Below are 57,671 nucleotides of genomic sequence, written 5' to 3'. Positions count from 1 at the left end.
TTCAACTCTGAAAAAGCACAATTTAATCCCTGCACAAACATTATAATAGTTTTTACCAATAATATCCACCTATGCCAAAATAGTTTTTTTAAGTTTTTAACCTTATTGCCACCACTAAGTAGTATAATAGTTTATGATATTTTCGTTCCAAAAGGGAGAGAGAACCTCTATGATGAACAACAAAGTTCTTACTATACTTTTAATTGGTAGCTTGCTGATGTTATTAGCTGCTTGTAGTCAAAATACAGACGTTAGTGTGGAAAAGGATCCAAAAGATACTATCATTGATAATGAACCAAATGAAGAGCAAAATAATCCAGACGCTGAAGAAGATCCTGTAGTGGAAGAAGAGGTAATAGTTCTTCCATCACAAGAGCTACAAAAAGGTGACCAGGGTGAAGAAATACTAGTATTACAAAAAGCATTAACAAAAATAGGTTACGAGATTAGCCCGTCTAAAGTGTATGATTTGGAAACTGTATGGGCCATCACTGATTTTCAGATTCAATCGGATGAGCTTTGGATTACAGGAATTTATGATGAACAAACAAAACTTGCATTAGAGGGGTTTCTGGATAAGGAATCAACTATTACTCCTGGTGAGGGATTGCCCCTACTAGAGGAGGAATACTTAGATGATGACACGGTTGTCATAGGAAATCCCTATGAAGTACTTTCTCTGGTTAATAAACAGCATGCTTTACCTGCAGAATATGTCCCAAGTGATTTAGTAATCCCGGAAGTTCGCTTCCCATTTGTGGAAGATGTCCCGAAAAAGCAAATGCGAAAAGTTGCAGCTGATGCGTTAGAAAAAATGTTTACTGATGCAGACAAAGAAAGCCTCGACTTATTTGCGCAATCTGGTTATCGTTCTTATGAAAGACAGGATGTTTTATTTGCCTCCTATGTAAGTAATCACGGTGAGGAACAAGCAAACAACTTCAGCGCTAGACCAGGTGAAAGTGAACACCAATCTGGATTAACAATGGATGTAACAAGTCCACATGTGAATTATGCATTAGTAGTAGAATTTGGTGAAACTGAAGAAGGTATCTGGATTGAGGAGCATGCTGCAGATTATGGCTTTATTATCCGTTATCCAAAAGGAAAAGAAGCTATTACCGGTTATCAATATGAACCATGGCATTTACGTTATGTCGGTGTTAAAGCAGCAACTGAAATCATGGAACGCAAAATAACGTTAGAAGAATATATAGAAGAAATACTAACAAACTAAACTATAGGATATCTCGTTAGGGCAATTCGCCATTCTGAGATATCCTTTTTTTAATTCCATAATCTTTTAATGGATGAAATGTCCGGTTCCAGAAGATAGATATCGGGGTTGCTTAACTTTTTCCATTCGTTAAAGCCAAAACTAGGGTCAACTGATTTTAATAATAATGCCATTAGATTTCCATGTGTTGTGATTAGGGTATTCTCCTGATCACTTTTTATGAGATCATCTATTACTTCCATCCCACGATTCATCGCTTCCCTACTCGATTCACCGCCATGATAACAGATATCCAAATCATCGAAACTATCCTTTAGCTTCTCCTGCCAATCTACAAGGTTCTCCGTGCTCAATATTCGTTCTGATAGACGTTTATCAATTTCTATCGGGATTCCTCTTTCTTTTGAAAGCGGCAAGATTGATTCTATAGCTCGGGTGAATGGACTAGTGATCATCCGGTCTATTTTTATTTCTGAAAAGAAATCTACTAATACCTTTGCTTGGTGAATACCTTCCTCTGTAAGCTTGGCTTCGACATTTTGCCCTTCCGCTTTACAATGTCTTACAAGGTATATCCTTTTTCCCATCTCAAGCCCTCCAAAGAATTACTCTGTAACAGCTACTTCCGCTTCAGCAACCTTTTTCACACGTTCCACAAATTGTACAACGACCTTATCACTATTCGCTAATTTTACTAGTATTTTCACGAACCACTTCAAAGGATTATTAGTTGTTGTATAACGGAAATGGGTTTTGTTGTCATCAATCTTTTTCAATTCATATGTAGCCGTAATTTCGAATACATTTGCCAAATTGAATCCAACTTTCACTCTCTTATAGTCTTCATCATTCTGATATTCTAATGTTTCTACATCATATTCTTGAACCCTTTTTCCCTCACGATATTTCTGACGGTAAACTGTTCCTACGAAATTCTCTGTCTCTTTTACAAGTGTATTCTCTACTACATTGGGCATGACTTTTCGCATGTCTTCTAGACTTCCATCAAATAGCTTCCACACTTGGTCAATTGGTGCATTAATTTCTATTTCCCTCGTCCACTCTTTCATTCTTTTTCCTCCTACACTTTGGTTATTTGTCCTATTTTACCATAGATTGTTAGGCGAGGTATTCGTTTGATATCGCCAAGTGGTGGTGGTATACATATTCTTCTGTAGGATTTGTGATTTGGATCATCCCGACTCATAAAAAGCGCCCCAACATTGGGACGCTTTTCTCAAAATGGTTTTAATATCATTAATGCAATAATAACTAAGAAAATAATATTTTCCATTCTTTCCACAAAAAATAACTTCTTGGCCAAAGCTCCATATCCTACTGGTATATCTTCTCCTCTTGCTTCCTTTAATAACTTTTTAATTGGCTTTGATCTCGGAGATAGCAATAACGGTCCAAATGCCAAAGCTACTAGGAACAATACTAAACTAGTTACATACCAACCTTGCTGAAATAGATTTGTATGAATAGCACCCATTAAAAGTCCTGAGATCAATAACAAGGTACCCCCAATCATCGTAAAAATATGAAGTCGATTTCGAATGGCGTATGAATGTCTTAGTTCTGTTAAATTGGATGACTTTGAGACAACAAGGATCATCATAAATCCTGGACCCATTCCTAAAATTGCTGAAAATATATGAATAAAGACTAGAACCTCATAAAATGACATAGTAGAACCTCCAATATCATTCATCTGACTCTATCATACACCTTTTTTAAGTAAACTGTACGTGATTTTTAGCACATGAGGAGCTTCCTTGCAATAATAAAAAATATTTTCCAAATGGATTTGCTTTTCAGTACTAAATCATATACTATGTTAATTGAAAATGATTATCAGTCGCAAAACTGGACAACATCACAATAGCACAAAGAGGTGTTAGACATGCAAGTACTAAAAAAACAGGCAGATTTAGCTGAAATTATTAGAGAGCGCCGATCTATTAAAAGAGGTTATAACGATAAAATAGTGGCAGAAGAAACCGTTACCGAACTATTAGAGGATGCCATTTGGGCTCCTACTCATGGAATGAGACAACCCTGGAGATTTATTTTTGTAGGAGAAAATCAAAAGGAAGGCTTTGCTAAAAAGATTGCAAGCACCTACCCTGAGGAAAGACAAGAAAATCGTGAAAACTATTTAAATGAACCCAGCGCTATTCTTGTTGTAATCATGGAAAAAGGTGACAGTCAGAAAAAACAGGATGAAAACTTTGGAGCAACTTCTTGTATGATTCAAAACTTCCAACTTCTAGCTTGGGAGCAAGAGCTTGGTGTTGTTTGGAAAACTAACCCACATATTTATGATCCAAAAGTGGAAGAAATTCTTCATGTAAAGGAAGACGAGAGAATTATCGGCTTCTTGCATATGGGATATTTTGATGAGCTACCGGAGAAGAAAGATCGAATTGCAGTGAGAGACAAATTTAGTACTTTCCAGGTTGGTTAAGATACAATTTAACCCCGTCCTGGTTAGAACGGGGTTATACTGATTGGAACTTTATTGTCATTTACATTTCAATTATGCTGTCAATTTCACCAGGGATAGTAAAAGTTAAGACTAGTTAGGTTGTGTCTTTCTCCACCCACAAAGCTGCCTTACGTCCTTGAATCATATAAATCATTTTTATTCCCACCTTTCCAATTTATTAAGAACATCAAATACTTATAGACCAGTAAAATAGGCAACTTTTCTTTTGTTCTCTTCATAAATTCTTTGAACATTCTCATTATGAAGTGCTTCCTCAATAGTAGTCTCCCGTTTTCTAATAGTTATCGTGAAAAATAATATGTTTAACGTCATTCCAAATCACCTCCTTATATACCACAAAACATGAAAAAACCGCAGAGAGACTCCCCCTGCGATAAAAAGGCACAAAAAATACCGCAGGGACACAATTCTCCCTACGGTATGGGTATGCTTAATTTATTAGAAAAACTGGTATTCACTCATCTTTTAGCGAATGTGTTAGTTTTTCTTAAACGTGCGGAAAGTGGTTTTACTTCCCTAACTGTGGTTAAAAAACCTTAAGCGATCCATATCGATATGGTCGAATGCGTAATTATTAATTTTTGAAGTTGTTGTTTGTAACATACAATTAACGATAAAGTTCATTTCATTCGACCTCCTTAAGAATTTTTTAACTAACATGGTAATTATATCCACTCTTGGATTGTTTGTAAACAACTTTTACGTAATTTTCTAAACTTTTTTTATCCATACAAAAACTAAACTTGTAATTCGTGATAAAAGTGTCTTATCCTGCGGGAAGTGTTATTCCCATACTGTACTTTTTAAATTTGCATCCTTTTGATGTCTTTCAATCGCCAAATCTATTAAACGGCTAATTAATTCTGAATAAGGGATACCACTTATTTCCCATAGTTTTGGATACATACTTATTTTTGTAAATCCTGGTAATGTATTGACTTCATTTACATATAACTCATTATTTTCCGTTAAGAAAAAGTCAACACGGGCTAGGCCTTCGCATTCCAATGTATTAAATGCTTCAATAGCAGCCTCTTGAACCCTCTTCACTTGTTCATCTGTAAGGTCTGCTGGAATAGCTAGATCTGCACCTTTTTCATCAATATATTTAGACTCATAAGAATAGAAATCAGTGTTTGGCAATATTTCACCTGGGATAGATGCCATGGGTTCATCATTACCTAGCACGGCACACTCTATTTCACGGCCAACAATGTTCTCTTCAATTACAACTTTATGATCATATTGAAACGCTGATTCGATTGCAGCCTTGAATTCTTCTTCGGTTTTAACCTTACTAACTCCTACGGAAGATCCTTGGTTTGCTGGCTTGATAAACATCGGTGTTCCAAGCAATCCACTTACTTCTTCAAAATTTAGCTGTTCTTTATTCGGTCGCTTAACCGTAATTCCTTTTGCAACATGTATACCAGCAGCATTCAATAATCTTTTCGCTATATCTTTATCCATGCATACGGAAGAACCTAAAACACTAGGTCCCACAAACGGTAAGTTTGCCATTCTTAACATTCCTTGTAAACTTCCGTCTTCACCAAGTGTTCCATGAACAATTGGAAATACCACATCAAGCTGTTCAAGGGTTAATGCATTATCAGCATGAATGAGTTGATTTGTGGAAGAACCGGGTACGATAGCCACATTGTCGTTTGATTTATTTAATGCAATCAATTTAGGATTCTCAGCATCTAATAAGTATGAGGATTGGTCATTTAAATGCCATTTTCCATCTTTATCAATACCAATTAAGACAACGTCATATTTTTCTTTATTAATTGCGTCTACAATATTTTTAGCAGATTGCAGTGAAACCTCATGTTCCGCAGACTTTCCACCAAATATAATCCCTACTTTTGTCTTTTTCACGTTAGACGTCCTTTCCATTACAATCTTAATGGAAAAAAGTTTTCCATAAAACTAAAATAGCATAGTTTAGCTTGTTTTTAATAGTATCAACACAAAAAATAACCAAAAAGAACAATATACCAATATAGGGTATATCATATTTGTCACGATTTAATAATACAATAATCATGGACAACTAATCAAAGGAGAATCACAAATGTCACCTATTTTATTCCTACTTCTCACCATATGTGCATTGCAAATTATTGGTGTTATCCTCATCAATATAGTGTATCGAAAGCATTTACAGCCCATGCATGGGATGCTATTATCCATGTCATTAGGTATGATGACAGGACTGCTATTTGGTACGATACTAGGTTTACAATTAAACGGTGATTTATTCACATCCACGGTTATTTCTATGCTTATTGGTCTCTCAATAGGGTTTATAGCAGGTCTACCCTTTAATCTTATAGCTATCATTGAAGGAAGTGTCTCTGGGATCATGGGAGGAATGATGGGTGCTATGCTTGGAGAAATGATTCCCCTGTCAAATCCAGATGCAATGATAAAATTACTCGTATTCTTCACCATCATGATCCTTTTACTTGTATCCTACTTAACCGAGACTTCCATAAATATAGAGATGAAAATACCCATTCTAGTTAGTAGTCATCCCTTTTTATATATTGTTGTTATTACGATAATATTTGTCCTATTAAAAGATGTTTCAATCATTACTATTGAGAACCAGAACGATCATCATAGTTTTTGAGATTTCCAATTATGGAACTTTATCCAGAGTAAAATTAGTACTGTTACCATGATGAAAATATCATGATGTTTAATTGGAATAGTATTAAGATGAACTGACACTTTATCCACATGGCTAGGAGGTATTAAATCTACCTTCGTTTTTAATGAAACGGTTTTTTTCTCTTGTATATTTAATCCGTTAGCATTGACTAGTTTTCTATTGTTTACTTCTTGGTCCATAGCAACTACTTGTTGACCTTTAAGTACAAAGTTTTCGAAACCATAATCTAGTAATGCCATCGTATCCTGGTATGATGCCATTTGTTGATCAGCATTTAATGTAATAACAACCAACTCTAAGTTTTCACGTTTTGCAGTAGTTGCTAGTGTATAGCCCGCTTCTTCAACATAGCCAGTTTTTCCACCAGTAACACCAGGATACGGCATCTCTCTTAGCAGTTTATGATGTGTATAAAGTGTTGTATCCCATTTAAGACCATCCCAATCTAACTCAATCATCCCAAATAATTTACGAAACTCTTTATTCTTCATAGAATATTGGATTATCCTGGCTAGATCCTCTGCCGTTGTATAATGATTCGGGTTATATAACCCATGTGGATTTTCAAAATGAGTGTTTCTCACACTAATAGACTTTTTCAAATAATTATTTATGTCCTTTGAAAATTGTTCCACATTCCCACTCAAGTTCTCTGCAATTGCTATCCCAGCATCGTTTCCAGAATTTATTAGTAATCCTTCTAAAAGATGCTTTAATGAAATTTCTTCTCCGACTTCCAAATATACAGATGACCCTAAGGTTCGATATGCATTTTCACTAACTGTGACCACATCTTCTAGATTTCCATTTTCTAATGCATATATTGCAGTAGCGATTTTTGTTAAGCTTGCTGGATATCTTTTTTTAGTTGCATTTTTCTCATAAAGTACCATACCAGTCTTCGGTTCTATCAGAATAGCTGCTTCACTCTCAACCTGGGGAGGTTCCATTTCTTCAGCATGTATAGGTGTTGCTAAAAATATGTATAGCAGTATTATTATCCCCGTCATAAACCATACTCGATGTCTCATCTCTTCCCTCCATTACAGCAAACTAACATAGTATATTCTAGTAGAAATAAATTACAGGAATGTTAAATTAAATAACCTGTAAAGGATATTTAAAAATTGTTATGCTATCGTAATATACATTACTAGTTTTATATAATTGGAAAACCTATCATTTCGTTTTTATATTTAAAAAATGGAGCCAGGGATAACTGGCTCCTTAGTTTCATAGAGATAGGGCTAAAATCTATTAACCCACCATGAGTAGAGTACTATATAACTATTCCCCACAACCCTTTACGGTGTTGGCTTTTAGCTTGGTGAAACAACACATATTCTCCTAATTCCGGGTTTTTTTTTCATTTTTACTAGAAATAGACTAGTAGCCAACCACAGCCTTTACCAAAGAGTCATAGAATTGCATACATCATTTCCATTCGGATATAGTAACAGTAGGAGGTAGGATATGAGACAATTTTCCAATTTAGATTCAATAGAAAAAATAGATGAATTCATCCAATCGAATACATTAGCTTTTATATATATTTCGCGACCAAACTGTAGTGTTTGCCATGGCCTTTTACCTCAAGTGCAGCACTTAATGGTTCCATTTCCTGAAATAAAATTGGCACATGTTAATGCTGCTCAAGTGGAGACAATCGCTGGGCATTTTTCAATATTCACCGTCCCAGTATTACTTCTATTTGTTAACGGTAAAGAATATTTGAGAGAAGCCCGCATTGTTCATATGGATTTATTCGAGGAAAAAATTAATAAAATATATAAAAATGTGGTTGGATTATAACAATCCAACCACATTTATTTAGATTTCTCTACGCATTGCTTTTAATACATCTATCTGTGTAGCACGTTTTGCAGGTCGCATTCCTGATAAGATTGTAACGACCAGGCAGATTGTTACAGCAATTAATACAAGACTCAAAGGAATACTTGAGAATTGTAATCCTTCTGGCATTTCTTCCCCAAAGGCCATTTCTAATATCATCGGTAATCCAATATTCACTAAAACACTAGTAGCATACGCAACAATGGTTCCAATAACGGCACCTATAATACCGATATAACTACTTTCTAATAAAAATATTTGTTTAATCGTTTTCGGATTGGCACCTATTGCTTTCATAATACCAATATCTGGTGCTCTTTCTGTTACTGCCATGGTCATGGTGTTATAAATTCCAATCGATGCAATGATTAATGCGATTGTACCAACCAAAATTAATCCAGCCTTCGCAATGGTAAATAGCGTATTGATTTGTTCCATTTCGCTTACTACAGAATAAGTTGCATAATTTTCTTCCTTTAAGGTTTCTACAATACCTTGTACAGCTTCAAGGTTATCTGCATACACATTTACTAGATCAAAAATCTCAAGATGTCCTGTTTCCATTTGATCTGGTTCAGCAGCAATTACTCCCCCAACAGAACCTGTAAATGTTTCAATTTGTTCAAATACTTCTTGCGAGATATAGACGTCTTGGTCTATCATCCATTCTCTACCTGGCTTTTCTAAGACACCAACAATTGTCAATTGAATCTCTTCTTTGACTTTCCCCTCTTCATCCTGCTTCACGGTCATCGTAATAGTTTGATCCATTACGTTACCCTTAAAACGAAATTCTTCCTTTACTTCATTAGTTTCTTCATCATAAACATTCTCTGCAGAATCTATAAATAACTTATCAGAAAAGTGATATCCAACAACCACTTCATTCGGATTTTCGGGTAATCTGCCCTCCGAAAGTTCTAAGCCCGATGCTACTTCGGATGGGTAATGAGCGGAAACTGCCATTGTCTCCGCTTTATAATTATCAAGGGTATAGATTGGAATTTGTCCTAACTGATTCCTTCTAGTAACTGCTTTTACATGTTCGACCTTCTCTAATTTCTCTATATCTTCTATCGTTATCGCTTCAAAATTGCCGTCCACTTCTTTTGCATGGACTTGGATTTGGGTTACTACTTGATCCTCTAATGTTTCTTTTACCACACTTTGTTGTAAGCCATATCCAACTGATGCAAGCACGATTAGGAATGCACATCCCATGGCTGTTGCCAAAATGGTCATGAAAGTTCTTGCTCGATTTTTCTTGATATTCTGTCTGATAAAACGATATTTATCCTTATATCTCATACCGCAGTAACCCCCTCCATGATTCGACCGTCCTTGATGGAAATGGTACGATTACCAATTTGTGCAACCTCTTCATCGTGAGTAATGATAAGAAAGGTGATGCCAAGCTCTCGATTAAGCTTTTGTATAATCTCCAAAATTTCTGCTTCTGTTTCACTATCTAAACTGCCAGTTGGTTCATCTGCAAGGATTAGTGTTGGCTCAAGTACTAGAGCCCTTGCAATACTAACACGTTGTTGTTGACCACCAGATAATTCACTTGGGTAATGGTCTTGAAAGTCTTCTAGGCCCACTTTCTCCAGTATTCTATTAACTATCTCTTTACGTTTTTTCTCATCTTCACCTTTTAGGGTTAAAGGTAGCTCAATATTTTGATAGGCTGTCATACTAGGTATTAATTGAAAGCTTTGAAATATAAATCCAATATGTTCCAGACGAAAATCAGCAAACTTTGCTTCAGAAAGGTCAGAAACTAACTCGCTGTCAATCCTAATTTCACCTTCAGTTGGACGTATGAACCCACTTATTAGATTTAGTAACGTAGATTTACCAGAACCACTTTTTCCAACGACAGAAACGATTTCTCCTTTTCCCACTTCCATCGTAATACCTTTTAAGACCGGTAAGATGGTTTTCTGACCTTTTTTTCCTAATTCAAAATGATGACTTAATTCTTTGATTTGTATCAAGTTTTTTCCTCCCATGATTAGTTCTTAGTAATCGTATAGAAATTTAGTGTAAAGTCATCTCTGTCATCATTTTCCTGTTCATGAACAATTTCACCTTTATATAAAATTTCTCCTGTTGTTACATCTCCAACAAAGATTTTTGCAGAATTTCCCATACCATTTTCTACTGCATAAATTTTATTCTCCATCAAGCTAATATTGGTGCCTTCCATACCAAGATCCGTTAAATTAAATGTTTGCTTTGAATCTACTTTAAAATCTTCAAGACTAAAACTTAATACAACCAAATTTTCTTCATTTAGATAGGTAATATAAGCATGATTATCCTTCACAAATCCATTCAGATGAAATTCATTTGATAGAAGCTTTTCATATTGCTCTTGTGGAATTTGAAGCTCTTGTAGCTGATTTGATTTTATATTGTAAATATAGAATTCTCTTTCCAAAAGCTCTGAATCTAATTCTTCCGAAGCAATAGCATTCTGACTAACCTCAACATAATGACCTATATCCTTTTGTAACAACAGATTATTTCCGGAATCGAGTTCACTATGGTCATTTAGGAACATTAAGTGTGACCATTTGTCTTTATTGCTCTGTTCTTGTGGATCAAATAGGGTTTGATCCCCCACAACTCCTTCAGCGGATATACTCAATGTATAAACTTTTATTTCATCGACATATTGGTCGTTCAAATAATAGTTCAAGTTTACAATTACCTTCAAATCTTCCTGGTCCATGTGAACTTCCAATATATCTGCATGTTGGATTTCTTTCACACCAGGCAAATTTGTTTGGAAGGAATGTGATGTATTCGTTTCTTTATTTAATACATCTACTTCTAAATAATACTTTGGTAGATGATTCTTACTCCAATCTGATATTTCAGCACCTACATAAGCAAGATAATTGTCATTTTCGAAGAAAGAGGATGGATTATACATTTTTCCTCTCATAAAGTTTCGATACTTATCCTTAATTTTCGTAGCCTCATTAGGTGGAAACTGTGGTTCTAGTTTTTCAAAATAGGATAACTCCTCATAATAAGTGGATCCATCGAGTGATACAATAAGAGAACTAGAATAATTATCCTCATGATAATAGTCGCCATTGATGGCTACATCGTTTAGCGTAGTTTCATCACCACTAATTGTTTTAATTTCTAAATCAGGAAATTGACTTGCTACAACTAGTGCAGAATGAATAAAGTACGTTACCAATACGGCTACAATAATGATTGACAATGCTATTAGTTTCCAAAATCGCTTTATTACCATCTCATCACACCCTTATCTTCTTGTTCAACAAGTAATGACTCATCCAAATTGAACCAGTTGTTACCATTAGACCAGTAATTACCATGAGAATAAATATTTCATTGGGATAGAAGAACTCTTCTAAAATGGTCACTTGTAATAAAACTGGGGAAATAAAGACGAATAGTGCAACCCCTGCAAACAATATGCCAAATAAAATTCCTTTTAAACGAAAGCATCTCTCAAATAAAACACCTGTAAACACAACGAATACAGCCATAAAGCCAATTCCATAATTGATGAAAAACTGGATAATTGAGGTTGGGTAAAGAACACCCATATAATCAAAACTGAAAATAATTTGGTTAAGGCTTTGGTCTTCTCTAAATGTTTCAGAAACCATGAGTTTCAATAATTCATTCTCCATTAGGATGAATACTAACTGAAGTGAAATCAAACCAAAAACCATCAAAAATATTGTTGTGGCTTTCGCAAAAAATACATTGATTCGTGCAGTCGGAAGCATTAATAGGCGATAAATAAATGTATTCTTTCCAAACCAATCACGGTACCAGATGAAAAATACATAAATCAATAGTGAGACAATAGAGATAACGATTGGTCCACCAAACCAATAGGAACTTGTTACAGAACTAAAAGAGAAGGTTCCTACACTTATCTTTATCCATTCGAGCGTGCTTCCTAATGCTAATTGCTCCTCCACATCGCTCATATAACTGCTGGATAGCAAAACTATACCGATTGTTTGCATCGCCAATGTTAACCCAATTAAAATAAAATATATTTTAGAAAAGCGATTAAGCTCAAAGTTTGTTAGTTTCCAAAAATTCTTCATGCCTGGTACACCTCCCTCATCACATCTATAATGGACTTACCTTCATTTTCCCTTACCTCTTCGGCATTAAATTCTCTTAATACGACACCATCATTTAAAAGCACTGCTTTATCGATTAAGTGTTCGATATCACTAATTTCATGTGTCGTAATGATGACACCACGACCCTCTACTAGGTGACTAGTAAATACATCAGCTATTTGTTCCCGGCTAAAAATATCAATTCCTGAGAAAGGTTCATCCATTAGAAGATAGTCCACATCCAGTGCTAAACCTAGTAACATATTCACCTTTGCTGTATTTCCTTTTGAAAGTGAGGAAATACGGTCATTCGGGTCTAATTTAAAGAATGAAATCAATTCATCCGCACGATTTTGATTCCAAGAATGATAAAAGTCCTTCATAAACTGCATCGCATCGGTAATTCTCATTTGTGGTAGCATCGTTATCGCATCAGGTATAAACGTAATTTTTTCATAGGTTTCTCTATGAATCTTTTCTCCATCGATCAAAATTTCTCCACTATTGGTAGGTGTAAGATTCATAATGGCATTCAAAATCGTTGTTTTTCCTACACCATTTATTCCAATTAGACAAGTAATCTCTCCTTTATTTGCTGTAAAGGAGACACCATCTAGTACCTTTTTCCTGCCAAATTTTTTGGTAATATCTTTCACTTCAATCATTGATTACCCTCCTGTCCACCCGGGTTTTTCTCATAATTTTTCTTAATTAGACCTATTGCTTCCTCTAGTGGCACATTTATCGATTGAACAGAAGCAATAAATGTGTTCACAGCTTCTAAAATCAATTCTTCACGAACCTGTTTAATGATCACTTCATTTTTCGTAATTCTGCTTGGTAAATTCCCCTCTGTAAAAATCAAACCCTGTTCCTCCATTTCCTTATATGCTCTCTGTGCAGTGTTCGGATTAATTTTTAACTTATTAGCTAGTTCACGCCGTGATGAAATTTCTTGACCTGGCTCTAAAACACCTGTGGCAATTTGTTCTTTAAAATACTGAATCACTTGAATATATACAGGATCCCGACTGTTTATCTTTATATTCATAGCTACAACTCCTATTTTTCTTGATGACTCCCCTACGTTCACTGTATTAACCACTTAATACATCATTCCCAAAAAAATATGTATTAAACACTTAATACACTTTCTAATGTGTATTATACGATTAATACACTTTCCAAGTCAACATGATATTAATAATTTTTTCCAAAGTCACCTCCAATGACCGATTCTTCAGTTGGTGTTATGATTATTACAGGATAAATAATATAGCTGAGTGTACTGTAATGACTGTACTGACAAGCGAATAAGAGGGGAAATTATGAAGTTAGTATCATGGAATGTTAACGGACTACGTGCATGCGTCCGAAAAGGTTTTTTAGATTATTTTAATGGTGTAAATGCTGATATTTTTTGTGTACAAGAAACAAAACTTCAAGAAGGACAAATAAATCTTGATCTAGATGGATATTATCAATATTGGAACTATGCCGAGCGAAAAGGCTATTCAGGTACGGCCATTTTCACAAAACAACAGCCACTTTCTGTTAAGTATGGTTTAGGTGATGAGGATTCCCAATCAGAAGGTCGCATCATCACAATGGAATTTGAAGACTTCTTTCTCATCAATATCTATACACCAAACTCACAGCGTGACTTAGCTAGACTGGATGTAAGATTAGAATGGGAGGACGCTTTGTTCGAACACGTATTAGCACATGATAAAGTAAAGCCTGTTGTGTTATGCGGTGACCTTAATGTGGCACATAATGAGATTGACATCCGTAATTACAAAACAAATTACGGTAATTCAGGATTCACTGATGAAGAACGTGAAAAAATGACTCGGTTTCTTGATGCTGGTTTTATTGACACGCTTCGCCACTTCTATCCCGATAAAGATGGTATCTATACGTGGTGGTCGTATATGAAAACAGTCCGCGAGCGCAATATTGGATGGAGAATTGATTACTTTATTGTTTCTAAAAGATTAAAAGAGAAATTGATTGACTCCCAAGCACATACATCTATTTTGGGCAGTGATCATTGCCCAATAGTATTGGAAATCGAAATGCAATAAAGTCTGACAAATCATGACAAAAAGCGGGAAGTGACATGTACCCCGCATAGAAAGGTGATTTATATGGAAAATAGTGGAGTTAAACTTACTTCTTTATCTACTAAAGGTGGTTGTGGTTGTAAAATTGGTCCTGCTGATTTATCGCAAGTATTACGGAATCTTCCTACTCCCATCGCTGATCCGAATCTCTTAGTTGGTCTGGATACGAGCGATGATGCTGGGGTCTATAAACTAACAGAAGATATTGCCATTGTACAAACATTGGATTTCTTTACCCCTATCGTGGACGATCCCTATGACTTCGGTCAAGTTGCTGCAGCAAATGCTATTAGTGATGTCTACGCGATGGGAGGAAGACCTCTAACAGCACTTAATATTGTAGCATTCCCAATATCAACATTAGACAAAAGCATTCTTTCTGAGATTCTACGTGGTGCCGGAGACAAACTAAAAGAAGCAAATGTCACATTAGTTGGCGGACACTCTATCGATGATAAAGAACCGAAATTTGGATTAGCAGTAACAGGAGTTGTCCATCCTAATAAAGTTAGAACAAACACCGGGGCAAAGCCTGGTGATAAACTCATCTTAACAAAGCCTATTGGTGTTGGTATTTTAACAACATCCATTAAAAATAATTTATTAACGGATGAAGAAATCAAACGCGTCACATCTGTCATGACTACTTTAAATAAAACTGCCGCCGAAGTGATGGAAAACTATGAAGTTCATGCTTCAACTGACGTCACTGGCTTCGGATTATTAGGTCATAGTTCGGAAATGGCTATTGGAAGTAATGTTGGTATGATTATCTATTCGGATCAAGTACCTGTCCTTCCCCGAACTCGCGAATTGGCAGAATCAGGTTCCATGCCTGGTGGAACAAAAAATAACTACAAGCATGTGGAAAATGTCGTAACCTATCCAGAGGATATGGACTCCATTGATAGACATATCCTATGTGATGCAGTAACTTCTGGAGGTTTGTTAATATCTGTGGAAAGAACTAAAGCAGACCGACTGCTCGAAGATTTACTTGCAAATGGTGTTGAAGCAAGCATTATTGGAGAGATAACAGAAGAAAACAGCGGAAAAATTATAGTTCGTTAATAATGAGAAGGTGTAAGCATGGTTCAGGATATTTCCTTACCTGATTTATTGGAAAAAAGAAAAAAACAAAACCACACATTAGTAGATGTTCGCTCACCAAAAGAATTTGAACAAGGGACGATACCCGGCAGTATCAACATCCCTATTTTTACCGATGATGAGCGAGCGGAAGTTGGTACCATTTATAAACAAGTTGGTCCAGATGCAGCGAAAGAGCGAGGTCTACAGATTTTTTCTCAAAAGCTTCCTGCCTATATTCGTGAATTTAAAAAGATTAATACTCCAATGACAGTCTTTTGCTGGCGAGGAGGTATGAGAAGTAAAACTGCTGCGACCGTACTTGAATTAATGGACATCCATTCCACCCGTTTAGCAGGTGGAATCCGTTCTTACCGTAATTTTGTTGTGGAATACTTAGAAAAAGAAACTTTCCAACCAGAGTTTATTGTCTTCAATGGATTCACTGGTACAGGTAAAACTGCTATTTTGAAAAAATTAGCGGATAATGGATACCCAGTTATGGACTTTGAACAAATGGCCAACCATCGTGGTTCCATCTTTGGACATATTGGGCTAAATCCAAGTAATCAAAAAAGATTTGATTCTCTCTTAGTTGAAAGAATGATTGATTATAAAAATAGTCCATTTGTATTTGTAGAAGGGGAAAGCAAGCGTATTGGCAAAGTGGTTATACCTGATTTCCTTTATGAGAAGAAGGAAAAAGGGATACAGCTTATTATTCAAATGCCCATCGAGGAAAGGGTTCGGAATATATTAGATGATTACCATCCATGGGAATATCCGGAGAAGTTCTTCGAGGCATTCCATATCATCAAAAAGCGAATTCATACACCAGTAGCAAAACAAACCGAAGAATTTCTAAAACAGGAAGAATTTACAGAAGCAACAAGGCTATTGCTTACCCATTATTATGACCCAAGATATGAGCATGCCACAAAAGACTTCCAAGGTGAACGGATGATCATTAAAGCAAAAAATGTAGAAGATGCTTATAACAAAATAATTGAGACATTAGAAGTAACGGGTAACTTAACTAGTAATCAGTTTACTAAAATAGACTGTTTTCTAAAGGATTGATGTTTTTCCGGGCATTGATTTAACAAATGGTTGATAGAAACTGCGCGGTAACTATCTTCAAATATCCCTTTCTAAACGAATGGAGTGTAATAATACCGCTTCGGCAGAATACTCCGCTTTCCGCGGGCGGCTGGTGAGCCTCCTCGTGCTTTCGCACTGCGGGGTCTCACCTATGCCTATCCTCCCGCAGGAGTCTCCGTATTCTGCCTACGCTAGTAATCATTTCTATATAAAGGCTGTTTTCCGCGAGGAGACTGAGGCCGTGCCCGCGGAAAGCGGAGTGTATTTCCGTAGCGGGTATGCTGCTATACCAAAATTCGTAGTACCACACAGTTGCATTCAATGGCAACAAGCTGTATTAAATGAGCCTTAAATCATAAAAGGTAGCAATGAATGAGTTCATTGCTACCTTTTATGGTTATTGCTTAAGCTTTTGAAAATAATCAATTATGCCAAGTGCACTTATCTGCATATCTAAATTTATTAAAATATAAACAGGATGATCATCAGGAACTTGGAGTTGTTTAAGGTGTTCCTTCACACGATTAAACATCCTTTCGGCAAGAACATCATAGCCTTTCCCCTCTGCAATTACCCGCTCTCCTTCTTCCACAAAAATATCCAACCACTCTGATACTTGATGCAATGCCTTTGTCGTTTTTAGTGTTGAACCAAAATGACCGAAATAGATAAAATCTAAATTCATATTAAGCATACGGTCAATAGACTCATGCATTGCTGTTGGATCAAAGTGATTTGGAGAGGTCGATGGTAAAAACAAATCAATTCCCAGTGGATCTAGTTGATCATAACGAACCCCTGCCGTATCTCCAGTAAACATCCCATTACTAACCGGATCATAAATACCAAGATGGTGTCGAGCATGACCTGGTGTGTCCAAAAATTGCAGTATGCAATTTGGTCCAATTTGGAGGGTATCCCCTTCATCTTTTACGATGAGCTTTTCCTCTGGAATTGGTTCAACAGGATCAAAGAACTCAGAAAAGCTTTCCCCATAAATTGCTCTAGCCCCACCTGTTAATTTTACAGGATCCATTAAATGTCTCTTTCCTCGTGGGTGAACAATCACCTTTGCGTTTGGGCAAAGTTTAATTAGTACTCCTGCACCACCAGCATGATCTAGATGAATATGTGTAAGAATAATATATTTAACCTCATTTAATGTATGCCCTAAATCTTGTAGGCCTTTTCTTATATGTTTTATTGAGGGACTAGGTCCAGTTTCAACAATTGTAAGTTCTTCTTCGTCAATAACATATGTACCTGTTCTTGAAGGGATCCCCATATCAAACCCATCAATTAAATGTATTCGATCCGTTATTTGAATCGGTAATCTTCCTTGCATATACTTTCCCCCTCCCTATTCTCATTGTCTTTATCGTAGCATTTATTATGAAAAAATTCATTTAACAGGCACACAATTCGGAGAACAAGCACAAGCTCCCGGTAGTTTGGCAGATGGTTCAGCTGATTGGAGGCATCCTCCGGTGGCGTGGGCAGATGGTTCAACTCATTGGGCACATCTTAACGCAGCCTTTTTTAGTATCCTTCCTTAACAAAATTTCATCGATGCCAATCAAACACATTTTTCCTAATATATGGCTAGGATATTTCAGCTGTAATAGATAAAAATATACTTGATTCTTCTTAAGGAGGTAATTAAACTTGAACATGAATAATCAGCAACAGCAGAATTTAACAGGAACTTCCCAAATGCCTGCAAATATTAGCCATGGTGGTCACGAGCTTTTTGATGCACATGAAGCTATTAGCGGATTAGTTGGTGGGATGGAACAATATATGATTTATGAGCAGTATGTTCAAGACCCGCAACTAAAAACGATGATGAATCAACACAAAACATTTTTAACACAAGTTTATAACACACTTGTTGAAACACTTAAAACAGGGAATGAGCCAACTGTTAAAACTCAAACCTATAATATGGCAAGTGGAAATGATGTACTATATGGTATGACACCATCACAACCTAAAAAACCAGCACAGTCTGTTAACGAAATTAATGATCAGTGTGTTTCTAGCTTTATGATGGGTTGCCTAAAATCTAGTGCATCAGCATTTACAATGGCAGCACTTGAGTCAACTAATCCTGTCTTAAGAAGGGTATTCGCTGACAGTGTTCCAAACATGATTGAAATGGCATATGAAGTATTCCTGTACCAAAATAAACACCAATATTACCAAGTACCTCAATTAAAACAAGAAGATATGCAAAACTACATCAACGGTTTTGCACCAGTTCAAGGAACAATACCTCATTAACGAGATAGTATAGGGTGTTCAATTCAGAACACCCTATTTTTTAGTCTAGTAAGCGATTATTTTCATCGACTGACATAACTTTAGCTGTAGAACCTTCATCTGGCAGTGTACCCTCTCCTCCACATATAGGGCATCGATACTGCCAACCTTCATCATCAGCAAGCATGCCCACACCTTCACAAGCCTTACATTGCTCATTTCGGTTAATCATTTATATAATTCACTCCTTTACTTAGACAGATATATTACGATTTTTTACCCAATTAATAATGCCACCATTAAGCATAATTTCGATTTGACGTTTCGATAATGTATGGTTTACTTTAATTTCCAAGCCACTATCCTTTACCATTAAGCTAAATTCATTTCCTTGCTTTATTTTTTCTCGTAATCCGCTTCCAATTAGTACATCACCTTGTTCCAATATGTCATAATCGGACTCATTTACAAATGTTAAGGGTAATACACCAAAATTAACTAAATTCTGCCAATGTATCCTAGCAAAATCTTTCACTATTGCAACCCTTAGCCCCAAATATCTTGGCGCTAATGCTGCATGCTCACGACTTGAGCCTTGCCCATAATTAAATCCACCTACAATGGCATGCCCACCTTTACTAACTATTTCCTTTGCCCGCATGTAATATGTTTCATCTATAATCTCAAAGGTAAACTTACTGATTTCAGGTAAATTACTTCTATAAGGCAACACTCTTGCACCACCAGCAAGAATTTCATCCGTTGAAATGTTATCACCCATTTTTAATAGAATTGGAATTTCAATTGCATCTGGCATTTCATCCATATCTGGTATGGAAGCAATGTTTGGCCCTTTTTCCAATTCCACCTTTCTTGCCTCTTCAATTGGTAGAGGTGGATCCAATAGATTCACATCAATAGTCGGTTCCTTTGGATCCCTTACCTTTGGGTAGTCCATACCTAAAGTTCTAGGATCCGTAATTTCTCCTGTCAGAGCAGATACCGCAGCTGTCTCAGGACTACATAGGAAAACACTATCTTCTCTAGTACCAGATCTCCCAGGGAAGTTTCTTGGGGTAGTCCTAAGGCTATTACGTCCGGTCGCTGGAGCTTGCCCCATTCCAATACATCCGTTACACCCTGCCTGATGAAGACGTGCACCAGATTGTAAGAGACTAGCAATATGACTTTCCTTCACAAGGTCTGTTAGCATTTGCCTCGAGGTTGGATTAATATCAAAAGACACATCTTCTGCCACTTGTTTACCCTTTACAATTTCTGCTGCTATTGCAAAGTCGCGAAAACCAGGATTTGCTGAGGAACCTATATAGGATTGATAAATTGGTGTACCGGCAACTTCCCTTACCGACACAACATTTCCCGGACTAGATGGCTTTGCTATTAACGGTTCCAAATCCGACAAGTTTATTTCTTCCACTAAATCATAGGTAGCACCATCATCTGCTACTAACTCTATCCAATCATCAACTCGTCCTTGTTCCTGTAAGAAGCGTTTAATTTCTTTATCAGATGGAAAAACAGTTCCTGTTGCTCCTAGTTCTGCTCCCATATTTGCAATAACATGGCGATCCATCGCACTTAGTGAATCTAGTCCTGGACCATAATATTCAATTACCTTACCAACTCCCCCTTTTACATCATGCCTTCTTAATAACTCTAAAATGACGTCTTTAGCACTTACCCAATCAGGAAGTTTACCAGTAAGTTTTATTCCCCATATCTTTGGCATTTTGACATAAAATGGTTCGCCTGCAATCGCCAATGCTACATCAATCCCGCCTGCTCCCATTGCTAACATTCCCATACAGCCATTTGCACAGGTATGACTATCAGAACCTAATAAGGTTTTTCCTGGCTTTGCAAGACGTTGCATATGGACAGGATGACTTACCCCATTTCCTGGCCTTGAATAAAATAAGCCGAACCTCCTAGTGGCACTATGTAAAAAGAGATGATCATCTGGATTTTTACTATCTTCCTGAATTAAATTATGGTCAACATACTGAGCAGAAGCTTCCGTTTTTGCTCGGTCTAATTTCATTGCTTCAAGTTCTAGCATCACTAAGGTTCCGGTTGCATCTTGGGTAAGGGTTTGATCAATCCTTAATCCTATTTCGGTACCAGGGACCATTTCACCAGATACCAAATGATCTTGAATTAATTTCTGTGTAATATTCAAAGGCATCCTTCCTATTCCTCCTTTTTATGATTAATTCCTAAATAGTTTGCCGTGAATAGAGGAGAATTATTAATAAGACAATTAATTAAGTGAATCATTTGCTTCTTAAATTTCGTAGAATAGGTATCTTGAAATTTGAAAGGATGAAATCCATGAACAATCATGAAATTGATTACAAATTGTATGGTGATGACATGCAATTTGTAGAGGTTGAGTTGGACCCTCAAGAAACTGTTATAGCTGAGGCCGGTAGTTTAATGATGATGGATGACCAAGTTCAAATGGAAACCATCTTCGGGGATGGATCAAAGGGGAGTCAGAGTGGACTTATGGGAAAATTGCTTGGAGCAGGAAAGCGTGTTCTGACGGGTGAAAGTTTATTTATGACCACCTTTACTAACGTTGGTACAGGTAAAAAACACGTTTCCTTTGCATCCCCATATCCAGGAAAAATAATTCCCATGGACTTAAGTCAAATTAATGGTAAGTTGATTTGTCAAAAGGATGCTTTTCTTGCTGCTGCCAAGGGGGTTTCAGTAGGAATTGAATTTCAACGTAAGATTGGAACTGGCTTCTTTGGTGGTGAAGGCTTTATCATGCAAAAATTAGAAGGAAATGGGATGGCATTTGTCCACGCTGGAGGCACAATCCATCGAAGAGAGCTTCAAGCCGGTGAAACACTACGGGTTGATACTGGTTGTTTGGTTGCGATGACAGGTAGTGTCGAATACAACATAGAATTTGTTGGCGGTGTAAAAACGGCACTATTTGGTGGAGAAGGACTATTTTTTGCAACACTTAGAGGGCCAGGAACAGTATGGATTCAGTCCCTTCCATTTTCAAGACTCGCTAGTCGTATATTTGCTGCTGCTCCTCAAAGAGGAGGTTCTAAAGGTGAAGGCAGTATTGCAGGAGGATTGTTTGACCTATTAGGCGGAGATAGAAAATAACTAAAAAGCGGATATCTCATAAGAAAATAACCCCTTATGAAATATCCACTTTTTTATAGTTTCTGTCCATAATACTTATCCAATGTGAAACCTCGCCCCAAAATTTCTGATGCATTCAGGAAAATTACAAAGGACTCTGGAATTTCTTGTTGAAGCATTCCTTTAAGTTTTACTGCCTCTTGCTGATCGGCAACACAAAAGATAAGTGTTTTATCCTTATTAGAATACCCCCCAACTGACCTTACCTTTGTTAAACCCCGGTCAATCCCAGTTCGGATTAGCTCTTGTACTTTCTGTTCATCTTCAGTAATGATTACAATTAGCTTAGAAGCAGAAGTTCTAAGTTGAACGAAATCAATTGTTTTACTAGAAATATAAATAGCCATAAGTGCAAAAAGGGTTAGTTCAAAGCTAAATACAAAGATAGAAGATATAACAACTACACCATCTACAATTAATTGTGTGTATCCACTAGATTTACCTGTATACTTCTTCAATATCTGTGCAATGGATGCAGTTCCCCCAGTAGAACCTTTCCCAGTATAAACGATTCCAAGTCCAACCCCTAAAACAATTCCACCGTAAAGCCCCCCTAAAAAGGGATTGGTAACCGTAATAGGTATATTAGAAGTTAGACCAATCATAAACGGTACCCAAAATGTTCCGACTAATGTTTTTCCGCCAAAGTTTTTCCCTAATACTAACCAGCCAATAAAAAATATAGGGATATTAATAACAAGTTGGGTTGCAGCGGGACTGAACCCGAATAATTCATATAAAACCGTACTTACTCCCGAGATGCCTCCTGCGGCAAGTTTTGACGGTAGTAAAAATACGTTATAAGATAACGCGACTAATGTAGCACCAAAAATAACTAGTAAATATTCTTTCATAAGTATTCTACGTTGTAGTTTCATTTTAATGTTCCTTTCTATGAGGACAAGCACATAATATTCTATCATAGCTTTCTAGTTAATTGAATACACATAGACTTATGTAAATAGGGCAAAATAAGCAACACGCCCAAACTTTCCCAATAGAAAAAAATGGTAATTCACTTGATTCATAGAGTCATTTGCGTTAAAATCATATCTTGACGACTTTCCTACAGAAAGTATCATGACGAAAGAGTTAAAAAGATGGGGTGAATATGATGAAAAAAGTCTTCACATCAAAGATGTCCTTCTTTTTTGTAGCTGTAATGTTACTCTGGTTAAAATCGTATTTGATTTACGTAAATGAATTTAATTTAGATATAAAAAATGGAGTGCAAGGATTTTTACTTTTCTTTAATCCATTAAGCTCTGCCTTAGTATTCCTAGGATTTGCATTATTTGCAAAAGGAAGACGTGCAGGAATATGGATAATTATCATTGATGCTTTAATGAGTTTTCTACTATATGCAAATGTCGTATACTACCGTTTCAATAATGACTACATCACACTTCCTACATTAACCCAAACAGACAACTTTGGAAGTCTTGGAAGTAGTATTGCTAGTCTTATGAATTGGACAGACATAGTTTATGCGCTTGATGTTGTAATCCTTATTGCCTTATTTATATGGCTAAAAAAAGGTTGGTCAACAGAAAGAATAAGCCGTAAAAAGCCTATTTTAGTACTCATTATTGGTCTTATTGCATTTTCAATAAATCTAGGTTTAGCTGAGGCTGACCGACCAGAGCTACTAAAAAGGACATTTGATCGTAATTATATTGTGAAGTATTTAGGAATTTATAACTTTACACTTTATGATGCTGTACAAAATATTAAATCATCATCACAACGTGTATTAGCGGATAGTGATGATATTACAGAAGTTGAAAACTATACAAAAAATAAATATGCAGAACCGAATCCAGAATTATTCGGAGTAGCAGAAGGTAAAAACATTATTAAGATTCACTTAGAGTCATTCCAAACATTTTTAATTAACTATGAGTTACATGGAGAAGAGGTTACACCTTTCCTAAACTCATTAGTGAATGATCCTGAACAAGACTTTACGTATTTTGATAATATCTTTCACCAAACAGAGCAGGGTAAAACTGCTGATGCCGAGCTTATTACGGATAACTCTGTATATGGGTTACCTCAAGGGTCCGCATTTGTTACAAGAGGAACAAACACGTACCAATCGCTACCAGCTATAATTAATCAGCAACAAGGGTATACCTCTGCTAACTTCCATGGTGATTATAAATCATTTTGGAACAGAGATGAGATTTACAAGCAGTTTGGTATTGATGTGTATTTTGATGCAAGTTATTATGATATGAGTGAAGAAAATGTCATTAACTATGGGCTATTGGATAAACCTTTCTTCGAGGAATCCATACCAATGCTCGAGTCTTTAGACAAACCATTTTATGCTCATATGATGACTTTAACACACCACCATCCTTATATTGTGCCAGAAGAATTAGCAACTATTGATCCAGCTGAAACTGGTGATAAGTCTGTTGACACGTATTTCCAAACAGCACGATATCTAGATGAAGCTTTAGAACAATTTTTCAATGACTTAAAAGAATCCGGTCAATATGAGGATTCTGTAATATTTCTTTATGGTGATCACTATGGTATTTCTAAAAACCATAATCGTGCCATGGGAGAAATAATCGGTGAGGAAATTACACCATTTAAAAACGCACAATTACAACGAGTTCCATTATTATTTAAGATTCCTGGAGTTGAAGGCATGGGGACAGTCCATACGTATGGCGGACTGATTGATGTAGCGCCTACTATACTACACTTATTAGGAATTGATGCACAAGATTATATCCTTTTTGGAACAGACTTATTCTCTGATCATCATAAAGAATTTGTTCCATTCCGAAATGGTGATTTCATCACTCCAGAATATAGTGCAGTGTCTGGGACTTTCTATGATAATAAAACTGGTGAAGAAATAAAACCTACAGAAGAAATGCTTAAAATGAAGGAAGAGGTTCTTCGTGAACTTGAGCTTTCAGATAAACTGTTAAATGGAGATTTATTACGTTTTTATACTCCAAACGAAGATTGGACACCTGTTGATCCGAGTCAATACCGTTATGGAAATGAAACAGGCGTTGTACCTTACCAATTAGAAACAGAACCTGAACAGCCAGTGGACTCTAGAGAACCATATATCATAAAATAAAAATGCGAGTAATCTTAAGGAAAAATTTCCTTTTGATTACTCGTTTTTATTTTGCCGTCTAGCTCATACTAATGATTGAATACTCCAGAAAGAGGTGAGAGTTATGGGACGTGGTGACCATAATAGAGCAACTGGTAAAAACTTTTTTGCTCAGACCCCTAAGAATCAACTATCCGATGGAATTGATGTAGAGTATTCCGAAGAATTTGCAGACCACGATGATAAAGTAGCTCAAGAAAGAGCTAAAGCTGCAGAAAGACGCATTAGAAATCAATAATTGTATAGGTGGCCCTAGTGGCCACCTATACTTATATGAAGTTCATACTTACCGACACCTTCTTATATTTCCCTAATTCTTTAAATAATCCTTTTTTTTGCACCTAGAAGCGTATCTCCTTTACAATAGGTAATAATAAATGGATAAAGCGAGGTATCCAAAAAATGAGTAAGAAGAGTGTAGAAGATTATCTTACAGAAGGTATATATGGAACCCGATTACCGAAGCAAAAGGAACGAGATTATTTTCTTGGAACACTTCGGGAACGTATTGTCATTGCCTTAACAATTGGTCAAGTAATGACTGATAAGGGCTTACAAAAACTTGAAGATAATATGAAACAACATAAAGACGCAAAACTACTCTTCAATGGTAAAATTGCCTCTAGGTTTCTCAAAGCAGAGAAGGAATTAGCAACCAAACATCATATTCCTTATACAGTGGTTACTAACGAAGAAGTCGAAACTGATATTGGGGCTGTACTTGCCTATGACCATGCGATTGATACAGAGAATATTTTCTATGAAGAAGAAGTTGAGCAAGAACAATCACAAGAAGAAGAGAAGAAAGACGGTATTCTTAATAAGCTTAAACGCCTATTTTAAAGCAGAACCACCCTATAGTATAAAAACCACCATTGGTTTCATACTATTAATGGAGGTGTGTAAGAATGGCGCAAAAATACCGTTGCCCAAATTGCAAGACAAACCGTTCACGCTTCAACATCATTGAGCAAGTCGCAAAACCGGTAAAGTTAGATCCGCAAACCGGAGATATCATGAATGAATATGAAAATAGCCAGGTAGAGCCATTTCATACCTTATATAATGGTCCAAAATATCGAATCCAATGTGGTTCTTGTGGACTTGTTGAGGATGAAAATACATTTATTAAGTTTGGAGAACGTCCTATATAAGCCACAGATATCTGTGGTTTTTTATTTTAACGTCATAATGAACCTGTTAACGTACTTTTTCTGGTACAATTATGTATGGAGGTGTTATTTTTGAGATTACAAGATAAAAAGATTATCGCTCTTGTTGAGCATGACTTCGAAGACCTAGAGCTTTGGTATCCTATATTACGTTTGCAAGAAGAAGGAGCAACTGTACACCTCGTAGGAAATGAAGCCAACAAAATATATAATGGTAAATATGGTGTTCCAGCAGAATCAGATTACGCATTCTCCGAAATTAATAGTGAAGAATATGATGCCATTCTTGTTCCAGGTGGGTGGGCTCCTGATAAATTAAGACGCTATCCTGAAGTAATACAAATGATAAAAGACATGGATGCGGCCAAAAAGCCAATTGGGCAAATTTGTCATGCTGGTTGGGTGCTAATTTCAGCGAGAATCCTACAGGGCAAAAAGGTAACAAGTACACCTGGTATCAAAGACGACATGACAAACGCTGGCGCAGCATGGTATGATGAACCTGTTGTTGTTGACGGACATATTATCTCTAGCCGTCGCCCACCTGATTTACCACCTTATGTCAAAACCTTTGCTAATAAACTTGCGGAAAGTAACCGATAATCGTACCCATTATTCGTAGTAATGGGTTTTTCTATGTTTCTACGTACTTGTCCATTCTTTACACATAGAAACCGTTTTCATATAATACAATTAATGATGATGAATTTATGGGGAGGAGTTTCATGAAACCTATAGAAGAAGGCACCTTACTTTGGACGCCAAATCAAGATCGTTTTAACCATTCAAATATCCTAACATATATGAACTGGCTTGAAGATAAAAAGGGACTTTCCTTTAAAGACTATTCATCACTATGGGAATGGTCCGTAAAAAATATTGAGCACTTTTGGGAAACTATTTGGGAGTACTTTGATATTCAATCACCTACACCCTACCAAAATGTACTCTCTTCCCATACAATGCCCGGAGCTAAATGGTTTGATGGGGCACAGATTAATTACGTAGAGCATGTTTTCCGCAACTACAAAAAAGACAAAACTGCTATTATTCATACATCAGAAATCCGAACGGCCAATCAAGAGGTAACATGGGAAAAACTCTATCTAGATACTGCAGCACTGCAAAAAACTTTAAAAAGCCTAGGTGTCACTAAAGGAGACCGAGTTGTTGCATATATCCCAAATATTTATGAATCTATCGTTGCTTTATTTGCAACAGCTAGCTTAGGTGCTATTTGGTCTAGCGCTTCCCCCGATTTCGGAATGCAAAGTGTCATTGACCGCTTTAAACAAATTGAGCCAAAAGTGATGATAACTGTTGACGGATATCGTTACGGTGGTAAGGAGTTCAATCGAACGGAAGTCGTGAAAGAAATTCAGTCCGAGTTAGCTTCTTTGGAAGCAACGATTGCTATCCCGTACCTAAATCCAGATGAACAATTCCATAACCTTAAATCAGTGCGTTTATGGGAAGATGTTGTAAATCATACAAATGAAGAATTAACATTCGTACCTGTCGATTTTATTGACCCATTATGGATATTGTTTTCTTCAGGAACCACTGGAAAACCAAAACCGATTGTCCATAGTCAAGGTGGTATGTTAGTTGAACATCTGAAAGCACTAACCTTTCATACAGACTTGCATGAAGATGACCGCTTTTTCTGGTTTACAACAACCGGTTGGATGATGTGGAATTATTTAGTTGGTGGATTACTTACTGGTAGCAGTATTATTCTTTATGATGGTAATCCTGTTTTTCCGGATAAAAGAATGCTTTGGAAGTTTGCCCAAGATACAAAAATGACTGTTTTCGGTACATCTGCAAGTTATATAACATCATGTATGAAGGATGATTTTTCACCAGGTGAAGAATTCGACTTGAGCCACTTACAAACTATCAGTTCAACAGGTTCACCACTTCCTCCAGAGGGATTCAGTTGGTGTTATGACCATGTGAAAGAGGATCTTTCTATCGCATCCATTAGTGGTGGAACCGATGTTTGTACTGCATTTATCCTAGGTGTTCCAATCTTGCCTGTATATGCTGGAGAGTTGCAGTGTCGAGGTCTAGGCGTCAAGATTGAGAGCTTTGATGAGGATGGTCATGCACATATGAATGAAGTTGGAGAACTAGTTATTACCGAGCCATTCCCAGCAATGCCCATTTTCTTCTGGAATGATGAGGGTGGTAGCCGAATGCGCGATAGTTACTTTGATATGTATCCCGGTATATGGCGACACGGGGACTACATCAAAATCACAGATCGCGGAACCTGTGTCATCTATGGTCGATCTGATGCGACGATTAATCGTGGTGGAATTCGGATTGGTACGAGTGAAATCTATCGAGCAGTTGATCAAGTTAAAGAAATTGCTGATAGTTTAATAGTTGATATTCCACTTGAGAATGGTGATTCATTTGTACCACTGTTTGTATTGATGAAGGATGACCAAGAATTAACGGATGACATTATTGTAGCGGTTAAGCAACAAATTAGAACACAATGCTCACCAAGACATGTACCAACAGAAGTTATACAAGTTTCAGATCTTCCAAAGACATTAAACGGAAAGAAACTTGAGATTCCAGTTAAAAAGATTTTAATGGGACAGCCTTTAGAGAAAGTAGCAAATAAAGGTTCGTTGAGTAATCCAGAATCACTAGTTTATTTTCAAAAGTTTTATAAAGAGAAGCTTTAAGGTTAATTTAGCATCTTGGGATGATGAGATATCTTGTCATCCTGTTACTTTTGTAATTTTATATAGAAAACGCGTTGAGAGACCTTGTCATCGTGTTTTTTCTGGTATTCTTATACAAAATGTGATGAGAACCCTATCATCGTGTTTTTTTTCTGGTATTTCTTCTACAAAACGTGATGAGAGCTCCTTTCACCATGTTTTCTCTAATTATTGCTTCTCAAAAACATGATGATGACATTATGCAGCGCGAAAAAAACAGAAGAGAACTTTTCCTTCCCTTCCGTCTGAAATTTAACCGATTATTTTATTACCTTTCCCCTGCTTAATTAATGAGGATCTAGCTGTATGCAAAACGACTCTTCCTGATCCCGTGCGAAGACGGATTAAATTATCACCATCTCCAGCCTTTCCAAGTAGATAATGTTTTTCCCTTTCTTCAACACGCATGGGCAGATTGGTTATAATACCACCTGAGCCTGTTTTAATATCAAAAATAGTGTTTAATTCAAACTCCTGAAACTCCACATGTATATTGCCACTTCCTGCTTTCAAGTCTACGCCTGAATTCTCAGAAACTGAAATATTGATATTCCCTGAGTTTGCATTCCCTTTAATGGACCCACGAAAATCTCTTATATTTATTTTTCCTGAACCAACATTTGCAATGGTTGTTTTCGCCCAAAAATTCTCAGCTTCCACTTTACCCGAATTTGCTCTCACTGTGGCACTTTTCATATAAACTTCTTTTAATACAACTTTCCCTGAGCCGGCTTTCACCTCTAATTCTTCACCTTTAACCCCCGATAATAGCACACTTCCGGATCCAACTTGACCACTAATATCACCATAAGCAGAATGAATATCCAAAACACCAGAGTTAGCGTAGAACTTTAATTTACCCATCTTTAATTCTTTAAGAATTATTTTTCCAGATGTTGTTGTTACATTCATCTTTTCAGAAGTTAAGTTTGACATGTTAATTTTTCCGGATGTTGCATTCATTCGAAATGATGTAGCTACTAGATTAGACGCATTAATTACGCCAGAAGTAGTCGTAACGTCCCAATTGTTAGCAAGATCTACAGGAACAAATATTTTTAGATAGCATTTTGGTATATCCCCAAAGATAAAAGTTGGACCTTTACGTTCCTTTTTAGAAATAATGGTTAAGTCATTGTCTGTTTCCGTTATTTCTAATCCTGGACCACCTTCATAGGATACAAACTTAATATCAACTTTAGGTAGATCATGAACAATTACCTCTACATCTGCAATATCAACGGATATAATTAAATCATTTACTTTTTGTATATCAAAAGACTTCTCATGTTTTACCGTGTTTCTCGAGACTCCAAATAAGCTTTTCATTAGACCCATCCATACCTCTCCCATCCGCATTACTTTATTTTAGTTTATTAAGTTCCGCTTCTTCTTACAACATACTCATGAATGAGATGAACTCCGTCTAAAGTCTGAAATGCTTAATCCAAGAATCTTTTACGTTGCTCTGGGGATGGGATCATGCAAGCATCCCTTTTGCCAAACCACCTGTATCTATTGCGTGCAAATATCCCATACACAACATCTCGAAGTGGTCGAGGTACAATAATAAACATATATAAAAGCTTCCATACCCCTTTAAGGTTTCTACATACCTTTAATGCTGCGGTTGATTTAAAGTATACCTTTTCATTCTCTATATAAATGAAACTATCTAACTCAACTGGTACTTCATGATCCTTTAATAACTTTTGCCCAACATCACTCTGAAGTGAAGTGAACTGGTATATTCCTTTAGGATCTCTTTTGATAATAAATTGGACACTTGAATTGCAGAAGTTACATACACCGTCAAATAGAATAACTCTTGTCATACTTTCCTCCCCTTAATCAATATGAATATACGAAAAGCGCCCATGAATGAGCGCATTTCGTTAAAATGTTGGATTTAGTTCATTAGGAATAGTTTTTTTCGTCAATAGGCTAACAAGGACATATGCAAAAAATGAGGCAACTACAGGTACAACTACTGCATGCATCCCAAATGGTTTAAAGAAAGCATCCATAGTTGTGGAATCGATTGATAATAGTTTTGGTAATAAGTCAGATAAGGTATATAATCCAACTCCTACTATGATCGATGCAATTGCACCGTATTTGTTTCCATTTCTCCAGTATAATCCAAGAACTACCGGCCAAATAAAAGCAGCTTCCAGCCCCCCAAAGGCAAAAAGATTTAACCAAATAATTAAGTCAGGCGGATTAAGTGCCATGATAAAAATAATAACCCCTAAAACACCTGTAACACCAATACTCATCCTTTTAACAGTCGTATGAGATGCATCTGGTTTAATATAGTTTATATAAACATCCTTAATAATTGTCGAGCTCACTAAAATTAACAAGGAATCCACTGTAGACATAATCGCCGCCATAGGTGCTGCCAGTACAATACCAGCTAACCAAGCAGGCATCGTTTCTAACGCAATTAACGGCATAACTTTATCACCGATTTCAATTCCCGGTAAAATCGGTCTAGCAAATACTCCAATTAAATGCATATTTAACATGATAAACCCAACTACAATAGTCCCAATAATTAATGCTCGGTGCATAGACTTCGCATTTTTATAGGACATAGCACGTACGGCAATTTGTGGTAAGGCAACAACCCCTACTCCAACTAGAATCCAGAATGAGGAAACATAGGTAGGAGTTAATGTTCCCTCTGCACCAAATGGTGAAATAAGGTTCGGATTTTCTGCATGTAAATCAGCAATGATATTCGATATACCACCGCCAGCAATGATAGTCGCAATTAGTAAGATTAATGTACCAACAAACATCATCGTTCCTTGTACTGCATCTGTCAACGCAACAGCACGGAAACCGCCAATAGTTACATAGACTAATACAGATACAGCAAAAATGAATAATGCTGTTGTATAGGACATTCCTGTTAGGGATTCAATAAGTCTCGCTCCACCAATCCACTGTGCTGCCATTGCGGAAAATAAGAAAACGATTATACTTATTGCAGAAAGGATGACAACAACTGGCGATTTGTAACGTTCTTTTAAGAAATCTACCATCGTAATTGCTTTGTATCTTCGTGTAACTATGGCAAACTTCTTCCCTAACACCATTAGGACAAAATAACCTGTAGCAACCTGCGACATGGCAAGAAGCACCCATCCAAGTCCTTGTGTATATGCAGTCCCTGGTCCACCAATAAAACTACTCGCACTCCCATATGTAGCAGTCATTGTCATGGCTAACACAAATCCACCAAGACTACGATCACCTAAAAAGTATTCATCCAAAAATGATTTAGAGGATTGCACAAATTTACTAGCGTATAACCCAACTAAAAAGATTATAATTAAGAAAATAAATAATGGAATAATTGCTGCCCAATTCATCTTTCAACCTCCCCTTCTTCATCTTCATCATCGAAGGGAATTTCAACAAAGAATGCTTTAACCACAATGATCACTAAGACCACCATGACAATAAAGCCTAAAACACAACTATAAAAGAACCAGTCTGGCAACCCAAATATTAAGCGGTATTCGTCTGGGTCTTTACTACCTAGTCCATAGGCAAAACCATACCACCATATGAAATTAATAATGACTAGTCCTACACCAATTAAAGCTTCACGATTTGCGATTTTATTTACATTATGTTTCTTATTTTGCAAGGTAGAACCCCCTTGTTCTTATGTACAAGTTCTCTTTCTACTATATAGTAATGATTTATAAATTGAAATAGCATGGACCTATATAGACCACACAGTACCATTTTAAAATAATATAACCAACCTTAACAACGCCTATTTTTAAAATATCTGAATAAAATGCAATTTATTTACATAATCTTCGTCTAATTTAATGAAAACCAGGAGGTGAGTATTGTGTCGCATAATGAAATTATAGCAGATTGGTTTGACCTGTATGGTAATGATGTTTATCATTTTTTGATATATAGAGTCGGGCCTGCCGACGCAGAAGACTTACTGCAGGAAGTCTTCATTAAAGCATTAAAAGGTTTTAACGGCTTTAAAGAAAATTCATCACCAAAAACTTGGCTATTTAGTATTGCGCGCAACTTAGCCATTGATGAATCAAGAAAGAAGAAAACAAAGAAATGGGCAGATACTGTTCCATTCGACACAACAAATGAACCAAAGACAGATACATCCCCTGAAACTATCCTGGACCTAAATGAAAGTACTAAATCTATTTATCAATGTATTCAACTGCTAAAACCAAATTATCAAGATGTCATCATACTACGGGGTTTAAAGGAGCTTTCTGTCCAAGAAACGGCAAGTATTCTGAAATGGAGTGAAAGTAAAGTAAAGTCGACACATCATCGTGCAAAAATAGCTTTACATGAAGAATTAAGGAGGTGTTTCTCTCATGAAGAGACAAAGTCACCTAGAGCAATTAGATGATCGCTTACGCATGATGCCAAAACCTAATATAAGTAAAAGTAAAGAATTACAGATTAAACGAACCATTATGAACACGAGAACTACTAGAACCACACCAAAGAAGAAGCGAAGTTTTAAAGGCATCGCCACTACGTTTGCAGCTTTAGCTGCTGCATTCTTATTTGCCATATTGATATATGGAAATCTCGGACAGAACCCACAAACCACCAGTATTTCCTTTACTGAAATTGTAAAGGGCGATGTTGCAAAGATAAATGGAGTATCAGGTGATCTGCGTTCCTTTACTTCCGAGGAGCAAGAAGTCATCGATTTATTTAATGAAACAGTCGGTAAAGTAGAGTTAACCGAGTCTGAAAAGACTAGCTCATATCGGGATAGAATCGAGCTATATAACGCAGATGGTAAGCTCATTGAGGTACTGGAGTTTGCAAAGACGGATCTTGTTCTTATCAAAGAACAGTGGTATGAATTTGATTCCTCTAAATGGCATGAATTTCGATCTACCTTCTTTAACGATAAGTATTTAGTTGTAAAAGAAGAGGATGAAGAAAAACCAGAAGAACAACCGGAAGAAACGGAGAATGTCCAAGAGCAAATGAACAGTGAATTGGCTAAAGCTCCAAGTGAACGTAATTGGGATAACATATATGCATATGTTCGAGATGGAGCAAATCCAGATAGGGCACTACTCATAGCAGCCAAAGAAAACATGGAATCAATTGTTTCGGAGTTACTAAAGCTTGGTGCAAATCCAGATGCAATAGATGGATATAAGGATACACCACTTACACTTACAACAAGTACAGCTGTTGCTGGATTACTGTTAGAAAATGGCGCAGATATCGAACATCGCAATGCACGTGACTATAATGCTCTGGTTAAAGCCGTTTATGGTCATCAAACGGAAATGGTTAAACTTTTACTACAATCTGGAGCAAATCCAAATACAACTGTAACAACTTCTAGTGACGTCACGGTTCTATGGATGGTCGGAAAATATAATTTTATGCCAATTGGCGATTTGCTCATTCAACATGGCGCAACATTAGTAGAAGGGTATGATTTAGAGTCTTGGATGGCTTCTGAGGTACCGTTTTTAGAGGATATGCTTGATGAAAACTTTTTATCCTATGCAGCTATTGGTAGACTACCCAATATCCTAACCGTTCAGTTACCAGCTGATCCCTCTGTATTTGAAAATCAATATGGTGAAAAATTTGAGTCATTTGAAATAGATGGTGGAACTGCGGATGTTTACGGTGATCATATCTTTATACAACTTGACGAACAAGATATGTATACAGCTTATCGCCTTGAATTAAACCCAGGGGATATTGTGACTGTTGCTGATGTTGAAAATATATTAGGTGCACCAAGTTCTACTTTTATGAATGAAACTAATGATAGAAGAATCATGTCCTATATGATGGAACACTATGAATTACGTTTTATACATGACGGTCAAGTTAACTATCCTAAAGAAGAAACAAATATCCTAGCATTTGAGCTTCATTACAAATATCCTGGAGTGATGGATCCTGCCGAAAAAGTATTTAGTCTTTTAGCAAATAGAAATATGAGTGAACTTGCAGGATATGTTCACCCTGAAAAAGGAGTGTTATTTGCACCATTTTTACAATTAACAACTACACCAATGACTGACCAACACGAACCAGTAACTTTCCAAGCGGATGATATTCCAGGATTATTACAAGATGAAACAAGTTATAGGTGGGGAGATCATAGTGCAAGCGGATTACCGATAGAGATGACGCCATCGGAATACTTTGATAGCTATGTATATGCCGAAAAGGTCCCGGATGCCACCTACGTGAACCAACAGATTCTTAGAGAACCAGAGTTCTTTACCGAGAATGTCCGAGGTATCTTCCCTAATGCTCATATGGTACAGTATTCCTTCTTCGAAACGGTGGAAGGTAATGACCTAAGTGGGATGCAGTTAACACTTATATTTGAAAAATATAATGAGGAATGGAAGCTTGTGGGAATATTGCATGATGCTTGGACTCCTTAATGAATGGAACAGGAAAGCTGTGGTGGCTTTCCCTGTCTATTTTGTTTAGAGTTGGGAACTTCGCGAGAATGGGATCTTGATTTGGTGGTTCGGGTGCATGCTTAGCGAGAGCGGGCGCGTGCTTTAATAGTTCGGGCCCTTCTTTCTCAAGCAAATAAATATAGGGTACCTCCCTTCCTCAGGGGAGATACCCTATCATTCTTAATCCTCTAAACTAACCTTTAAAATCCTGTCTCTTACCTCAACCATAACAAATGTTTTAGATGTAGTTCCATTCGTTACCACTAGTGTTACATTTTTTTCTTTCAATATTTCAACTTGCTTTTTATTCAACAATAGACTTCTTGGTTTACTTCTATTATAAATATTGATCAGAGCATGAGCACCATATTCAAGAGCCTCTAAATCCTTTGTATGAACAGTCGCTGTTCCATTATTTTGCTTAACAGGAACTTCAACAATTTCAGGTTCTTCAGGCTCCTCACCCGGAATTTCATCTGTTGTGGCAATTCTTCCTTCTGGTCCATATACAATTGGATTTTCTTCGGAACTATTTAAGCTCTTAACAAATTCCACCATCGCATCGACATCTACAGGACCCATTTCTGGGTTATGACCAAGATCCTTAATTGGACCCTCAGAGGTCCCCATGTAGTTATTTACAGTTAGGGTATATACACCATCCATATCAATAGGTGACCCATCTGAAAGTGTGATATCTACAACCTGTTGTAATTCTGGATTGAATGTATAATGGAATCCGGCAATACTGTAATCTGAACCGTATTGAGATAATTGCTCATTTAAGATTGGGTAAAGATCTGCACCGGTTATTTCAACCGTCATTAACGTATTCCCGAATGGTAAGATATTGTAAAGCTCACCCCAAGTGATCGGACCAGCAAGTAATACGTCACGGATTCCTCCACCATTTTGCATCGCAAAGTCACTACCCATTGTCCATTTCATACCATCTGCAATAAGGTTTCCAAGACCGTGGTCGCTGTCATTTGTGTAGCTACCAGTTAAGTCTTGTGCGTTATATCCAACCTCTTCATTAATAATTGGTGCAATGGCTTCAGCATAGAATGCTAATGTTTCAGCTACTACTGGGTCTGGCGTGTAGTCACTCTGTTTAACAAATACAACTTCTGCCTCTTTAGCAATAATATCACCAGTTGTACGGTCAATTTGTACATCTACATCTGCAAAAGCTTTTCCATATTCATTTGCTTGAACTATTAACTTATTATCCACTACCGCATTATTTACAGCATGGTTATGTGCTGCAAAAATAATATCTACTTCATCATCTATTGTATTAGCTAAATCAGCCGCAGCACCTGTTGCACTTTTTCCGGATTGGTATGCTGGCATATGTGCGAGGACAACAATGGATTTTACCCCTTGTGCCTTTAATTCCGTAACTGCATCATTGACTGCTTCCGCTTCATCAGTAAATGCTACACCTTCTAAAGAAGCAGGCATTACCATATTCACAGTTTCTACTGTGTTTACTCCCACAAAACCAATCTCAACACCATCAACTTCTGCAATATAGTAAGGATCTAAGAATGTTTCACCCGTATCCTCGTGAACACAGTTTGCACAAAGTACTGGGAAATTCATGCCATCATAGCCTTCTGTCCCCTTACCTTCTAGATGCTCTCCACCATTTACCATACGAAGTAGTTCATCCAGTCCTTCATCAAATTCATGGTTCCCAACTGTACCAACATCAAATCCTATTTCTTCCATAATTTCAACTGTTGGCTCATCCTGTAAAAGTCCGGAGACCGGAGAACTTCCACCAATCATATCACCTGCATGTACGATTAGCGTATTCGGATTTTGTGCCTCACGTTCTTTAATCGCTGTAGCAGTATAATCCATACGACCATACATATCAGAAGTACCATCACCATCAGGATCAATCATATACTCTTGATCAATTTTTCCATGTAGATCATTCATGCTTAATAATTGTACTTCTAAAATATTCGGATCTATGCTACCAAATGGTACAAAGCCATAAGATTCAGCTTCTTCAGGACTAGTGAAGAAGATACGTTTATCAACTGGAACGGTCTCCCAATCTTGTGGTACAACATATTCCATTGTGTCGGAGTTTCCAACATATCGTAATAAACCTTTTTTATCATCAAAAGCACGGAACACAAACGGAAGCTCGAGTAGAGGATTTTCTGGATTCCAAATTCCTAATCCAGCCGCTTTTGCCTCTCTAACAGCGTCTTGATAAACTGGATAAGCCTCTTCATCAATTGGTGCAAGGAAATAAGTAGAGGCATAACCTTGAGCAACCATTTCTAGATTAATATTTAAGTTATCATCCTTACGAATAACTTCAGCTAAAATACGTCCATAATCATCTGTAGGCTCTTCGCCGATTTTTAATAAGATTTCATCACCTGGCTGAATTAATTCAGTGATATAAGATTTTGCTAGTTCACCATAGTACTTTTGGTTTTGATTAATTTCAGCACGAGCTGGATCATTATTATGTGCATTATATGTTTCCGCAGTGTCCATATTTAAGAAACGTACTCTTGTTTCACCAAATACCGGAGTTACAATACGGATAGTATCCCCATCTGTAATGCTTGCAACAGTAGTTTCATAGTATCCTGCTGCAGATGGAGGATCTGGTTGTTCAGCAGCCAAACGGATATCCGCTTGCTCTGTTGGAATTAATTGATAGTCATTATACTGGCTAACTATAGCTGTAATGTCATACCACTTATTTGATTCTACTTGTGAAATATCTAAAGCATTTTCCATAACACGTAAAGTTGTTCCATTGAAATCCGCATCAACTAGGGAGACATTATATCCTCCACCTGCAGGGCTCGCAGGAATATTATTAATAAACGCATTAACTTGGACTAATTGTCCTTCAAGAGATTCTGCAATAGCAGGATTAGTTAAGTCTTCTAATGTAATTATTTGTGCTTCAGGTAAAGGTTGATCTTGTGCTATTACTTCAATAGATGCTGGAATAATTTCCTTCAATCCATTATAGGAATCTAGCTCTCCAACAACTTGCACCTTGTCTCCTTTAGATAAGCTTGGCAAGTCCCCTTTTTGATAGGCAAATAGATTAATACCAGCAGACTCATCCTGAATATACGTAGTAAACTGACCTACATTACTAATAGCAGTACTGTCAGCAGTTACAACACCTTCCACTGTCACGACCGTACCATCTGCTAAATTACGAATATCAACAATCGGAGAAACCTCTCCGGGTTCTACTGGATCTTCAGGGTCACCTGGTTCACCCGGATTTACACCATCCATTTCATGGTATCCTAAGTATGTAAAATTATCTTTGCCTTGATTAACCCATTGTGATTCATTGTAAACGTTACTTGGAGCTATTACAGAGGAATCCCTTACTAAGGTCTTATCCGTACCAAAGTTTGGTCTCTCTCCAATTGTTCCGAGTACATCTAGTAAGCCACCATTGCTCTTTAACGCAACCGCATCATCACCATTAAAGTTTATAACGGCATTGTTCGTTACATCAGCAACGTTTAGAATCGCTTCACTAGCACTTGCATGTGCCAATACGAAAACATCACCATGTTCTAGTACACCTGATAATGTTACTGTTTGACTCGGTGAATAAGCACCATTGCTATACAACTCTAGTGTATAGTTTGATAGATTAACCGCTTCTCCAGTACCGTTATAAATCTCAATTGCTTTGTTAAATGAACTACCTTCTACATATTCCGAGATAAATAAATCGTCGGCAAGTGTTTCATCATTACTAGTTGCTGTTCCCGCAAATACATACGGTGTATTGGCGAAAATTAGCGCAAAAATAAGAAATAGGTTGAACAACTTTCTAATCGATGCTTTTTTCATTTTTACCCTCCACTTTTTCATAGAATCGTAGACCAAAAATTGCATCTTACATATCATTAATAGCACAATAAACTTTCTGATTCCATGTAGTTTTTGTAAAGTTGGAAGTTTTCACTACCATTTCCCTATGAATTTTCAAAAAACGGGAGTAATTGCCTAGGACTTCAATTCCAGACTAAAGACTCAAATAAGCATTATTTTATAAAGATTTAATGTATTTTCTTTAATTCTAAGCATGAAATGGGGATATATGAAATAGGACTGCTCATATGAACAGCCCTATTGGAATAACTCTTTAATTTGCTCATTAATCAGCTGGATGTCTTGGTATTTAACCGGATCATCGTTTACATGATATTTTTCCTTTAATTCTATAATTCTCTCAACACTTTCATCAATACGTTCCTCACTAATTTCACCATCTTGTACAGCAGCCTTTATCGCTTCAAATGATCGAACAATATCTTCATAATGCTCACTAATTAAAATGATGTCATTACCTGCCTTAACTGATTGGACAGCGGCTTCTCCAATCTCATAATGATTCTCTATCGCGTCCATCATCATATCATCCGTTACGATTACACCTTCAAAGCCCAACTCATCTCTTAGCAAACCTGTAATAATTGGTTTAGACATGGAAGATGGATATTCCTCATCTAATTGTTGGAATAGTATATGAGCCACCATAACAACATCTGCTCCCTCATGAATGCTATCGATGAACGGAATTAATTCCAGATCATAAAGTTGAGCTAAGCTTTTATCAATACGTGGTAACTCCAAATGTGAGTCAACCGATGTATCTCCGTGGCCTGGGAAATGTTTGACGACAGGAATTATATTTTCATCCTCCATCCCTTTCATCGTTTGAATTCCAAGTTTACTAACAAGCTCAGATTCATCTCCAAAAGCTCTATCACCAATGACTGGGTTTTTTGGATTACTATTTACATCCATAACCGGAGAATAGTTCATATTCATGCCGAAAGCCTGGAGTTCTTTTGCTAAAATAGTACCAATTTGATACGAGAGCTCTGGATCATTTCTTAATCCAATTTCCTTATTTGTTGGGAGTTCTTCAAGTCCAGGAAGCCTTCTAACACGTCCTCCCTCTTGGTCAACTGATAAAAATAACGGAATTTTATTGGTAGCATTGATTTGTTTTATTCCATTTATAAAATTTCTTGATTGACTATAACTCGTTAAGTTATCACTAAAGAAAATAATACCCCCAACCTTATAGTCCTCAATTAAATTAATTGTTTCTGGTGTCGGTGTTGTTCCTTCAATTCCGGCTATAATCATTTGACCTATTTTTTCATCAAGGGTCAAGGATTCTGTTAAACTCGGTTCCTTTTCCTCTGAATCAGTAGGTTTTGTATATACAGATATATGATGAACTACTGGATTTGGATCATTATCAGAAGGTCTGGGCAAAATCCATTTTAGCTGGTAAATTTCATTTACATGATATACCAAAATGATTTGGTCTACTTGATCATCTTTGTAATACCTTTGTTCATCAGCTGTTCCAGCAGCCTGGATGATGTCTCCATAGTGTATATCCTTTAGTTCTTTCCGATAGGATCGAACATCAAAGATAGTATCGTCGCTATATCCAAAACTAACTGTACCATCTTCATAACCGATATATATCCCGTCACCTGCAGTAATTGAGCTTTCAGGTTCTCCAAAATTAGATTTCACTTCACTAACTAAAGAATCACCAGCTATAACTGGAATATCAGGAACCTTACCTTCCTTTGCATGCTGGATAGTCTTCTTTACAAATAGGATGGGCGGATCTGGTTTTATCTTACCAATTTTGTCAATTGGAAATCGCTCCATTTGCTGTGTATCTTTTGCAAAAAAAGTTGTTTGTGTTGATAGAAAATTTTTCCCCATCCAAATTGTACCTATTATGACGAGAAGGATAAACAATAGACTTATAAACTTAAAATACTTTTTCATGTAATCGTCCCTTCTCTAGTTTAATGATAGATTACGGTTGCTTATCTTGGTTCCGTTTCATGATTAGATTTAGCTGATGGAGAACATAGTTTTCTCTCCTAAGAAAGCTGTTTTGGTCTAGCTGATCAATAATGTTTTGATTTTGCTTAATTGCTACCTCTGGCTCGATCCAAACAGGTGTAAATTGCTCTTCATGCTCATAATCATCTAATTCCTGATTAACTTTATACTCATCTATCAATTCACAAAGATAATAATGGGAAGTCATTTGAAACAAGGCATTACTATCATATTCATCTATCCTTCTCTCCATAACTCTTCCAATTTTATATTTCACCTGACAATTAACATAACCGGTTTCTTCTCTAATCTCTCTGATTAGTGATTCTTCACGGCTTTCCATTTCTTCAACACCGCCGCCTGGAAACTTATAATAGCCCCGATTTGAATGGACTAACAAGACGCTGTCTTTTATATAAATAACGCTTCGTACAGCTACTCTTTCATTCAGATAGGTGTAATTACTATTTCTCTGTTCTTCCATCAATTTATAAAAATTCAAGATAGCACCTCATCATTACTGTTTCATGAAATTTATAAAAATGCCCTTACTAAAACATTATACTTTTCACTATAGAATTAGACGTATTCTTTTTCCAATATGTTGCACCTTCTATTTTACTAACAGTCTTATAGGATTGAAAATTATTCCTAAATTGACTATAATAATGGTATATATTACGGGGCATTAGCTCAGCTGGGAGAGCGCTACACTGGCAGTGTAGAGGTCAGCGGTTCGAGCCCGCTATGCTCCACTGATACAGAGAGGACTCAAACCCTTGTTATTATTGGGATTGAGTCCTTTTATTTTTATATGGCTTGTAGTTGTTTAGAAATATCAAAAGAGCTAAATTATTAGAATACAAAATTAGTCTACAATTTTCTTTGCAGGCGAATCCTTTTTCAGCCTAAAATCATAATTGTTTGCATTTTGATATCTTGGATCTAAATAACTGGATTTCTCATCACTTTTTGAAGCTTTTTTGAATTCATGAAAAGATGTATATTCTTCCTCTTTCCATATCCAAATACCCGTCTCTCCTTTTTCTTTGTGAAATACATTCTTTTGTAGTTTATTTTCTTGATTGGTTGTAAAATAGTTGGCGATAAAAATCCGCGATGGTCCAGCAGATAAAATATTTCTTTCTATCACATTGTTTTTTGTATCATGTTGTAATAAAAGCTGTCCCCCACCTAGCCCCTCCGTGTCATTTCGATAAAGAATATTTTGAGAGATAGTAGAATTGATCGTACCTCCCCGATCTCTATCATACCCACCAATCGATATCCCAGTGTAAAAGTTGTCATAAATAATATTGTTTATTATCTTAATGTTATCAGCGTATTTTTTAACATGCTCAGAGGTTGCTTCAATTCCAATATCACTTTTATAAATGGTATTCTTTTCAATGGTTATATTCTTTCCACCATCTACATAAATTCCGCCAGCAGAATAATCTTCTCCATAAGATGGGTTGCCGTAAGAGGATATTTCATAAACTTGATTATTTTTCACTATACCATTTCGCACATAGTCTACTTTTTTATCATTAGAGGTGCCTTCATAACCAATCAGATCAATCCCGATATTATCACTTCGTCGAACTATATTATTATCCACTGTAAAACCGTCAATATTTCCATTTAGAACAAGAGATTCACTTGAACCGAGTTTTAAATCTTCCAACGTATTATTCAAAATATTTATATCTTTCATTTTGCCAGTTCCGTATATAGCGATTCCATGGCCATTCCCATCATCTGCATGGGTTTCAATCCGCTGTACAGTGTTATTTTCTAATGTAATATGATTGCTAGAGCCTGTTACATAAATCCCCATTACTGTCTCATCTGCTAAATCAGTTGATAAATCCTGGATAATTAGTCCACTTATGGTCACATAGTTTTTATTATTTATCGTAACTAAAGATGTATCCCCTTCAACATCCTTTAGGTCCTTCCCACTAAGAACAACCTTCTCCTTGTTGTAGGCTTTAAAAGTAATTGGTTTTGATTTGGTGCCACTATGTTTAACAACAAGCTTTTCATTATAGTTTCCTTTTCGTATGAGGACGGTAGTCCCGGCATTTGCTTCTGACGCCGCTTTATTTAGTGTGCGAAACGGCTTTGATTTTGTACCAGTATTTTGATCATTTCCATTTATAGCTACGTAAATAACTTGATCCTGCTTATCATAAATATTTTTAAAAACAAAAACAATCATAATAGCAGCTGCAGCCAAGAGGAATAAATTGATTCTTTTCATTACATCATTCCCTTTCTCTATTTCTCTCACCTCTATCCTTTTTAAATAAGGATAATTTATCATCCTCTCTTCTTCCACTTAACTCAAACCCTTATTCTATTGGGTAAGTCCTTTTTGTTTTGTAACAGTTCGTTCCGACTAAACTTATGAGCCCATTATCAATTCAGAATTTCACCAATTACCTGCTAGGCTGAATACATTATAGAGAGCCTATGGAGGTGATTCGAATGAATACATTATATAAAGACAGTCCGTCTAATAGAAATAATTTAAACGAATTGGAAAGAGCTATACTGGAAAAATTTGAACTAAAAATAAAAGATAAGGGAAATCCATTCCCTTGTATCCCTGCTACAATTGGATTTTCAACGAATCAACTACGCTACGGATTTATTATTGGGGATCCAAGAAAAAATTCAACCGTAAACGAACTGGCATTCTTATTAAGAGTTTACTCAGAAAAATCGAATGAATTCGGGGATTACACTTCTCTAATTATTTTCTATCAACTTCCAGAAGAGATTAAAAAGGCATATTCAGTCGAGGAGTATGAGCAATTATTTTGGCAACAACTAATTCAATTAACTGAGGTTGATAAATTAGAATGGCCAGAGGATATTCCTGTTGAAGCCAATCATCCAATTTGGGAATTCTGTTTTCACGGAGAAAGATATTTCATGTATTGTGCAACCCCAGAACATAAGAATCGCAGGAGCAGACATTTTGAAACAATGATGCTTGCAATTACCCCAAGATGGGTCTTGCAAACTTTTAATAAATCAAAAAATCGAGCAAGGAAAATAAAAGAACGTGTTAGAAAAAGGCTTATGGACTACGATTCTATCGAAGTGCATCCTGATCTCAATAGTTATGGTGTAGCGGATAACTACGAATGGAAGCAGTACTTCTTACGTGACGATGAAACAACCTTATCAAATTGTCCTTTTCATCGTAAAAATACTACTATTAATCTTAATAATTTTAGGCTATAGCGGGATTTACTACAAGGAAAAATCATGGCTAAATAATACATTAATAAGAAAACGTTCAAGCAGTTACTCCTACTTGAACGTTTTCCCTTTACTGCTGTATAAACCGAATAACCAATGGCATTCTAAATGCCTCTCCTTGAAATGCCTTTACAGCTGCAAGTATAGTCAGAACTAATGCTGCAACCCCAACGACAAAAATTAATACAAAGCCAATTAGGATAATCATTAAAATACTACTTACAATGCTATAAATTGTGAATGAAATAATAAAATTGAAATACTCTTTCCCATGAAAATCCACAAAATCTGAGTTATCTCGCTTTAACAGCCATATTAATAGTGGACCTAGTACAGGTAATGGAAAACTTAATACATATAACAGCATTGCAAACAAACGATCGTCTTCTGTTGTTGCCATTTTAATCTCCTCCTCTAAACTTTCCTGCATTTATTGTATCTTTATTAACCTATAACGTCTATATTCCACAAAAGTTTCAATTATTATTTAATAGCTAAATATTTTCCTATTATTAAAAGGAAATAGGGAATATTTCTCGAATATTATATATAAGACAATTTCAGGAGGGATTCATAATTGATCACCGTAAAAAAAGATAACATCGTAGAAGATTACCATGGAACAAAAGTAAGTGACCCATATCGCTGGTTAGAAGATCCGACTTCTAGTGAATCAATAGAATGGAGTAACTGGATGGGAGAAAAATGCACTACGTATTTCTCTGGATCAAACACAAAAGAGGCTGACCGTAAGAGACTAGAAGAACTTTGGAACTTTCCAAAGTATTTTGTCCCGAAAAAAGTTAAAGGAAAACTTTATTATCAAAAAAATGACGGTTTGCAAAACCAAGCAGTTCTTTTCCGAAAAGAAGACGATAAGGAAGTCGTTGTACTAGATCCAAACAATTTCAGCGAAGACGGAACAGTTGCCATGACGAATTATTCCTTTAGCAAGGATGGAAAATACCTAGCATATGCTACTTCAACGCATGGAAGTGATTGGCAAGAAATACGAGTTCACGACCTTTCCACTGGTAAGAACTTAGATGATCACATCCAACACGTTAAATTTACTAGCATAACTTGGGCACCGGATAATGCTGGGTTTTTCTATAGCAGATTTCCTGAACCGGGTAGTGTAGCACCAGAGGATGAGAGTAACTATCACAAAGTATTTTTCCACAAATTAGGCAATACACAAGAAGCTGATGAGCTGATTCACGAGCAACCCGAGGATAAAGAGCTAATGTTTTCATCCTTTATCAGTGATGATGAAAATTATATTTGTTTATATGTTTATTTAGGAACAGCTACCGAAAATCGTCTTTATTATAGACCAATTAACTCCAGTGAAAAGTTCATTCGTCTGTTAGACAAAGCCGATGCGGAGTACTTATATGTAACAAACCAAGAAACGATCTTCTACTTCAAGACTGACTTACATACCCCAAATGGGAAAGTTATTGCGGTAGATATCAATAAACCAGACCCATCCAACTGGAAAGAAGTTATTCCAGAGCAAGAAGATGTCATAGATTTTGTTATCTCATTAAATAATAAGTTAGTTATTGGATTGTTACACGATGCTCACCACCAACTCAAAATATATAATCTTGATGGCACATACTCTCATGATATTAAGCTGCCTATCCTCGGTTCTTTAACAGATATTACTAAGAGTAAAGATGAAAACGAAATTTATTTTGGTGTTACATCTTTCTTAAGTCCAACGGTTATCTATAACTACAGCATGGAAACAATGGAATTAAAGGTAGTTGCTGAGTCTGAAATACCTTTTGATACATCAGAATATGAGACCAGTCAAATATTTTACACTTCAAAGGACGGTACCAAAGTTCCAATGTTCTTAACCCATCGAAAAGGCATCGAATTAGATGGAGAAAACCCCGTCATTTTATATGGCTATGGTGGTTTTAATATCAACATGACACCAGCCTTTAATCCCGCACTTCTTCGTTGGCTTGAAAAAGGTGGTATCTATGCCGTTGCGAATCTTCGAGGTGGTACAGAATACGGAGAAGAATGGCATCGAGCTGGAATGCTTGAAAATAAGCAAAATGTTTTTGATGATTTTATATCTGCTGGGGAATGGTTAATAAATAACAACTATACGCGTAAAGAAAATCTATCCATTATGGGTGGTTCAAACGGTGGACTATTAGTTGCCGCTTGTATGGTGCAAAGACCAGATTTATATGGTGCTGTCTTATGCCGTGTACCAGTTATTGATATGCTGCGTTATCACAAATTCACCATAGGCCGTTACTGGATTCCGGAATACGGTAGTGCCGATAATCCAGAGCAATTCCCATTCCTTTATGCATATTCACCACTGCATAATATTCAGAACGGAGTGAAGTACCCTCCTGTGTTGATAGCCACTGCGGAAAGTGATGACCGTGTTGTTCCAGCACATGCTAAGAAATTTGCAGCAACCTTAATGGAGAAAGCTGATCAGGATTCAACTATTGTGTTGCGACTTGAGGCAAAAGCTGGTCATGGATTAGGTAAACCTACCTCTAAGTTGATTGATGAGTGGGTAGATTTTTATGCGTTTTTGGATAATGAATTAGGAAAATAATTAATAAGAGCGTCCTTCAGCGGACGCTCTTATTATATTCTACTCATCCAATTCTCGCTTCTTATAAACGACTCCAGATAAAACAATACCCACGACAGCCCAGGCTGCGATGACTGCTAAATAACTCCATAAATCAGCAAAGCCTGCTCCCTCTTCTACCTTATATGCAAACTCTACTAGTTGAATGTTTGGTAGATACTCTACAAAAGAAAGTGCAGGGTATCTTTCAACTAATCCCATTAGCATAGAACCAAAACCAAATAAAAAGATAACTGGCATAATGATAAAGGATGCTTCGATTATTGTTCTAGAAATCAATCCTAAAATTGTACCAATCGCTAGGTAGAACACCATAGAAATAATTAAAGCAATAGCTATCATGATGATATTGGTAGGGTTATATCCTGTGATATAAGCACAAATAATTAGAGTTAAAACAGATAGTACTATGGTTACTAAACTTTTTCCCATAAGAATTTCGGTAACCGATGCTGGTGAAAGCATTAATCCTCTTAGTGTATGCTTCTCCTTTTCTTCTGCAATTACTGCACATTGAATAAATGCTGTAACAGATGCCAATGTAAGGTTGATAATCATATAATGTAAATCAATTGTTTGATCCATCATTTTGCTATAAAATACAGCCATCACTATCGGTAAAAGTATAATAGAGCTTACAAAGTAATTTCTCCATAAATCCTTCCAGTCTTTTTGTAAAATCGCGTAAATTCGCTTCCATGATAATGTCATACTAATAACTCCTTCCCTGTAACTTGTACGAAAATATCTCCTAATGTTGGTTCGTCGGAATGAATAGAAACTACTTCATTCTTGGACATATACTGATAAAGTTCGTCTGCACCTTCAGCACCGTTAGGAATGCTTACTACGTTACCATTCTTCAATTCTACTTTTACACTACCATTAGCAAACTGCCTGCGTAATGTTTTTGGTTCATCTAATAATTGAATTTTCCCTTTGTGAAGGAACGCCACTCGATTACAAAGTGCTTCCGCTTCACTCATATCATGAGTGGTTAAGAAAATTGTTGTACCTTTTTCATTTAACCTGCGCAGCCCTTCATGGATTTGCTGTGAGTTAGCAGGATCCAGAGCTGATGTTGGCTCATCCAGGAACAATAAATCCGGCTCATGAAGTAGGGTTCTCGCTAGTAGTACACGCTGCGTCATTCCTTTTGAAAGTTTAGAAACAATTTTCTTCTTCTCGTTTCCTAGGTTAACTAAATCCAAAACCTCATCCATTCTTTTCAATGGTACATGATATAAGTCACAATATAATTTCAAATTATCTTCAATGGAAAGACGTTGGTATAGGCCACTATTATCAGAGAGCACTCCTATTCTTTGTCGAAAAGAGCCTTTATTTAAAGCAGAACTTTTTACACCGAATACAGAAGCTTCTCCAGAAGTCTGTAGTAACTGACCGGTTAATATTTTTATAGTGGTTGTTTTCCCAGATCCACTCGGTCCTAAAAATCCAATTATCTCTCCTTTTTTTACGTTAAAATTGACATCTTCTAATGCTGCTTGGTTTCCAAAAACCTTTGCTAAATTTTTCACTTCAATAATATTTTCCATTTTACTCCTCCGTGGTGATTATTTTTTCGTTGTACCCTTAGATTAGGACATAATAAGGGTTTTGACAGCAAAAATCTCGTGAAAAGAGTAATTTTCGGGTTGAATGGAGCTTATTTTAGGCCCAACATTTCCTTTAATTGCGTCATTTTGGTTTTCGATAATGGAATAGTTGATTTAGGTTTATCATCCAAAACTAAACTATAACTATTTCTTGTCCATGTAATGACCTCTCGAACTTTTTGGAGATTTACAATATAAGAACGGTGGCACCGGAAAAATCCAAATGGCATTAAACGTTCCTCCAGTTCATTCATTGTGAAAGTACTGGGAAACGCTTCACCTTTTATGAAAACATTAGACTGTCCATCATTACTTTCAATATAATCGATCTCTGGTGGATCAAATAAAACAATTTTTTCATTTATTTTGGTAGGAATTTTATTAAAATTAACCGTAATAGGTGTGTCCTCTTCTTCTTTATCAGGAACCTCTTCTGCTTCTTCAACTGTTGGGGCTACTTCATCTAGCATCTCAACCTGATGCAGTCCTTCATCATCTAGACGATAAACCACGTCCGACACGGTAATAGCATTTTCCATATTTCCAGTTAAAATTAGGGCAGATTTGCCTTTTTCTTTGATATGATCCAGAACATTTAAAAAAACCCGCTTGGTCTCTAAATCAACATTTAACTCTGGCTCTTCAAAAATATAAAGAAAAGGATCTTCTAGTAATATTTTAGCGAAATGCACTCTTCTTTTTTCAGAGAAGGTTAGTTTATGAACAGCTTTATTTATCAGTGTATTTAGCTGTGTTAGCATTAAAACATTATCAATAGATTGTGATGAACTATAAAGCTGGGAATAAAACTTTAGATTATCCTGTACGGATAACCTTTGATAAAGTTCCTGCTCAAAAAAACTTATCCCTAATTGATAGTCACTTATCTTTTGACGTTTTTCTAGCTTATTTCCAACAACTTTTATCTCACCTTTTCCTAATGGCAGTTTTCCAAGAAACATCTTCAATAATGATACTCGAATATTAAGGTTAGAATGAATGGCCACTACTTCTCCTGCATTTACCGCTAAATTAATAGCAGGAAATAATAATACATCTTTTTCTTGTCTCTCTAAATTATGTATAGATAAAACTTCCATCTGAATCACAATCCCCTATAGTCTCGTTAACTTGTAACTACTTTATATATGTTTTTTATCTTATCTAATATTACAACTATTTGCTAGTATCGTTTTTAAAAAAATAGTTTGCATGAAAAAAGGTAGGGACTTAACTCCTACCTATCTTTTGGCTATTCCATTTGATAATACTTCAATTATCCGCTCAATCTCTACTTCTTCATTCCATTCAACCTCTGGTAAAATCACATAACTTGTGATGATATAAGAAAATATAGATGAAGCTACCACACGAATAATGGTATCTGGATGCATGTCAATAATCTGTCCTCTGGCTTGGAAATGTCGGACAATTTCTCTCAACCTTTCAAAGACCTCTTTACCAATATGTTCAATTACTTGTTTCTTTAACTCTTCATGAAACGGCAATTCCTGAATAACAACCCGAATCAACGGAATATTGTTCTTAACAAACTTAATCCGATTCGAAACCATCGCTCGAATAAAGTCTTGAAAAGTACTAAACTCCTTATCCAACACCTTGTTTATATCCTTCTTCACCGATGGCCCGATAACTTTAATCAACGTTGGCGAAACAATGGTTAGTAACAGATCCTTTTTCGATTTATAATGACGGAATATTGTTCCCTCGGCTACACCTGCCTTCTTAGCTATCTCACTAGTAGATGTTGCGGCATATCCTTTTTCGGCAAACAAATCCGTTGCTGCAGCTAATATTCCCTTTTGTTTTTCCGTTAGGTTTTGATCATTAGTAAACAATGTCTATCTCCTCTTATCTCCATCAGATGGATAAGCTATATCGTTATCATACGGTAAGTCTGATATTAGATGCAATTGGAAGGAACATTATATTTTTCTATATTTCCTGAGGGCAATGATATTTAGAATCATAAATAAAATTGAAAAACCAAGCAACACGAATATTTCCAAATATATTTCATTCCACCCAAAACCTCTAACCATCACATCTCGCAGTGCTTCTGCTGCATAATAAAGTGGGGTAATCGGTCCAATCCAACTTAGCCAATTAGAAATGGTTTCCAAATTAAACAATCCCGAAAAGAATACTTGCGGAACGACGATAACCGGGATAAATTGAATCATCTGTAGCTCGTTATTTGCAAACGATGAAATTAATATCCCTAATGTCAATGCAGTAAATGATAGGGATAGGATAATTAAAAGCAAATAAAAAAATGAGCCTTCCATCATCATATCAAGAACATAAATAGTATACGCAGCAATAATGGTGGACTGAATCATGGTGACAATTCCAAACCCAATTACATACCCAGAAACTATCTCCCATTTACGCATTGGTGTGGATAGTAAACGTTCTAATGTTCCAGTAGTTCGTTCCCGAATAAAGGAGACACCTGCAATAATAAATACAAAGAAGAACACAAAGAACCCTAATAACACTGGTCCAAAATAGTCAAACTGTCCCATCTCACTTGAACCATGTAAATAGTTTACCTCTAGCTCCTCTAGAGGAGATTTCTGTATATTAACAAAAGTAGATTGCATCCATCTTAATGTTTCCCCATTTTTAGTTGGGTCACTGCCTTCCAAATAGATAACTGGCTTTCCGTCTGAAAAAGTCAAATATCCATCTATTTCCTGTGCAATTAAATCCTTTTCTGCGTCAGTTCCATTGTCATAGTTCGTGATTTCCGCATCACCCAAATCCGTGCTTTTCTCTATAGCATCAGGAATTTCAACAAGCCCTACTTTCGGAACATAATTATCTCCATTAAAAACAAGATGGAGCATGGTCAACACTAAAATTGGTGCAAAAATTAACATTCCCAAAGTCCTCTTATCCCGAACAATTTGCCTTAAGATTCGTACCGTTAACGCTTTAATCCTCATTTACTTCACCTCCGTACACCAGAAATGCCTCTTCAATGGAAGATGAATGCGTATCTTGCTTTAATTCAGTCGGAGTGCCTATTGCAATTAAAGAGCCCTCACGCATCAGGCCAAGGCGATCACATTTTTCTGCCTCATCCATTACATGAGTTGTTACAATGATTGTTGTACCTTTTTCATTTAATTGATAAAATGCATCCCAAATCTTTTTACGTAATACCGGGTCAATTCCAACAGTTGGTTCATCTAGTATTAATAATTCTGGTTCATGAAGAAGTGCAATTGCTAATGATAACCTCCGTTTCATCCCACCAGAGTAGTTGAAAACCAATTTATTAATATGATCAGTTAAATCAACTAGTTTCATAACTTCGCGAATTCTTTCTTGCTGTTTTATTCCTTTTAATCCATATAAGCTAGAGAAGAATTGAAGATTTTCTTTTGCAGATAAATCCTCATAAAGCGCATCTGATTGTGCCATATAACCAATTCGGTTAATTACGTTTAACATCGGCATCTTTTGACCTAAAACAGTATTTTCACCTGAAGTAGGAGTATCTAATCCTGAAAGTTCTTTTACCAATGTGGTTTTTCCAGCTCCCGATGGACCAAGCAACCCAAAAATCTCCCCTTCCAAAATATCTAGATTGATATCTTTTAAAACAACATGCTTCCCGAATTGCTTCGTTACATTTTTTACCGATACACAAATATTGTTCATTTATAGAACAACCCCCTCAATAGTGAGTGATTACTCACACTTAATATACATTGCGTTGTCATTTTTGTAAAGTGAGTAATCACTCATTTATAAAAAATAATCTATTGACTAGCCCATTCTTACCAAATAGACTCCCCTCCTAGTTAATTTCCCCATATAGTAAATGGAATACATTTTAAGGAGGAATACGAATTGAATCAATTTGAACCACCATATAATGATGATGAGAGACAATTTAATTTACCTGGATTTGGAAATCAAGGGCAATTCCCTGGAGGTGGACAGACAGGTGGATTCTTCCCAGGAGGAGGTCAGTTTCCAGGTGGTTTCCCTGGATTTCCTGGTCAATCACCTGGTTTTCCTGGAGGGGGTTTTCCCGGACAGCCCGGTGGAGGTCAGCAAGGTGCACCAAATACACCACCACCAAGCTTTACACCGCAGCAATCGCAATTTCAGGCATTTGCAGTTGATCCAGGAGCAATCAGAGGATGCCTATTTCGCTTCACCTTCATTTGGCTAGAGAACGGTAACTCTTTCTGGTTCTTTCCAACCTTTGTTGGACGAAACTCTGTTGCTGGCTTTAGGTGGCGTCGTAATCGTTGGGTCTACTTTGGAATTGACTTAAACAGAATCGCTTCTTTCCAATGCTATTAGACGTGTGTTTAATCGACTAGTTTAATATAATTGTTACGAACAAGTCTACCTCCTTCTGCATAGAATACAGTGGAAGGAGGGATTTTTGTGTGGGATAAAATAGTAGGCTTATATCTGGCAGCTATTTTAGCTGGATTTGCTTTATCAAGAGTACCAACCTCAGCACTTGTGACACCACAAATTAAAACCATTCTAGTACTTGTTGGTGGAATTGTCATTATTGTTTTTGCAATTGCAATTATACACCTTGCCATAAAAGCACTCTTTCATAAGCATTCATAATAGAGTTATTATCCATTATAAGATTAGAATGAAGAGGCCCAAGCGGTCTCTTTTTATCTCATGAATTTTCTGAGGAGCACTGCTTACTGAGGAAACCTTCATTGGGATAAATGAAGAATAAGAGGACGACATACATCATTTGAAGTTGAAATCGTGGTTGAAATGAGGTAAAAAATAGTTATAAGATCAAATTTGCAAGAAAAAAACACGGTTAATCACCGTGTTAATTTCCTTAACTATTTAAAATATCATTAACTGTTGATTCCACTTCTTCTCGAGACATTTTTTCTTTACCGCTTTTCAAGGCATTTAATGTCCGATGTGCTAGTGCAAGTGGAATTTTACAGAATAGGGTTATATTTTTGGTTTTAATGGATTTCATATATTCATCCGCTTTAGCTAAGTTAGCTTCTGCATAGGCAAACATGTCTTCTCTACTCCAATTATCCGGGAAAAACTTAACTCCACGTTCCGCATCCTCATCTTGATTGCGCAACACATTAACAGCCTGTAAGCCTCGTCCGTATCCAATAGCTAACTCGGGAACAGTATCCGTATTATCGTACCAACGCCAAATGTCGGAAAGCATTACACCAACGAGACCAGCAACATAATACGTATAATCATCTAAATCTTCTTCTGTACGAATCTGCCAGTTCTTTTCCACCCAATCAGCCATTCCGTTAGCCATTACACTTGTTGACTCTTTCACTTTGGGAGCGATGTCATCTGGGCAGAAGGCAATCCAATCACCAAGTCGCTTCGTTACTTCTGGTAATTTCTCCTCATATGGTTTAATCAATTGCTCGTAGGCTTCCACACTAAAATTATTCTTTAATAGTTCACTAGTAGAACGTAATAGCTGCTGTTTTGTTTCCGGCTCTAGTTCTTCATGATCCTCTATTTCGTCAATCGCACGCATACATAGGTAGGCAGCTCCAACTGTTTTACGTAATGTTGGTTTTAAAAGCTTTATCGGTATATAAAAAGTCCTGCTCGTCTCTTTCAGCATCTTCATAGCTTCTTTTTCTAATTTCACTACATCATTCAAGCTGGTATATCCTCCTTAAAAACACATACACAGAGATAAATTTGCTTTGTAGAAAGGGATTCCTTGAAAGCTATCCTTCCTTAGAATCCCTTTATCTATCATGTATATCATCTAATGTTATTTTACTCTTAACATAGGTAAAGTATAACAAACTTTTGAGGATATTGCTTAAATTAAGTCATCCAGAACTATTACTATTCCGCGGTAATAGTAATCTTTTGATTAATTGCTTTTCCTTCCCCTTGTTCCACAACAAGATCACCTAATAGCTTGTCACCCATTTCCCCATATGCTTCTTTTACCTGCTTACCATTGTTACCATCAGCAGGGTCCACCTCTAATTTGATATCGTACTTCTCTAAATCTTTTATTCTATCATCCTTTTCTGGATCCTTAATATAAATAGTTGCAGACCCATCAGGGTTGGTATAAGCTGTACCATTAAATCCTGTCGTAATATAGTTTGGAATACTACCAGTTGCACGAATAAATGTTTCTTCTACCAAATTACTTTCGATGTTTATCACTACATAATCTTCAAATTTTTCTACGCTCGGATTAATCCAGACATTCGCATCTCCTAAGTCGTCAGGAATATTCCATTCTGGTGCTTCGATGGCAAAGGTTTGCTCTTCTCCATCAAATACGATTGTTTTATGGAAGGTCGCTTTACTTAATACTTCGTCCTCATATGAATCATAGTAAACCCTTGCAAAATTGCCTGTTATACCTTCAGAATAATGCTCTGTAATTTCTTCCGCTTGGTTACCCGATTCGAATGAAAGTTCAATATGTAATACGCCTTTGAAGTCATCTGGAACTCCTGCTTCCAGTTCAAAATCCCCAGTGCCTTCAACTTTACCAAATCCATTTCCACCAATAATTATGCCATCTACGGAATCCGTATTTAAAGCTAGTTGTGATTCTGGCAGCAAATTCGTTTTACCTGAAAGTAAAATTTTATTGCCTTCAACCTTAAAATCTCCCTCAAACCAAACAGCTAAGTCACCTTGATCTTCAGGTGCAGTAGAGTCATCCACTTCAAAGGAAACATCTTCTGATTCCTCCTCTTCCTCAACTACTTCACCCTCCGTTTGGTTTTCTTGCTCCGTGTTATCTCCTAATGCTTCTTCTGTCTTTTCACTTTCTTTAGCAGTCTTTTCTTCATCTTTGGTATCACCACAAGCAGCTAGAGCAAAAATAAATGCAGTCAATATTACGATTAATAACCTTTTTCCATTCATTTTCATGACACGTCCCTTATTTTATGATTACCTTTTCATAATAGACTTGGGTCAATCTAATCAGCAACAGGACTTTATACTTAATTTATTATTAATCCATTAGACCTTTTCACTAAAGCCCAAGAGGTATCATCATCTAGAAATGGAATATTTCACCTCCTTCCTCTATAATAAAAATAAAAAGGAGACCCACTACATGAATTCTGATAATCGCTTTATTAAATTCCTCGGGGGAAAAAATATCGTCTTCGTTCTATCCGTGTTGATTTTAATCGGACTAATGATATTTATTTATGATCAAGTATCATTTGTTTTTAACCCGGTGTTTGTTATCCTATCAACCATTACACCCCCAATTATTCTAGCATTTATTGCATTTTATCTGTTAAATCCTATTGTTGATTTACTAGAAAAGATAAAAATCAAGCGTATTTGGGGAATTATTATAATCATCATTGGTATTACTGGTTTATTAACTGGGTTAATTCTATTAATAGCACCAGCAATCGAAAAACAAATTACCGATTTGATTTCTACATTTCCAGAATATGTACAACAGCTATGGCTCGGTTTAAATGAATGGGTACAGAATTCATTCCTAGCTCCCTACTATGATCAGGCCTATGACTGGGTAGTATCAAATTTCAGTAATATTCCTGGTATTATAGGCTCATATATTGTCGATGCATTTGCAGGAGTACGAAACTTTGCAAGCACCGTTACTAATTTTGTTGTGGCACTTGTTACATTTCCGATTATCCTATTCTTTTTATTAAAGGACGGGGATCGTTTTAAGGCTTATTTCTTAAAATTATTACCACCGAAATACCGTGGTGACGTGAATCAAATTATAAACAATATGGATGCTCAGGTTGGATCTTATATTCAGGGACAAATCATTGTCGCATCGTGTATCGGTATCCTCTTGTACATTGGTTATTTAATCATAGGTTTGGATTATGCAATTACATTAGCTATTCTGGCAGGTATTCTAAGTGTTGTTCCTTATCTAGGTCCTACACTATCTATAATCCCTGCAGTTATTATCGCGATTGTAAATTCTCCATTCATGCTGTTAAAACTTGCCATCGTATGGGTCATTGTTCAATTCCTAGAGGGTAACTTGATATCGCCTAATATCATGGGAAGAACAATGAAGATTCACCCATTAACAATCATTATTGTCTTACTCATCGCGGGTAATCTATTCGGGCTTCTTGGCGTAATTCTCGGAATACCAGGCTATGCTATTATAAGAGTACTTGTAACTTACGTATACAATAAATTCAAGGAACGCTATAACCGATTTTACGGTGAAAAATATGGGGAATATCCACCAGAGGAAAAATAAAAAGGTTGGCTTTAGAATAAGTAGTTCACTTACCGTGGAGAAAACTTAAAATCACAAAACAAATAGCATATGGTTTCGTAGTGCTTTTACTACTAATATTTGCAATTGAATTAACACACAAAAACGCTTGATTAGAAATGAACTGCACCCCAATTGTTGGACACACAAACAACAATTGGAGGTGCAGTTTTTTTATGGCTAAATATACATTTGAAGAAAAATTATCTGCAGTT

55 protein-coding genes and 1 tRNA gene are annotated in these 57,671 nt (G+C 36.4%); 23 read left to right on the top strand and 33 right to left on the bottom strand.

What is annotated here, in order from left to right; genetic code table 11:
* Nucleotides 1–169 precede the first annotated feature (169 nt).
* On the top strand, nt 170–1,237 hold the full coding sequence (locus TY11_RS01850; RefSeq protein WP_042142291.1) for a D-alanyl-D-alanine carboxypeptidase family protein: 1,068 nt from the start codon (nt 170–172) through the stop codon (nt 1,235–1,237).
* Between the two features lie 50 nt (nt 1,238–1,287).
* Here TY11_RS01850 and TY11_RS01845 read toward each other — a convergent pair whose 3' ends face one another.
* The 3 genes from TY11_RS01845 to TY11_RS01835 form a co-directional block, all read right to left on the bottom strand.
* Nucleotides 1,288–1,824 (bottom strand): histidine phosphatase family protein, encoded by a 537-nt coding sequence (locus tag TY11_RS01845; RefSeq protein ID WP_042142289.1) that lies wholly within the window; start codon nt 1,822–1,824, stop codon nt 1,288–1,290.
* An 18-nt stretch (nt 1,825–1,842) separates the two neighbouring features.
* The gene (locus TY11_RS01840; RefSeq protein ID WP_042142287.1) at nt 1,843–2,307 is read right to left on the bottom strand and encodes an SRPBCC family protein; all 465 of its coding nucleotides are present in this window, start codon (nt 2,305–2,307) and stop codon (nt 1,843–1,845) included.
* 167 nt (nt 2,308–2,474) lie between these two features.
* Nucleotides 2,475–2,927: a DUF2269 family protein gene (locus tag TY11_RS01835; protein WP_042142285.1), complete on the bottom strand. Its 453-nt coding sequence runs from the start codon at nt 2,925–2,927 to the stop codon at nt 2,475–2,477.
* A 216-nt stretch (nt 2,928–3,143) separates the two neighbouring features.
* Here TY11_RS01835 and TY11_RS01830 point away from each other — a divergent pair, with 216 nt between their 5' ends.
* Nucleotides 3,144–3,707: a nitroreductase family protein gene (locus tag TY11_RS01830; RefSeq protein WP_042142283.1), complete on the top strand. Its 564-nt coding sequence runs from the start codon at nt 3,144–3,146 to the stop codon at nt 3,705–3,707.
* A gap of 216 nt (nt 3,708–3,923) precedes the next feature.
* Here TY11_RS01830 and TY11_RS20005 read toward each other — a convergent pair whose 3' ends face one another.
* Together TY11_RS20005 and ddlA are read right to left on the bottom strand one after the other, a co-directional pair.
* Nucleotides 3,924–4,061, bottom strand: coding sequence for a YrzI family small protein (locus TY11_RS20005; RefSeq protein ID WP_081755794.1), 138 nt, complete (start codon nt 4,059–4,061; stop codon nt 3,924–3,926).
* A 471-nt stretch (nt 4,062–4,532) separates the two neighbouring features.
* Entirely contained in the window at nt 4,533–5,633 is a 1,101-nt protein-coding gene (gene ddlA / locus TY11_RS01825; RefSeq protein ID WP_042142282.1) for a D-alanine--D-alanine ligase, read from the bottom strand.
* A 196-nt stretch (nt 5,634–5,829) separates the two neighbouring features.
* Between ddlA and TY11_RS19725 the strand changes: the two genes are divergently transcribed.
* Entirely contained in the window at nt 5,830–6,390 is a 561-nt protein-coding gene (locus tag TY11_RS19725) for a hypothetical protein (protein WP_052345689.1), read from the top strand.
* On the opposite strand, the gene TY11_RS01815 is transcribed toward TY11_RS19725, so the two are convergent.
* Entirely contained in the window at nt 6,378–7,463 is a 1,086-nt protein-coding gene (locus tag TY11_RS01815; protein ID WP_052345688.1) for a D-alanyl-D-alanine carboxypeptidase family protein, read from the bottom strand. The two genes, TY11_RS19725 and TY11_RS01815, sit on opposite strands and share 13 nt — an antisense overlap.
* 442 nt (nt 7,464–7,905) lie before the next feature.
* Here TY11_RS01815 and TY11_RS01810 point away from each other — a divergent pair, with 442 nt between their 5' ends.
* Nucleotides 7,906–8,244 (top strand): thioredoxin family protein, encoded by a 339-nt coding sequence (locus TY11_RS01810; protein ID WP_042142281.1) that lies wholly within the window; start codon nt 7,906–7,908, stop codon nt 8,242–8,244.
* 18 nt (nt 8,245–8,262) lie between these two features.
* Here the strand turns inward: TY11_RS01810 and TY11_RS01805 are convergent, their stop codons facing one another.
* From TY11_RS01805 to TY11_RS01780, 6 genes are read right to left on the bottom strand one after another with little or no spacing between them, the layout of a single operon-like run.
* The gene (locus TY11_RS01805) at nt 8,263–9,594 is read right to left on the bottom strand and encodes an ABC transporter permease (RefSeq protein WP_042142280.1); all 1,332 of its coding nucleotides are present in this window, start codon (nt 9,592–9,594) and stop codon (nt 8,263–8,265) included.
* Nucleotides 9,591–10,283: an ABC transporter ATP-binding protein gene (locus tag TY11_RS01800; protein ID WP_042142279.1), complete on the bottom strand. Its 693-nt coding sequence runs from the start codon at nt 10,281–10,283 to the stop codon at nt 9,591–9,593. Before TY11_RS01800 ends, TY11_RS01805 begins: the two co-directional genes overlap by 4 nt.
* A 17-nt stretch (nt 10,284–10,300) precedes the next feature.
* On the bottom strand, nt 10,301–11,560 hold the full coding sequence (locus TY11_RS01795; RefSeq protein WP_042142278.1) for a hypothetical protein: 1,260 nt from the start codon (nt 11,558–11,560) through the stop codon (nt 10,301–10,303).
* 4 nt (nt 11,561–11,564) lie between these two features.
* Nucleotides 11,565–12,395, bottom strand: coding sequence for a hypothetical protein (locus TY11_RS01790; RefSeq protein ID WP_042142275.1), 831 nt, complete (start codon nt 12,393–12,395; stop codon nt 11,565–11,567).
* On the bottom strand, nt 12,392–13,081 hold the full coding sequence (locus TY11_RS01785) for an ABC transporter ATP-binding protein (RefSeq protein ID WP_042142274.1): 690 nt from the start codon (nt 13,079–13,081) through the stop codon (nt 12,392–12,394). The genes TY11_RS01790 and TY11_RS01785 overlap by 4 nt, the downstream gene beginning before the upstream one ends.
* Nucleotides 13,078–13,467 carry a GntR family transcriptional regulator gene (locus TY11_RS01780; protein WP_042142272.1) on the bottom strand — a complete coding sequence of 130 codons (390 nt, stop codon included), beginning with the start codon at nt 13,465–13,467 and terminating at the stop codon, nt 13,078–13,080. Before TY11_RS01780 ends, TY11_RS01785 begins: the two co-directional genes overlap by 4 nt.
* Before the next feature lie 277 nt (nt 13,468–13,744).
* Here TY11_RS01780 and TY11_RS01775 point away from each other — a divergent pair, with 277 nt between their 5' ends.
* The 3 genes from TY11_RS01775 to mnmH all read left to right on the top strand — a co-directional run bounded on the left by TY11_RS01775 (nt 13,745) and on the right by mnmH (nt 16,711).
* Nucleotides 13,745–14,503 carry an exodeoxyribonuclease III gene (locus TY11_RS01775; RefSeq protein WP_042142270.1) on the top strand — a complete coding sequence of 253 codons (759 nt, stop codon included), beginning with the start codon at nt 13,745–13,747 and terminating at the stop codon, nt 14,501–14,503.
* Nucleotides 14,504–14,566: 63 nt separating this feature from the next.
* On the top strand, nt 14,567–15,613 hold the full coding sequence (gene selD / locus TY11_RS01770) for a selenide, water dikinase SelD (RefSeq protein WP_042142269.1): 1,047 nt from the start codon (nt 14,567–14,569) through the stop codon (nt 15,611–15,613).
* A gap of 18 nt (nt 15,614–15,631) precedes the next feature.
* Entirely contained in the window at nt 15,632–16,711 is a 1,080-nt protein-coding gene (mnmH, locus tag TY11_RS01765; RefSeq protein WP_042142268.1) for a tRNA 2-selenouridine(34) synthase MnmH, read from the top strand.
* A gap of 418 nt (nt 16,712–17,129) precedes the next feature.
* Here mnmH and TY11_RS01755 read toward each other — a convergent pair whose 3' ends face one another.
* Nucleotides 17,130–18,077: an MBL fold metallo-hydrolase gene (locus tag TY11_RS01755; RefSeq protein WP_042142265.1), complete on the bottom strand. Its 948-nt coding sequence runs from the start codon at nt 18,075–18,077 to the stop codon at nt 17,130–17,132.
* 326 nt (nt 18,078–18,403) lie between these two features.
* On the opposite strand from TY11_RS01755, the gene TY11_RS01750 reads away from it, so the two are divergent.
* Nucleotides 18,404–19,015: a spore coat protein gene (locus TY11_RS01750; RefSeq protein ID WP_042142453.1), complete on the top strand. Its 612-nt coding sequence runs from the start codon at nt 18,404–18,406 to the stop codon at nt 19,013–19,015.
* 40 nt (nt 19,016–19,055) lie between these two features.
* On the opposite strand, the gene TY11_RS20610 is transcribed toward TY11_RS01750, so the two are convergent.
* Nucleotides 19,056–19,226: a hypothetical protein gene (locus TY11_RS20610; RefSeq protein ID WP_197025044.1), complete on the bottom strand. Its 171-nt coding sequence runs from the start codon at nt 19,224–19,226 to the stop codon at nt 19,056–19,058.
* Between the two features lie 21 nt (nt 19,227–19,247).
* A complete protein-coding gene (locus TY11_RS01745) occupies nt 19,248–21,200 on the bottom strand; it encodes an aconitate hydratase (protein ID WP_042142263.1) in 1,953 nt (650 codons plus the stop codon).
* A gap of 146 nt (nt 21,201–21,346) precedes the next feature.
* On the opposite strand from TY11_RS01745, the gene TY11_RS01740 reads away from it, so the two are divergent.
* The gene (locus TY11_RS01740) at nt 21,347–22,144 is read left to right on the top strand and encodes a TIGR00266 family protein (protein ID WP_042142261.1); all 798 of its coding nucleotides are present in this window, start codon (nt 21,347–21,349) and stop codon (nt 22,142–22,144) included.
* A 53-nt stretch (nt 22,145–22,197) separates the two neighbouring features.
* Here the strand turns inward: TY11_RS01740 and TY11_RS01735 are convergent, their stop codons facing one another.
* Complete coding sequence (locus tag TY11_RS01735; RefSeq protein WP_042142259.1) at nt 22,198–23,061, bottom strand: YitT family protein; 864 nt, start codon at nt 23,059–23,061, stop codon at nt 22,198–22,200.
* Nucleotides 23,062–23,297: 236 nt separating this feature from the next.
* On the opposite strand from TY11_RS01735, the gene ltaS reads away from it, so the two are divergent.
* From ltaS to TY11_RS01710, 6 genes are all read left to right on the top strand, one after another.
* Nucleotides 23,298–25,292 (top strand): lipoteichoic acid synthase, encoded by a 1,995-nt coding sequence (ltaS, locus tag TY11_RS01730; protein WP_042142256.1) that lies wholly within the window; start codon nt 23,298–23,300, stop codon nt 25,290–25,292.
* Between the two features lie 103 nt (nt 25,293–25,395).
* Nucleotides 25,396–25,569 (top strand): YfhD family protein, encoded by a 174-nt coding sequence (locus TY11_RS20000; RefSeq protein ID WP_081755793.1) that lies wholly within the window; start codon nt 25,396–25,398, stop codon nt 25,567–25,569.
* Between the two features lie 164 nt (nt 25,570–25,733).
* Nucleotides 25,734–26,174, top strand: coding sequence for a YueI family protein (locus TY11_RS01725; protein ID WP_042142254.1), 441 nt, complete (start codon nt 25,734–25,736; stop codon nt 26,172–26,174).
* A 65-nt stretch (nt 26,175–26,239) separates the two neighbouring features.
* On the top strand, nt 26,240–26,485 hold the full coding sequence (locus TY11_RS01720) for a hypothetical protein (RefSeq protein WP_042142252.1): 246 nt from the start codon (nt 26,240–26,242) through the stop codon (nt 26,483–26,485).
* Between the two features lie 90 nt (nt 26,486–26,575).
* Nucleotides 26,576–27,106, top strand: coding sequence for a type 1 glutamine amidotransferase domain-containing protein (locus tag TY11_RS01715; RefSeq protein ID WP_042142250.1), 531 nt, complete (start codon nt 26,576–26,578; stop codon nt 27,104–27,106).
* 122 nt (nt 27,107–27,228) lie between these two features.
* Nucleotides 27,229–29,208 carry an acetoacetate--CoA ligase gene (locus TY11_RS01710; protein WP_081755792.1) on the top strand — a complete coding sequence of 660 codons (1,980 nt, stop codon included), beginning with the start codon at nt 27,229–27,231 and terminating at the stop codon, nt 29,206–29,208.
* A gap of 291 nt (nt 29,209–29,499) precedes the next feature.
* Here the strand turns inward: TY11_RS01710 and TY11_RS01705 are convergent, their stop codons facing one another.
* From TY11_RS01705 to TY11_RS01690, 4 genes are all read right to left on the bottom strand, one after another.
* Entirely contained in the window at nt 29,500–30,585 is a 1,086-nt protein-coding gene (locus tag TY11_RS01705) for a DUF4097 family beta strand repeat-containing protein (protein WP_042142246.1), read from the bottom strand.
* A 104-nt stretch (nt 30,586–30,689) separates the two neighbouring features.
* Nucleotides 30,690–31,082 (bottom strand): thiol-disulfide oxidoreductase DCC family protein, encoded by a 393-nt coding sequence (locus TY11_RS01700; RefSeq protein ID WP_042142244.1) that lies wholly within the window; start codon nt 31,080–31,082, stop codon nt 30,690–30,692.
* 60 nt (nt 31,083–31,142) lie between these two features.
* Complete coding sequence (gene panF / locus TY11_RS01695) at nt 31,143–32,630, bottom strand: sodium/pantothenate symporter (protein WP_042142242.1); 1,488 nt, start codon at nt 32,628–32,630, stop codon at nt 31,143–31,145.
* On the bottom strand, nt 32,627–32,911 hold the full coding sequence (locus TY11_RS01690) for a YhdT family protein (RefSeq protein ID WP_042142240.1): 285 nt from the start codon (nt 32,909–32,911) through the stop codon (nt 32,627–32,629). The genes panF and TY11_RS01690 overlap by 4 nt, the downstream gene beginning before the upstream one ends.
* 213 nt (nt 32,912–33,124) lie before the next feature.
* Between TY11_RS01690 and TY11_RS01685 the strand changes: the two genes are divergently transcribed.
* Both TY11_RS01685 and TY11_RS01680 read left to right on the top strand, forming a co-directional pair.
* Nucleotides 33,125–33,667: an RNA polymerase sigma factor gene (locus tag TY11_RS01685; RefSeq protein ID WP_042142238.1), complete on the top strand. Its 543-nt coding sequence runs from the start codon at nt 33,125–33,127 to the stop codon at nt 33,665–33,667.
* Entirely contained in the window at nt 33,633–35,702 is a 2,070-nt protein-coding gene (locus TY11_RS01680) for an ankyrin repeat domain-containing protein (RefSeq protein WP_042142235.1), read from the top strand. The genes TY11_RS01685 and TY11_RS01680 overlap by 35 nt, the downstream gene beginning before the upstream one ends.
* Before the next feature lie 201 nt (nt 35,703–35,903).
* Here TY11_RS01680 and TY11_RS01675 read toward each other — a convergent pair whose 3' ends face one another.
* The 3 genes from TY11_RS01675 to TY11_RS01665 all read right to left on the bottom strand — a co-directional run bounded on the left by TY11_RS01675 (nt 35,904) and on the right by TY11_RS01665 (nt 42,129).
* Nucleotides 35,904–39,593 (bottom strand): 5'-nucleotidase C-terminal domain-containing protein, encoded by a 3,690-nt coding sequence (locus TY11_RS01675; protein WP_042142233.1) that lies wholly within the window; start codon nt 39,591–39,593, stop codon nt 35,904–35,906.
* A gap of 279 nt (nt 39,594–39,872) precedes the next feature.
* Nucleotides 39,873–41,567, bottom strand: coding sequence for a beta-N-acetylhexosaminidase (nagZ, locus tag TY11_RS01670; RefSeq protein ID WP_042142230.1), 1,695 nt, complete (start codon nt 41,565–41,567; stop codon nt 39,873–39,875).
* A gap of 31 nt (nt 41,568–41,598) precedes the next feature.
* Nucleotides 41,599–42,129: an NUDIX hydrolase gene (locus tag TY11_RS01665; protein ID WP_052345687.1), complete on the bottom strand. Its 531-nt coding sequence runs from the start codon at nt 42,127–42,129 to the stop codon at nt 41,599–41,601.
* Nucleotides 42,130–42,309: 180 nt separating this feature from the next.
* Between TY11_RS01665 and TY11_RS01660 the strand changes: the two genes are divergently transcribed.
* Nucleotides 42,310–42,382, top strand: a tRNA-Ala gene (locus TY11_RS01660).
* 113 nt (nt 42,383–42,495) lie between these two features.
* On the opposite strand, the gene TY11_RS01655 is transcribed toward TY11_RS01660, so the two are convergent.
* A complete protein-coding gene (locus tag TY11_RS01655; protein ID WP_052345693.1) occupies nt 42,496–43,893 on the bottom strand; it encodes a right-handed parallel beta-helix repeat-containing protein in 1,398 nt (465 codons plus the stop codon).
* Nucleotides 43,894–44,120: 227 nt separating this feature from the next.
* On the opposite strand from TY11_RS01655, the gene TY11_RS01650 reads away from it, so the two are divergent.
* Entirely contained in the window at nt 44,121–44,885 is a 765-nt protein-coding gene (locus tag TY11_RS01650) for a YqcI/YcgG family protein (protein WP_042142228.1), read from the top strand.
* An 88-nt stretch (nt 44,886–44,973) separates the two neighbouring features.
* On the opposite strand, the gene TY11_RS01645 is transcribed toward TY11_RS01650, so the two are convergent.
* Nucleotides 44,974–45,303, bottom strand: coding sequence for a DUF4870 domain-containing protein (locus TY11_RS01645; protein WP_081755790.1), 330 nt, complete (start codon nt 45,301–45,303; stop codon nt 44,974–44,976).
* Nucleotides 45,304–45,480: 177 nt separating this feature from the next.
* On the opposite strand from TY11_RS01645, the gene TY11_RS01640 reads away from it, so the two are divergent.
* A complete protein-coding gene (locus TY11_RS01640) occupies nt 45,481–47,505 on the top strand; it encodes a prolyl oligopeptidase family serine peptidase (protein ID WP_042142224.1) in 2,025 nt (674 codons plus the stop codon).
* Nucleotides 47,506–47,544: 39 nt separating this feature from the next.
* On the opposite strand, the gene TY11_RS01635 is transcribed toward TY11_RS01640, so the two are convergent.
* From TY11_RS01635 to TY11_RS01610, 6 genes are all read right to left on the bottom strand, one after another.
* The gene (locus tag TY11_RS01635; RefSeq protein WP_042142222.1) at nt 47,545–48,255 is read right to left on the bottom strand and encodes an ABC transporter permease; all 711 of its coding nucleotides are present in this window, start codon (nt 48,253–48,255) and stop codon (nt 47,545–47,547) included.
* Entirely contained in the window at nt 48,252–49,103 is an 852-nt protein-coding gene (locus TY11_RS01630; RefSeq protein ID WP_042142220.1) for an ABC transporter ATP-binding protein, read from the bottom strand. The genes TY11_RS01635 and TY11_RS01630 overlap by 4 nt, the downstream gene beginning before the upstream one ends.
* A gap of 110 nt (nt 49,104–49,213) precedes the next feature.
* Complete coding sequence (locus tag TY11_RS01625; RefSeq protein ID WP_042142218.1) at nt 49,214–50,263, bottom strand: LytTR family transcriptional regulator DNA-binding domain-containing protein; 1,050 nt, start codon at nt 50,261–50,263, stop codon at nt 49,214–49,216.
* A 141-nt stretch (nt 50,264–50,404) separates the two neighbouring features.
* Nucleotides 50,405–51,022 carry a TetR/AcrR family transcriptional regulator gene (locus TY11_RS01620; protein WP_042142216.1) on the bottom strand — a complete coding sequence of 206 codons (618 nt, stop codon included), beginning with the start codon at nt 51,020–51,022 and terminating at the stop codon, nt 50,405–50,407.
* Nucleotides 51,023–51,109: 87 nt separating this feature from the next.
* Entirely contained in the window at nt 51,110–52,135 is a 1,026-nt protein-coding gene (locus tag TY11_RS01615) for an ABC transporter permease (protein ID WP_042142215.1), read from the bottom strand.
* Entirely contained in the window at nt 52,125–52,856 is a 732-nt protein-coding gene (locus TY11_RS01610) for an ABC transporter ATP-binding protein (RefSeq protein ID WP_042142213.1), read from the bottom strand. The genes TY11_RS01615 and TY11_RS01610 overlap by 11 nt, the downstream gene beginning before the upstream one ends.
* A gap of 192 nt (nt 52,857–53,048) precedes the next feature.
* On the opposite strand from TY11_RS01610, the gene TY11_RS01605 reads away from it, so the two are divergent.
* Entirely contained in the window at nt 53,049–53,510 is a 462-nt protein-coding gene (locus tag TY11_RS01605) for a hypothetical protein (RefSeq protein WP_042142211.1), read from the top strand.
* Between the two features lie 87 nt (nt 53,511–53,597).
* Nucleotides 53,598–53,792, top strand: a complete 195-nt coding sequence (locus TY11_RS01600; protein WP_042142209.1) for a hypothetical protein — start codon at nt 53,598–53,600, stop codon at nt 53,790–53,792.
* 232 nt (nt 53,793–54,024) lie between these two features.
* Here TY11_RS01600 and TY11_RS01595 read toward each other — a convergent pair whose 3' ends face one another.
* Together TY11_RS01595 and TY11_RS01590 are read right to left on the bottom strand one after the other, a co-directional pair.
* Nucleotides 54,025–54,843, bottom strand: a complete 819-nt coding sequence (locus tag TY11_RS01595) for a squalene/phytoene synthase family protein (RefSeq protein ID WP_042142207.1) — start codon at nt 54,841–54,843, stop codon at nt 54,025–54,027.
* Nucleotides 54,844–55,037: 194 nt separating this feature from the next.
* Nucleotides 55,038–56,093, bottom strand: a complete 1,056-nt coding sequence (locus TY11_RS01590; RefSeq protein ID WP_042142205.1) for a hypothetical protein — start codon at nt 56,091–56,093, stop codon at nt 55,038–55,040.
* Between the two features lie 190 nt (nt 56,094–56,283).
* On the opposite strand from TY11_RS01590, the gene TY11_RS01585 reads away from it, so the two are divergent.
* A complete protein-coding gene (locus TY11_RS01585) occupies nt 56,284–57,438 on the top strand; it encodes an AI-2E family transporter (protein WP_081755789.1) in 1,155 nt (384 codons plus the stop codon).
* Nucleotides 57,439–57,671: the final 233 nt, after the last annotated feature.

Source organism: Paucisalibacillus algeriensis (genome assembly GCF_000577245.1).
In the GTDB taxonomy this organism is placed as follows: domain Bacteria; phylum Bacillota; class Bacilli; order Bacillales; family Amphibacillaceae; genus Ornithinibacillus.
Note: the sequence above shows the minus strand (reverse complement) of the source record. Positions and strands in the feature narration are given on the sequence as shown.

Bases quoted from the DNA above. Each gene is read 5' to 3' on its own strand.
- TY11_RS01645 (WP_081755790.1), bottom strand. From the start codon at position 45,303: ATGGCAACAACAGAAGACGATCGTTTGTTTGCAATGCTGTTATATGTA.
- TY11_RS01585 (WP_081755789.1), top strand. From the start codon at position 56,284: ATGAATTCTGATAATCGCTTTATTAAATTCCTCGGGGGAAAAAATATC.
- TY11_RS01635 (WP_042142222.1), bottom strand. From the start codon at position 48,255: ATGACATTATCATGGAAGCGAATTTACGCGATTTTACAAAAAGACTGG.
- TY11_RS01840 (WP_042142287.1), bottom strand. From the start codon at position 2,307: ATGAAAGAGTGGACGAGGGAAATAGAAATTAATGCACCAATTGACCAA.
- TY11_RS01625 (WP_042142218.1), bottom strand. From the start codon at position 50,263: ATGGAAGTTTTATCTATACATAATTTAGAGAGACAAGAAAAAGATGTA.
- TY11_RS01705 (WP_042142246.1), bottom strand. From the start codon at position 30,585: ATGGGTCTAATGAAAAGCTTATTTGGAGTCTCGAGAAACACGGTAAAA.
- TY11_RS01775 (WP_042142270.1), top strand. From the start codon at position 13,745: ATGAAGTTAGTATCATGGAATGTTAACGGACTACGTGCATGCGTCCGA.
- TY11_RS01845 (WP_042142289.1), bottom strand. From the start codon at position 1,824: ATGGGAAAAAGGATATACCTTGTAAGACATTGTAAAGCGGAAGGGCAA.
- selD (WP_042142269.1), top strand. From the start codon at position 14,567: ATGGAAAATAGTGGAGTTAAACTTACTTCTTTATCTACTAAAGGTGGT.
- TY11_RS01655 (WP_052345693.1), bottom strand. From the start codon at position 43,893: ATGAAAAGAATCAATTTATTCCTCTTGGCTGCAGCTGCTATTATGATT.
- TY11_RS20000 (WP_081755793.1), top strand. From the start codon at position 25,396: ATGGGACGTGGTGACCATAATAGAGCAACTGGTAAAAACTTTTTTGCT.
- mnmH (WP_042142268.1), top strand. From the start codon at position 15,632: ATGGTTCAGGATATTTCCTTACCTGATTTATTGGAAAAAAGAAAAAAA.
- nagZ (WP_042142230.1), bottom strand. From the start codon at position 41,567: ATGAAAAAGTATTTTAAGTTTATAAGTCTATTGTTTATCCTTCTCGTC.
- TY11_RS01780 (WP_042142272.1), bottom strand. From the start codon at position 13,467: ATGAATATAAAGATAAACAGTCGGGATCCTGTATATATTCAAGTGATT.
- panF (WP_042142242.1), bottom strand. From the start codon at position 32,630: ATGAATTGGGCAGCAATTATTCCATTATTTATTTTCTTAATTATAATC.
- ltaS (WP_042142256.1), top strand. From the start codon at position 23,298: ATGAAAAAAGTCTTCACATCAAAGATGTCCTTCTTTTTTGTAGCTGTA.
- TY11_RS01725 (WP_042142254.1), top strand. From the start codon at position 25,734: ATGAGTAAGAAGAGTGTAGAAGATTATCTTACAGAAGGTATATATGGA.
- TY11_RS01805 (WP_042142280.1), bottom strand. From the start codon at position 9,594: ATGAGATATAAGGATAAATATCGTTTTATCAGACAGAATATCAAGAAA.
- TY11_RS01610 (WP_042142213.1), bottom strand. From the start codon at position 52,856: ATGAACAATATTTGTGTATCGGTAAAAAATGTAACGAAGCAATTCGGG.
- TY11_RS01615 (WP_042142215.1), bottom strand. From the start codon at position 52,135: ATGAGGATTAAAGCGTTAACGGTACGAATCTTAAGGCAAATTGTTCGG.
- TY11_RS01755 (WP_042142265.1), bottom strand. From the start codon at position 18,077: ATGCAAGGAAGATTACCGATTCAAATAACGGATCGAATACATTTAATT.
- TY11_RS01815 (WP_052345688.1), bottom strand. From the start codon at position 7,463: ATGAGACATCGAGTATGGTTTATGACGGGGATAATAATACTGCTATAC.
- TY11_RS01735 (WP_042142259.1), bottom strand. From the start codon at position 23,061: ATGAAACTACAACGTAGAATACTTATGAAAGAATATTTACTAGTTATT.
- TY11_RS01740 (WP_042142261.1), top strand. From the start codon at position 21,347: ATGAACAATCATGAAATTGATTACAAATTGTATGGTGATGACATGCAA.
- TY11_RS01830 (WP_042142283.1), top strand. From the start codon at position 3,144: ATGCAAGTACTAAAAAAACAGGCAGATTTAGCTGAAATTATTAGAGAG.
- TY11_RS01710 (WP_081755792.1), top strand. From the start codon at position 27,229: ATGAAACCTATAGAAGAAGGCACCTTACTTTGGACGCCAAATCAAGAT.
- TY11_RS01785 (WP_042142274.1), bottom strand. From the start codon at position 13,081: ATGATTGAAGTGAAAGATATTACCAAAAAATTTGGCAGGAAAAAGGTA.
- TY11_RS01835 (WP_042142285.1), bottom strand. From the start codon at position 2,927: ATGTCATTTTATGAGGTTCTAGTCTTTATTCATATATTTTCAGCAATT.
- TY11_RS01680 (WP_042142235.1), top strand. From the start codon at position 33,633: ATGAAGAGACAAAGTCACCTAGAGCAATTAGATGATCGCTTACGCATG.
- TY11_RS01810 (WP_042142281.1), top strand. From the start codon at position 7,906: ATGAGACAATTTTCCAATTTAGATTCAATAGAAAAAATAGATGAATTC.
- TY11_RS01790 (WP_042142275.1), bottom strand. From the start codon at position 12,395: ATGAAGAATTTTTGGAAACTAACAAACTTTGAGCTTAATCGCTTTTCT.
- TY11_RS01590 (WP_042142205.1), bottom strand. From the start codon at position 56,093: ATGAAAATGAATGGAAAAAGGTTATTAATCGTAATATTGACTGCATTT.
- TY11_RS01745 (WP_042142263.1), bottom strand. From the start codon at position 21,200: ATGCCTTTGAATATTACACAGAAATTAATTCAAGATCATTTGGTATCT.
- TY11_RS01850 (WP_042142291.1), top strand. From the start codon at position 170: ATGATGAACAACAAAGTTCTTACTATACTTTTAATTGGTAGCTTGCTG.
- TY11_RS01720 (WP_042142252.1), top strand. From the start codon at position 26,240: ATGGCGCAAAAATACCGTTGCCCAAATTGCAAGACAAACCGTTCACGC.
- TY11_RS20610 (WP_197025044.1), bottom strand. From the start codon at position 19,226: ATGATTAACCGAAATGAGCAATGTAAGGCTTGTGAAGGTGTGGGCATG.
- TY11_RS01675 (WP_042142233.1), bottom strand. From the start codon at position 39,593: ATGAAAAAAGCATCGATTAGAAAGTTGTTCAACCTATTTCTTATTTTT.
- TY11_RS01630 (WP_042142220.1), bottom strand. From the start codon at position 49,103: ATGGAAAATATTATTGAAGTGAAAAATTTAGCAAAGGTTTTTGGAAAC.
- TY11_RS19725 (WP_052345689.1), top strand. From the start codon at position 5,830: ATGTCACCTATTTTATTCCTACTTCTCACCATATGTGCATTGCAAATT.
- TY11_RS20005 (WP_081755794.1), bottom strand. From the start codon at position 4,061: ATGACGTTAAACATATTATTTTTCACGATAACTATTAGAAAACGGGAG.
- TY11_RS01700 (WP_042142244.1), bottom strand. From the start codon at position 31,082: ATGACAAGAGTTATTCTATTTGACGGTGTATGTAACTTCTGCAATTCA.
- TY11_RS01750 (WP_042142453.1), top strand. From the start codon at position 18,404: ATGAATAATCAGCAACAGCAGAATTTAACAGGAACTTCCCAAATGCCT.
- TY11_RS01795 (WP_042142278.1), bottom strand. From the start codon at position 11,560: ATGGTAATAAAGCGATTTTGGAAACTAATAGCATTGTCAATCATTATT.
- TY11_RS01650 (WP_042142228.1), top strand. From the start codon at position 44,121: ATGAATACATTATATAAAGACAGTCCGTCTAATAGAAATAATTTAAAC.